Source organism: Rhodopseudomonas sp. RCAM05734, from assembly GCF_052658035.1.
Window position 1 is genome coordinate 4,077,794 of record NZ_CP199742.1, and the last position, 55,991, is coordinate 4,133,784.

55 protein-coding genes and 1 pseudogene (2 of these 56 running past the window's edge) are annotated in these 55,991 nt (G+C 64.9%); 30 read left to right on the plus strand and 26 right to left on the minus strand.

Features of this window, described 5'->3' with window-relative positions; translation table 11 throughout:
• On the plus strand, positions 1–476 hold the 3' portion of the coding sequence (locus tag ACUXVA_RS19200) for a cytochrome P460 family protein (protein WP_445493313.1). It extends 4 nt beyond the left edge of the window; the window shows 476 of its 480 coding nt (coding positions 5–480); its start codon lies off the left edge, out of view; the stop codon is at positions 474–476.
• Between the two features lie 6 nt (positions 477–482).
• Here the strand turns inward: ACUXVA_RS19200 and ACUXVA_RS19205 are convergent, their stop codons facing one another.
• Positions 483–980, minus strand: a complete 498-nt coding sequence (locus ACUXVA_RS19205; RefSeq protein WP_445487543.1) for a peptide deformylase — start codon at positions 978–980, stop codon at positions 483–485.
• Positions 981–1,175: 195 nt separating this feature from the next.
• On the opposite strand from ACUXVA_RS19205, the gene ACUXVA_RS19210 reads away from it, so the two are divergent.
• Positions 1,176–1,772, plus strand: a complete 597-nt coding sequence (locus ACUXVA_RS19210; protein WP_265078880.1) for a hypothetical protein — start codon at positions 1,176–1,178, stop codon at positions 1,770–1,772.
• A 135-nt stretch (positions 1,773–1,907) separates the two neighbouring features.
• On the plus strand, positions 1,908–2,363 hold the full coding sequence (locus ACUXVA_RS19215; protein WP_265078879.1) for a VOC family protein: 456 nt from the start codon (positions 1,908–1,910) through the stop codon (positions 2,361–2,363).
• Between the two features lie 15 nt (positions 2,364–2,378).
• Here the strand turns inward: ACUXVA_RS19215 and ACUXVA_RS19220 are convergent, their stop codons facing one another.
• On the minus strand, positions 2,379–4,961 hold the full coding sequence (locus ACUXVA_RS19220) for a cation-translocating P-type ATPase (RefSeq protein WP_265078878.1): 2,583 nt from the start codon (positions 4,959–4,961) through the stop codon (positions 2,379–2,381).
• A gap of 146 nt (positions 4,962–5,107) precedes the next feature.
• Here ACUXVA_RS19220 and ACUXVA_RS19225 point away from each other — a divergent pair, with 146 nt between their 5' ends.
• Entirely contained in the window at positions 5,108–5,383 is a 276-nt protein-coding gene (locus ACUXVA_RS19225) for a hypothetical protein (protein WP_445487546.1), read from the plus strand.
• Positions 5,384–5,464: 81 nt separating this feature from the next.
• Positions 5,465–5,737, plus strand: coding sequence for a hypothetical protein (locus ACUXVA_RS19230; protein WP_265078876.1), 273 nt, complete (start codon positions 5,465–5,467; stop codon positions 5,735–5,737).
• 267 nt (positions 5,738–6,004) lie between these two features.
• On the opposite strand, the gene ACUXVA_RS19235 is transcribed toward ACUXVA_RS19230, so the two are convergent.
• Together ACUXVA_RS19235 and ACUXVA_RS19240 are read right to left on the minus strand one after the other, a co-directional pair.
• Positions 6,005–6,562, minus strand: coding sequence for a disulfide bond formation protein B (locus ACUXVA_RS19235; RefSeq protein ID WP_265078875.1), 558 nt, complete (start codon positions 6,560–6,562; stop codon positions 6,005–6,007).
• Positions 6,562–6,720 carry a DUF5993 family protein gene (locus tag ACUXVA_RS19240; RefSeq protein ID WP_265078874.1) on the minus strand — a complete coding sequence of 53 codons (159 nt, stop codon included), beginning with the start codon at positions 6,718–6,720 and terminating at the stop codon, positions 6,562–6,564. The genes ACUXVA_RS19235 and ACUXVA_RS19240 overlap by 1 nt, the downstream gene beginning before the upstream one ends.
• 90 nt (positions 6,721–6,810) lie before the next feature.
• Here ACUXVA_RS19240 and ACUXVA_RS19245 point away from each other — a divergent pair, with 90 nt between their 5' ends.
• A complete protein-coding gene (locus ACUXVA_RS19245) occupies positions 6,811–7,158 on the plus strand; it encodes an ArsC family reductase (protein ID WP_265078873.1) in 348 nt (115 codons plus the stop codon).
• A 22-nt stretch (positions 7,159–7,180) separates the two neighbouring features.
• Here the strand turns inward: ACUXVA_RS19245 and ACUXVA_RS19250 are convergent, their stop codons facing one another.
• Complete coding sequence (locus ACUXVA_RS19250) at positions 7,181–7,783, minus strand: hypothetical protein (protein ID WP_265078872.1); 603 nt, start codon at positions 7,781–7,783, stop codon at positions 7,181–7,183.
• Positions 7,784–8,174: 391 nt separating this feature from the next.
• Between ACUXVA_RS19250 and ACUXVA_RS19255 the strand changes: the two genes are divergently transcribed.
• From ACUXVA_RS19255 to ACUXVA_RS19275, 5 genes are all read left to right on the plus strand, one after another.
• Positions 8,175–8,930: an ABC transporter ATP-binding protein gene (locus tag ACUXVA_RS19255; protein WP_265078871.1), complete on the plus strand. Its 756-nt coding sequence runs from the start codon at positions 8,175–8,177 to the stop codon at positions 8,928–8,930.
• Complete coding sequence (locus tag ACUXVA_RS19260; RefSeq protein WP_265078870.1) at positions 8,923–9,669, plus strand: ABC transporter ATP-binding protein; 747 nt, start codon at positions 8,923–8,925, stop codon at positions 9,667–9,669. Before ACUXVA_RS19255 ends, ACUXVA_RS19260 begins: the two co-directional genes overlap by 8 nt.
• Positions 9,670–9,698: 29 nt before the next feature.
• Positions 9,699–10,919 (plus strand): ABC transporter substrate-binding protein, encoded by a 1,221-nt coding sequence (locus ACUXVA_RS19265; protein ID WP_265078869.1) that lies wholly within the window; start codon positions 9,699–9,701, stop codon positions 10,917–10,919.
• 66 nt (positions 10,920–10,985) lie between these two features.
• The gene (locus ACUXVA_RS19270; protein WP_265078868.1) at positions 10,986–11,861 is read left to right on the plus strand and encodes a branched-chain amino acid ABC transporter permease; all 876 of its coding nucleotides are present in this window, start codon (positions 10,986–10,988) and stop codon (positions 11,859–11,861) included.
• Position 11,862: 1 nt separating this feature from the next.
• Positions 11,863–12,831, plus strand: coding sequence for a branched-chain amino acid ABC transporter permease (locus tag ACUXVA_RS19275; protein ID WP_445487552.1), 969 nt, complete (start codon positions 11,863–11,865; stop codon positions 12,829–12,831).
• Between the two features lie 137 nt (positions 12,832–12,968).
• Here ACUXVA_RS19275 and ACUXVA_RS19280 read toward each other — a convergent pair whose 3' ends face one another.
• A complete protein-coding gene (locus tag ACUXVA_RS19280; protein WP_445487554.1) occupies positions 12,969–14,963 on the minus strand; it encodes a methyl-accepting chemotaxis protein in 1,995 nt (664 codons plus the stop codon).
• Positions 14,964–15,409: 446 nt separating this feature from the next.
• Between ACUXVA_RS19280 and ACUXVA_RS19285 the strand changes: the two genes are divergently transcribed.
• Entirely contained in the window at positions 15,410–16,054 is a 645-nt protein-coding gene (locus ACUXVA_RS19285) for a DUF47 domain-containing protein (RefSeq protein ID WP_265078864.1), read from the plus strand.
• A gap of 14 nt (positions 16,055–16,068) precedes the next feature.
• Positions 16,069–17,082 (plus strand): inorganic phosphate transporter, encoded by a 1,014-nt coding sequence (locus ACUXVA_RS19290; protein ID WP_265078863.1) that lies wholly within the window; start codon positions 16,069–16,071, stop codon positions 17,080–17,082.
• A gap of 106 nt (positions 17,083–17,188) precedes the next feature.
• Here ACUXVA_RS19290 and sugE read toward each other — a convergent pair whose 3' ends face one another.
• Entirely contained in the window at positions 17,189–17,503 is a 315-nt protein-coding gene (gene sugE, locus ACUXVA_RS19295; RefSeq protein WP_265078862.1) for a quaternary ammonium compound efflux SMR transporter SugE, read from the minus strand.
• Between the two features lie 155 nt (positions 17,504–17,658).
• Between sugE and ACUXVA_RS19300 the strand changes: the two genes are divergently transcribed.
• Positions 17,659–19,278 (plus strand): peptide chain release factor 3, encoded by a 1,620-nt coding sequence (locus ACUXVA_RS19300; protein ID WP_265078861.1) that lies wholly within the window; start codon positions 17,659–17,661, stop codon positions 19,276–19,278.
• Positions 19,279–19,947: 669 nt separating this feature from the next.
• On the opposite strand, the gene ACUXVA_RS19305 is transcribed toward ACUXVA_RS19300, so the two are convergent.
• The gene (locus tag ACUXVA_RS19305) at positions 19,948–20,634 is read right to left on the minus strand and encodes a VOC family protein (protein ID WP_265078860.1); all 687 of its coding nucleotides are present in this window, start codon (positions 20,632–20,634) and stop codon (positions 19,948–19,950) included.
• Between the two features lie 162 nt (positions 20,635–20,796).
• Between ACUXVA_RS19305 and ACUXVA_RS19310 the strand changes: the two genes are divergently transcribed.
• Positions 20,797–21,396 carry a hypothetical protein gene (locus tag ACUXVA_RS19310; protein ID WP_265078859.1) on the plus strand — a complete coding sequence of 200 codons (600 nt, stop codon included), beginning with the start codon at positions 20,797–20,799 and terminating at the stop codon, positions 21,394–21,396.
• Between the two features lie 77 nt (positions 21,397–21,473).
• Here ACUXVA_RS19310 and ACUXVA_RS19315 read toward each other — a convergent pair whose 3' ends face one another.
• The 3 genes from ACUXVA_RS19315 to ACUXVA_RS19325 form a co-directional block, all read right to left on the minus strand.
• Positions 21,474–21,974, minus strand: coding sequence for a tetratricopeptide repeat protein (locus ACUXVA_RS19315; RefSeq protein WP_445487558.1), 501 nt, complete (start codon positions 21,972–21,974; stop codon positions 21,474–21,476).
• On the minus strand, positions 21,968–22,441 hold the full coding sequence (locus ACUXVA_RS19320) for a tetratricopeptide repeat protein (RefSeq protein ID WP_265078857.1): 474 nt from the start codon (positions 22,439–22,441) through the stop codon (positions 21,968–21,970). Before ACUXVA_RS19320 ends, ACUXVA_RS19315 begins: the two co-directional genes overlap by 7 nt.
• 1,035 nt (positions 22,442–23,476) lie before the next feature.
• Complete coding sequence (locus ACUXVA_RS19325) at positions 23,477–24,472, minus strand: Bug family tripartite tricarboxylate transporter substrate binding protein (protein WP_265078856.1); 996 nt, start codon at positions 24,470–24,472, stop codon at positions 23,477–23,479.
• 131 nt (positions 24,473–24,603) lie between these two features.
• On the opposite strand from ACUXVA_RS19325, the gene ACUXVA_RS19330 reads away from it, so the two are divergent.
• The 5 genes from ACUXVA_RS19330 (at position 24,604) to der (ending at position 28,881) form a co-directional block, all read left to right on the plus strand.
• A complete protein-coding gene (locus tag ACUXVA_RS19330) occupies positions 24,604–25,188 on the plus strand; it encodes an NnrU family protein (protein ID WP_445487561.1) in 585 nt (194 codons plus the stop codon).
• A 5-nt stretch (positions 25,189–25,193) separates the two neighbouring features.
• Complete coding sequence (panB, locus tag ACUXVA_RS19335; protein WP_265078854.1) at positions 25,194–26,042, plus strand: 3-methyl-2-oxobutanoate hydroxymethyltransferase; 849 nt, start codon at positions 25,194–25,196, stop codon at positions 26,040–26,042.
• Positions 26,043–26,201: 159 nt separating this feature from the next.
• Entirely contained in the window at positions 26,202–26,855 is a 654-nt protein-coding gene (locus ACUXVA_RS19340) for a tetratricopeptide repeat protein (protein WP_445487563.1), read from the plus strand.
• 44 nt (positions 26,856–26,899) lie between these two features.
• Positions 26,900–27,427, plus strand: coding sequence for a hypothetical protein (locus tag ACUXVA_RS19345; RefSeq protein WP_265078852.1), 528 nt, complete (start codon positions 26,900–26,902; stop codon positions 27,425–27,427).
• A gap of 62 nt (positions 27,428–27,489) precedes the next feature.
• Positions 27,490–28,881, plus strand: a complete 1,392-nt coding sequence (gene der / locus ACUXVA_RS19350) for a ribosome biogenesis GTPase Der (RefSeq protein ID WP_445487565.1) — start codon at positions 27,490–27,492, stop codon at positions 28,879–28,881.
• 98 nt (positions 28,882–28,979) lie between these two features.
• Here der and ACUXVA_RS19355 read toward each other — a convergent pair whose 3' ends face one another.
• From ACUXVA_RS19355 to ACUXVA_RS19390, 8 genes and pseudogenes are all read right to left on the minus strand, one after another.
• A complete protein-coding gene (locus tag ACUXVA_RS19355; protein WP_445487567.1) occupies positions 28,980–30,206 on the minus strand; it encodes an ABC transporter substrate-binding protein in 1,227 nt (408 codons plus the stop codon).
• 223 nt (positions 30,207–30,429) lie between these two features.
• On the minus strand, positions 30,430–31,545 hold the full coding sequence (locus tag ACUXVA_RS19360) for a hypothetical protein (RefSeq protein ID WP_265083748.1): 1,116 nt from the start codon (positions 31,543–31,545) through the stop codon (positions 30,430–30,432).
• A 209-nt stretch (positions 31,546–31,754) separates the two neighbouring features.
• Positions 31,755–32,495, minus strand: coding sequence for an SDR family NAD(P)-dependent oxidoreductase (locus ACUXVA_RS19365; RefSeq protein ID WP_445487569.1), 741 nt, complete (start codon positions 32,493–32,495; stop codon positions 31,755–31,757).
• A gap of 191 nt (positions 32,496–32,686) precedes the next feature.
• Entirely contained in the window at positions 32,687–34,198 is a 1,512-nt protein-coding gene (purF, locus tag ACUXVA_RS19370; protein WP_445487571.1) for an amidophosphoribosyltransferase, read from the minus strand.
• Positions 34,199–34,235: 37 nt separating this feature from the next.
• Entirely contained in the window at positions 34,236–34,871 is a 636-nt protein-coding gene (locus ACUXVA_RS19375; protein WP_445487573.1) for a CvpA family protein, read from the minus strand.
• A 207-nt stretch (positions 34,872–35,078) separates the two neighbouring features.
• Positions 35,079–36,543, minus strand: a pseudogene (gene radA, locus ACUXVA_RS19380) (DNA repair protein RadA).
• Positions 36,544–36,668: 125 nt separating this feature from the next.
• Positions 36,669–37,394, minus strand: coding sequence for a sulfite exporter TauE/SafE family protein (locus tag ACUXVA_RS19385; RefSeq protein ID WP_265078847.1), 726 nt, complete (start codon positions 37,392–37,394; stop codon positions 36,669–36,671).
• Positions 37,395–37,481: 87 nt separating this feature from the next.
• The gene (locus tag ACUXVA_RS19390) at positions 37,482–38,687 is read right to left on the minus strand and encodes a sensor histidine kinase (RefSeq protein ID WP_265078846.1); all 1,206 of its coding nucleotides are present in this window, start codon (positions 38,685–38,687) and stop codon (positions 37,482–37,484) included.
• Between the two features lie 206 nt (positions 38,688–38,893).
• Between ACUXVA_RS19390 and ACUXVA_RS19395 the strand changes: the two genes are divergently transcribed.
• The gene (locus tag ACUXVA_RS19395) at positions 38,894–40,423 is read left to right on the plus strand and encodes a hypothetical protein (RefSeq protein WP_445487576.1); all 1,530 of its coding nucleotides are present in this window, start codon (positions 38,894–38,896) and stop codon (positions 40,421–40,423) included.
• Here ACUXVA_RS19395 and alr read toward each other — a convergent pair.
• On the minus strand, positions 40,396–41,574 hold the full coding sequence (alr, locus tag ACUXVA_RS19400; RefSeq protein ID WP_445487577.1) for an alanine racemase: 1,179 nt from the start codon (positions 41,572–41,574) through the stop codon (positions 40,396–40,398). The genes ACUXVA_RS19395 and alr overlap by 28 nt on opposite strands.
• A gap of 109 nt (positions 41,575–41,683) precedes the next feature.
• Positions 41,684–43,168, minus strand: a complete 1,485-nt coding sequence (locus tag ACUXVA_RS19405; protein WP_445493314.1) for a replicative DNA helicase — start codon at positions 43,166–43,168, stop codon at positions 41,684–41,686.
• Between the two features lie 558 nt (positions 43,169–43,726).
• On the opposite strand from ACUXVA_RS19405, the gene ACUXVA_RS19410 reads away from it, so the two are divergent.
• Positions 43,727–43,927 (plus strand): hypothetical protein, encoded by a 201-nt coding sequence (locus ACUXVA_RS19410; protein WP_265078843.1) that lies wholly within the window; start codon positions 43,727–43,729, stop codon positions 43,925–43,927.
• 1 nt (position 43,928) lies between these two features.
• On the opposite strand, the gene ACUXVA_RS19415 is transcribed toward ACUXVA_RS19410, so the two are convergent.
• Entirely contained in the window at positions 43,929–45,179 is a 1,251-nt protein-coding gene (locus ACUXVA_RS19415) for a class I SAM-dependent methyltransferase (RefSeq protein ID WP_445487578.1), read from the minus strand.
• A 92-nt stretch (positions 45,180–45,271) separates the two neighbouring features.
• On the opposite strand from ACUXVA_RS19415, the gene ACUXVA_RS19420 reads away from it, so the two are divergent.
• Positions 45,272–46,597: a hypothetical protein gene (locus ACUXVA_RS19420; RefSeq protein WP_445487580.1), complete on the plus strand. Its 1,326-nt coding sequence runs from the start codon at positions 45,272–45,274 to the stop codon at positions 46,595–46,597.
• Between the two features lie 103 nt (positions 46,598–46,700).
• Here the strand turns inward: ACUXVA_RS19420 and rplI are convergent, their stop codons facing one another.
• From rplI to rpsF, 4 genes are all read right to left on the minus strand, one after another.
• Positions 46,701–47,291, minus strand: coding sequence for a 50S ribosomal protein L9 (gene rplI, locus ACUXVA_RS19425; RefSeq protein ID WP_445487582.1), 591 nt, complete (start codon positions 47,289–47,291; stop codon positions 46,701–46,703).
• 53 nt (positions 47,292–47,344) lie between these two features.
• Positions 47,345–48,319, minus strand: coding sequence for a DUF2232 domain-containing protein (locus tag ACUXVA_RS19430; protein WP_445487584.1), 975 nt, complete (start codon positions 48,317–48,319; stop codon positions 47,345–47,347).
• A 125-nt stretch (positions 48,320–48,444) separates the two neighbouring features.
• A complete protein-coding gene (rpsR, locus tag ACUXVA_RS19435; protein ID WP_002711478.1) occupies positions 48,445–48,684 on the minus strand; it encodes a 30S ribosomal protein S18 in 240 nt (79 codons plus the stop codon).
• 5 nt (positions 48,685–48,689) lie between these two features.
• Complete coding sequence (rpsF, locus tag ACUXVA_RS19440; RefSeq protein WP_265083745.1) at positions 48,690–49,166, minus strand: 30S ribosomal protein S6; 477 nt, start codon at positions 49,164–49,166, stop codon at positions 48,690–48,692.
• A 352-nt stretch (positions 49,167–49,518) separates the two neighbouring features.
• On the opposite strand from rpsF, the gene fabD reads away from it, so the two are divergent.
• The 7 genes from fabD to gmk form a co-directional block, all read left to right on the plus strand.
• Positions 49,519–50,478, plus strand: a complete 960-nt coding sequence (fabD, locus tag ACUXVA_RS19445; RefSeq protein ID WP_265078840.1) for an ACP S-malonyltransferase — start codon at positions 49,519–49,521, stop codon at positions 50,476–50,478.
• Between the two features lie 18 nt (positions 50,479–50,496).
• Positions 50,497–51,234 carry a 3-oxoacyl-[acyl-carrier-protein] reductase gene (gene fabG, locus ACUXVA_RS19450; RefSeq protein ID WP_265078839.1) on the plus strand — a complete coding sequence of 246 codons (738 nt, stop codon included), beginning with the start codon at positions 50,497–50,499 and terminating at the stop codon, positions 51,232–51,234.
• Between the two features lie 301 nt (positions 51,235–51,535).
• Positions 51,536–51,775: an acyl carrier protein gene (locus ACUXVA_RS19455; RefSeq protein WP_006020277.1), complete on the plus strand. Its 240-nt coding sequence runs from the start codon at positions 51,536–51,538 to the stop codon at positions 51,773–51,775.
• A 98-nt stretch (positions 51,776–51,873) separates the two neighbouring features.
• Positions 51,874–53,139 carry a beta-ketoacyl-ACP synthase II gene (gene fabF / locus ACUXVA_RS19460; RefSeq protein WP_265078838.1) on the plus strand — a complete coding sequence of 422 codons (1,266 nt, stop codon included), beginning with the start codon at positions 51,874–51,876 and terminating at the stop codon, positions 53,137–53,139.
• A 116-nt stretch (positions 53,140–53,255) separates the two neighbouring features.
• Positions 53,256–54,527 (plus strand): endolytic transglycosylase MltG, encoded by a 1,272-nt coding sequence (gene mltG, locus ACUXVA_RS19465; RefSeq protein WP_265078837.1) that lies wholly within the window; start codon positions 53,256–53,258, stop codon positions 54,525–54,527.
• A gap of 107 nt (positions 54,528–54,634) precedes the next feature.
• Entirely contained in the window at positions 54,635–55,522 is an 888-nt protein-coding gene (locus ACUXVA_RS19470; protein WP_265078836.1) for a YicC/YloC family endoribonuclease, read from the plus strand.
• Positions 55,519–55,991: the 5' portion of a guanylate kinase gene (gene gmk / locus ACUXVA_RS19475; protein ID WP_265078835.1), read on the plus strand. It continues 184 nt past the right edge of the window; the window shows 473 of its 657 coding nt (coding positions 1–473); its start codon is at positions 55,519–55,521; the stop codon falls past the right edge of the window. Before ACUXVA_RS19470 ends, gmk begins: the two co-directional genes overlap by 4 nt.

The window sequence follows — 55,991 nt, forward strand, 5'->3', positions numbered from 1 at the left end:
CCATCGCATCATGTGCGGCGGCCGCGGCGCTCGCCGCGGAAACCAACGTCGGCAATGGCGATGCCTCGCCGATCTATGGCGTCACCATTCCGCAGGGTTATCGGCAGTGGCAGCCGATTGCGCCGGCGCAGGAAGCCGAGCCACTGAACGAGCTTCGCGCCGTGCTCGGCAATGCCGTGGCAATCAAGGCCTATGCCGACGGCGCGCTGCCGTTTCCGGACGGCACCGTTCTCGCGAAGCTTGCCTGGAAGCACGTGACCTCGCCCGAGTTCGAGCCGGCCTCCGTTCCCGGTGCGGCGACCACGGTCCAGATCATGGTCAAGGACTCCCGGAAATATGCGGCAACCGGCGGCTGGGGATTTGGCAGGTTTGTCGCAGGCAAGCCCGTCGACGAGGCGCAGCACCGGACCTGCTTCGCGTGCCACGAAGCGCGCGTCAAAGGCCATGACTACGTCTTCACGCGGTGGGCCCCCTGAGGGCGTTCAACCGCGTGACATCTTCTCGAAGCGCTTGATCAGCCGCTCGCGCTTGAGGCGGGACAACCGCTGCAGCCAGAACATGCCGTTGAGCTGGTCGATTTCGTGCTGGTGACAGACCGCGCGCAGGCCTGCCGACTCCTCGGTCTGTGGGGTGCCGTCGAGATCCTGGTAGCTGATGCGGATCCGCGCATGGCGCTGGATGTCGTCATTGACGCCGGGCATCGAGACGCTGCCCTCCTGGTGCATGATCGTCTCAGGGGAGGCCCAGGTGATTTCCGGATTGACATAGATGCGTGCGCCATCGACCGGGTCGAGGTCGAGCACCACCAGCCGCAGCGACAGGCCGATATGCGGCGCGGTGATGCCGATGCCCGGCGCGGCGTGCATGGTGTCCAGCAGGTCGCGCGCCAGGTCGCGCAGCGCGTCGTCGAACACGGTGACGGGTTGTGCGGGCAGCGTCAGGCGCGGATCGGGATAGCGGACAATGGTGCGGATGGTCATGGCGCACTATCGCACGACGGGGTTGCCAACGCATTAGTGGCCGATTGAGCGCATCCTCCACGGTAGGGCGACTGCCTGAGACCTGTGCAGATCGCCGGGAGCGACAACCTCCCGAGGGAACCGATGGGCGTGTCGGGCGTCTTCTTGCGGACCGGATCTGCCGGTCGGCCAGCATCATCGGAACGCCTCCCTGTCATGACCACGTCCAAGAGCCTCTTCCCGCGGCTGCGGCGCAGCGTTGCTGCTTTCATGTTGTGTGCGGCCTCGCTCGCATTCATGACCGGTGCGCAGGCCGGCGAGCGCGACGACAAGCTGGCGGCTGCAGCCGACACGCCCGCCGCCGTCAAGCACGGCGAACTGGTATTCCATGGCAATTATTGCGGTGTCGGCAATCGCGCGGGCGCCGACCCGATCGATGCCCTGGACGTGGCATGCATGCACCACGATGCCTGCACGCCCTCCGGCGGGATTCAGAGCTGCGCCTGCAACGCGCGGCTGGTCGACGAGGCCGGCGCGATTGTGCGGGATCCCCGTCAGTCGCCTGAATTGAAGTCGCTGGCCACCTTGATCGGCGCCGCAGCCGCAGCCGGCATGACGTTGTGCGCACCGACCGCTAACGTCGCCACGCCCGCGGCCCAGGTTGCGCCGGCGCCGCCCGCGCCGATCGCTCCCCCGGGAGCTGTTGCCGACGAACCGGCCGTCGCGACAGAAGCGCCGCCCGTGGCTCCGACGACCATTGCTCCGCCGACCGATATAACCCCGGTGCCGCGTGTCGCCCCAACGGCTCCGTGAACGGCCGCGCCAGACCGCGGACATCTCGATGACCCGCAGACGCCGCCGTTGAGCGGGTCTTGCATTCTCGCAGGGCCGCGTGTTGATGATCGTTGCAGCCGATGTCACCGCGGGCAGCGGCCGGAGAGAACGACCATGGTCAAGGTCATCGGAATCGACCATCTCGCCATCCGCGTCAGCGATCTCGCGCGCTCCAGGCAATTCTACGACAAGGTGCTCGGCTTCATGGGCTTCACCCTGGAGTGGGAGTTCGACAAGGTGGTCGGCTGGGACAATGGCGAGACCTTGTTCTGGATCACCGAGGCGGATGCCGCGGGCAAGCGTCACAAGCACCACACCGGCGACATCGGCTACCATCATTATGCGTTTGAGCTCGGCGTGCGCGAGGAGGTCGATGCGCTCTACGCCTTTCTGCTGGCCGAGCAGGTCGAGATCGTCGACGCGCCCGCCGACTATCCCAGCTATGGCGAGGGCTATTATGCGGTGTACTTCCTCGATCCGGACGGGCTGAAGCTGGAAGTGATGCACTTTCTGGAAAAGCAGAAACGTCGCGCCTTGAGGGAGAAGCACCGGACCAGGAAGCCATCCTGACCGAACGGCGAGAGGTCATAGCGGCTGTGGCGCGATTGGGCTGTTTCGCGCGGCGGCGGAAAATATCCTGCGCCATAGCGGTTTAAGCAGTTCCAGAACCACAAGAATGACGATTCCGGCGCCGATGGTCAGGGTGATGTCGTCCGCATGCAGGGGCCCGAAGCGGAACAGGTGGCGTGCGAACGGCCATAGCAGGGTCAGCGCCAGCATCGCCGCAACTCCGCAGACCACCAGCGCCAGCGCGCGGTTGGGACGGCGGATCGCTTTCAGCAGCGAGGTGCTGGCGGACCGGTTGAGAATGATCAGCGCGACGATGCTGATGACCAGCGAGAAGAAGGTCAGCGCCCGCACCTCGTTTTCCGGCATGCCGCGCTGGAGCGCGATGACGAAGATCGCCGCCACCACCGCGAAGGCGAGGACGCCCTGCAGCAAGCTCCACAGGATCATCGACATCGAAAACAGCGGCTCGGCGGGATCGCGCGGCGGCCGCCGCATCAGGTCATCTTCCTCGGTTTCGGCCTCGAACACCAGCGAGCAGACGGGGTCGATGACCATTTCGAGGAAGGCGATGTGCATCGGACCGAACAGGATCGGCAGGCCGAAGATCAGCGGCAGCAAAGCGAGGCCGGCGATCGGCACGTGTACCGCGAAGATGAAGCTCATGGCCTTGCGCAGATTGTCGAAGATGCGGCGGCCGAGCCGGACCGTGGTTACGATCGAGCCGAAATCGTCGTCGAGCAGCACGATCGATGACGCCTCGCGGGCCACATCGGTGCCGCGGCCGCCCATGGCGACGCCGATATGCGCGGCCTTCAGCGAGGGCGCATCGTTGACGCCGTCGCCGGTCATCGCGACGATCTCGCCGTCGGCCTTCAGCGCCTGGACGATGCGCAGCTTCTGTTCAGGCATGATGCGAGCGAATACCGATGTTGTCCTGATCCGCACGATCAGTTCCGCGTCGCTCAACGTTTCCAGTTCGTCGCCGCTGATCGGGTCGCTGTCGCCGAGTCCGGCCTGGCGCGCCACCTCGCGCGCCGTGGCCGGATAGTCGCCGGTGATCATGATAACGCGGATGCCGGCGGAGCGGCACTCGGCCACTGCCGCCGGCACGCTTGGCCGCAGCGGATCGGCGAGCCCGACCAGCCCTGCAAACTCAAAGTCGAAATCGGGCTGCGCATCCGGAAGCGCCGATCCGGTGAACGACGCACGGGCCACGCCGAGCACGCGCAACCCGGCCGCCGCCATCTGGTCCACGGCCGTGGTGACGGCTTCGCGTTGTGCCGGCGCGAGGCGGCAGAGATCGGCGACCGCTTCCGGTGCGCCCTTGGCCGCGACCAGCAATGCGCCATCTGCGGCGGGCTGCCAGACGTTGGACATGGCGAGCAGATCCGGACGCAGCGCATAGGTCCTGACCAGACGGCCATCGGCGGCCGTCGTTGCCTGAGCGTTGGAAGCCGCCACTATGTGAAACGCCTTCTCCATCGGATCGAACGGCTGGACGGCGCTGGCCTTGACGCCGGACCTGACCAGTTCCCGAAACGGCTCCGCCAGCGGCTTGCCGGCATCGACCACGCACGACGCGCCGTCGGTCAGGCGAAGTTCGGAAATGGTCATGCGGTTTTCCGTCAGCGTGCCGGTCTTGTCGGTGCACAGCACCGTGGCCGATCCCAGCGTCTCGATGGCGGTGGCGCGGCGGGTGAGGACGCGGACCTGCGAGATGCGCCAGGCGCCCATCGCCATGAACACCGTCAGCACCACCGGGAATTCCTCGGGCAGCATCGACATGCCCACGGCAATGCCGGCCAGCACCGCGTCGAGCCAGCCGCCGCGCAAGGTGCCGTAGAGGACCACCACCAGCGCGCTGATGGCGCCGCCGACCAGCGCAAAGATGCCGACGATCCTGCGGGTCTGGGTCTGCAGATGTGGCGCCGCCGTATCGAGGGTGCCGAGGGTCTTGCCGATCCTGCCGATCTCGCTGGTGGCGCCGGTGGCGACCACTTCGGCAATGCCCGCGCCGCGCACGATCAAGGTGCCGGAGAAGGCGGTGGGCAGATCGTCGCCGCCCGGTCGCTGCCGCTGCGGGGACAGGGTGGGGTCCGGCGCCTTGCGCACCGGCACGGATTCGCCAGTCAGCAGGGATTCGTCGGCCTGCAGGTCCTGCCCCTCGATAAACTGCGCGTCGGCCGGAACGCGGTCGCCCTCGCCGAGCACGATCAGATCGCCGCGCACCACCTCGCGACCGGCGATGCGCTGGCGCTCGCCATCGCGGATCACCAGCGCACGCGGGCTGGTCAGGTCGCGCAGTGCATCCAGCACGCGTTCCGTGCGGGTTTCCTGAACCACGGTGATAACCACCGACAGGCCGGCAAAGGCGATCAGGATCACCGCCTCCGTCAGGTCGCCCAAAAGCAGGTAGACAGCGCCGCCGCCGATCAGCAGCGCCAGCATTGGCTCGCGGATCACCTCCAGCACGATGCGGAACGGCGTGCGTCGCGCCGAGCGCGGCAGCTCGTTATATCCGTCGCGCGCCAGGCGCGCGCCGGCTTCCGCTACGCTGAGACCATCAAGGCGAGACGGTGGGTTCGACGCATTCGGCATGCTGTGCTTTCCGTGCAACCGGCAACTGGCTGCCGCATCGGGAATGCCCCATGCATGACGCGCGTGGGTTGATCGGTGTCAAGGATCGCGCGACGCAGACGCGGTATCAAGCCGCAGTGTCAGAGCGTCACGCGGGGACTGCATCGTTGCAACATCGGTTCGGCATGTGGGCTGCGTCGGCGGCGCTGGTCGCAAGCGTGTGCTATGGGGGCCCGCAGCCGCTGCAGGTCGCCGGCGTGCTGGTGGATCCGTGGGACCGGATCCTGATCTTTGCGCCGTCGCTGGCGCTGGCCCCGGCCTTCGTTCTCACCATGGTCGCGGTTCACGGGACGGCTCCGGCGGAACGCCAGACGTACAGCCTCGCGGCGCTGGCACTCGCCATCATGTATGGTGTGATGGCCTGCATCGTCTATGCCACGTAACTCGGCGTCGTCATCCCGCATGATCTGCGTGGCGACGGTGCGCGCTACGCCTTGCTGGCCTGCTGCGGTCAGAACCAGCTGATGGCCGGCATCGACCTTGTCGGCTACACTTTGATGAGCTTGTCGCTGCTGTGTGCCGCGCCGGTGTTTTCGGGCAGCCGAGCGATCCGGCTGTGGCTGCTGGCCAACGGCGCGCTCGCGCCGTTCCTGTTTCTGCAGCTAGCCTATCCACGGCTGATCTATGTCGGCGCGCTGTGGCTGGTGACGTTTCCGGCGGCGGTGCTGCAGCTGGCGTTATGGTTCCGCGGCCGCAGGGCAGTCGGACACCGGCCCCGCGATCTTGCCAGGCGTTAGCGGCCTTCGCCTGCCGGTCCAACTCCTCCACGAACAGCCGGGCATGCCCCGACAGCGCGCTGAAATCCGTTGTGCAGACGGGCGGCGGCCCGGACGGCACCGACGTCAAGGCGCTCAACGCGCGGCGCACCCCGCTGGTCAGCGCGGCCAATGGCGTCGCCGCGCCGTGTTTCATGGTCGTCGGCGGTGGTTCGCCTCGTGATCGTGCCGGTGGCAGCGGCGACGACGCTGGTCTGCTTCGTCAGGGCCTGCGGTTGAGCGGGCGGTTTACGGCCCGTGCTTCAGTAGTTCATAGACCACCGGATTGTCGGCGCACGCGGCAAAGCCGCATTCCAGCCAGGTGGAGAGCACGTTCAGCGCGACGAGGCCGATCACCAGCCACACCGCCATCCGCGCAACGCCGCCGGCCACAGGCGCCGGCGTCGGCGCGAACTGCTCGTCGAACAGCAGGATCAAGGCGATCAGCACGATGGCCGCAATGAATCCAATCAGCGCCCAAGTGTAATAGTGATAGCCGAGTAGGGCCGTGCCGTAGCCGGGGTCGCCGGGCATGATGTGCAGCAGCACCTGCCGGGTCGAGGCCACCGCGCCGGCCACCGCGACCAGCAGCGACAGGCCGTATTGGCTGGGCCGCGGCCCGAAGCGGATATTCAGGATGGGGCCAATCGCCAGCAGCGCGAACATGATCCTCTGCAGCAGGCACAGCGGGCAGGGCAGTTCGTGCAGCACAAGCTGCGCGGCAAAGGCCGCGGCCAGCACCAGCGCGACCGCACCGAGTGCGAGGACATTGAGGGTGACGGCGCGCGCCGGGGTGAGAATGGCCATCAGAACGACAGTTTCAGCACGTCGGTGGCGTGGTGCAGATAGGTGGCGACGCAGGCCACGAAGGTTGCGGCGAACAGCGAAAGCGCCCAGCCGCGCGAGCCGCGCCAGGCGGCAAGCATCACGATGGCGACGGCCAGAAAAAGTGCGGTGAATTCCATTGTCGCTCCGATGAAGATTGCGATTAACCCTATGCCAGATCTCGCCGATCTGCTAGGTCTCCAATAGGCGCCAATCCGGAACCACCCGACATGACGATCACCATCTACGGCATCAAGAATTGCGACACCATGAAGAAGGCCCGCACCTGGCTCGATGGCCACGGCGTTGCCTATGACTTTCACGACTACAAGGCCGCGGGCATCGACAAGGCCCGGCTGACCGGCTGGATGAAGCAGGTCGGATGGGAAACCCTGCTGAACCGCGCCGGCACCACCTTCCGCAAGCTTGACGATGCCGACCGGCAGGATCTCACCGCGGCCAAGGCCATCACGCTGATGCTGGCGCAGCCGTCGATGATCAAGCGTCCGGTGCTGGATCTCGGCGACCGCCTGCTGGTCGGCTTCAAACCGGAGATCTATGCGAAGGAGGTCGGCTGATGGCCGGCTTTTTCTCGTCGCATTAGCCGAACTCGATGATGTCGCCGGCGGTGCTGCGGCCGGGCAGGCGGTGAAACAGGTCACGGTCGATCACCGTCCGAACGCATGGTGGCGGCAGCGACTGCTGGCCGCGCAGCAGGTTCTTGATCTCGAAGTTGCCGTCCTCGCTGATGGTTTTCAGCGATGCCACGATGTGGCTGACGGCGTGACCGTCGGAAAACGGCATCAGCATGCGTTCATAGGCGACCGGGCGGCCCTTGATGTCTTCCACCAGGGTCACGGTGTAGATCGGCAAAGCGCGGCCGATGCAGGCATAATAGGCCGGCAGGATCGCCGGACCGAGGACTGGTCCGAGATATTCGTCGAGGAATCGGCCTTTGCCGGTGTTGCCATAGGCATGCGACATCCGCGTGCCGTTGCTGTCGATGGTCAGCCGTGGCGGCTGGCGGGTGTTGTCGACGAGGTAGTAGACGAGATCGAGAACTTCCTCTTCGAGCCGCTCGGGCTGATACTCGGCGACGCACGGCAGCTGCTGCTGTCGGGAGTACAGGCGCAGCCAGTTGTTCAGCAATTCCCGCTGCCGGATCGATTTGACGACTGACGGGTTGGCGCTTGCGAAATCCATTTCGAATCCCCGGCAGCTCATCCGAGCATAGTATCGGAATGACGGTATCATCGGATGGCTTGGGAAACATAGTGTGAAAGCGGGCATTCCCTGGAAATGCAATTAAAGGGTGATTTCCTGTGGCGTTGACGGTCTGTCACCGGCGGTCTGCGGCGTCGGTTTTCCGCCGCCGGGGATTCGGGCGGCTCAATGCGACTAATGGCCGAGAGGGCTGCGGCGGAGCGTCCCGCCGTTGCCCAGCTTTGCTCCTTGCGTTCGCTGCGCCGTTGAAGGCATATTCCGCGCGAGACGGCCGGTCGGTGGCGAAGTCGAACGCGCCACAGGAACAGGACGTGCCAGAAATCGGCCAGCGCGATGACGCACGCGGCAAAGGCTGATGGGGGAAATTTGCTTGTCTGATGAGTTCATTCTTGAAACCCACGGATTGACCAAGGAATTCGCGGGGTTCTTCGCGGTTCAGGACGTCAATCTCCGGGTACGCCGTGGCACTATCCACGCCTTGATCGGTCCCAACGGGGCCGGCAAGACCACGTGTTTCAACCTGCTGACCAAGTTTCTGAAGCCGTCCAGCGGCCAGATTCTGTATAATGGGCGGGATATCACCACGCTGGCGCCAGCCGACGTGGCGCGGCAGGGCCTTGTGCGTTCGTTCCAGATTTCGGCGGTGTTTCCGCATCTGACGGCGCTGGAAAACGTCCGGGTCGCATTGCAGCGCCAGCACGGCGCCTCGTTCGATTTCTGGCGCTCCAAGACCGTGCTCGACCAGTACAACCGCCGCGCCGAAGAACTGCTCGAGGACGTCGGCCTCAGCGAATTCACGGCGACGCCGGCGGTGGAAATGCCCTACGGCCGCAAGCGCGCGCTGGAGATTGCGACCACGCTGGCGCTCGATCCGGAGATGATGCTGCTCGACGAGCCGATGGCCGGCATGGGCCATGAGGACATCGACAAGATCGCGGCGCTGATCAAGCGGATCTCGGCCAAATACACCATCCTGATGGTCGAGCATAACCTCAGCGTCGTCTCCAACCTGTCCGACATCATTACAGTGCTGACGCGCGGCAAGGTGCTTGCGGAAGGCAGCTATGCCGACCTGACCAAGGACGAGCGCGTCAAGGAAGCCTATCTGGGAGCCGGGCATGGTTGAGATGACAATGACCGCCCCCGCGACCGACGCGGCGTCCGCAAAGCCGATTCTCGAGATCAACAATCTTGAGGCGTGGTATGGCGAGTCGCACATCCTGCACGGCATCAATTTCAACGTGAAGCCCGGTGAGGTCGTGACCTTGCTCGGCCGCAACGGCGCCGGCAAGACCACGACGCTGAAGTCCATCATGGGCATCATCGGCAAGCGCGCCGGTTCGATCAAGTTCGACGGCCACGACATCTCGAAGGCGACATCGGACAAGATTGCGCGGCTCGGCATCGCGTTCTGCCCGGAAGAACGCGGTATCTTCTCGAGTCTCGACGTGCGCGAGAACCTGCTGCTGCCGCCGATCGTGCGGCCGGGCGGGTTGTCGCTGGATCAGATTTTCGAGCTGTTTCCGAACCTCAAGGAGCGCTTGAACAGCCAGGGCACCAAGCTGTCCGGCGGCGAGCAGCAGATGCTGGCGATCGGGCGGATCCTGCGCACCGGCGCGCGCTTCCTGATGCTCGACGAACCCACCGAAGGCCTCGCGCCGGTGATCATCCAGCAGATCGGGCACACCATCGCCCGGCTGAAATCCGAAGGATTTACCATTCTCTTGGTGGAGCAGAACTTCCGCTTCGCCGCGACCGTGGCGGATCGCTACTACATCGTCGAGCACGGCAAGATCATCGATGGTTTTGCCAATTCCGAGTTGTCGGCCAACATGGAAAAGCTGCACACCTATCTCGGCGTCTGAATACGTCACACCTGTCGGAGGAGGATAAAATGAAGAAAAAGATTGCGGCATTGCTGCTCGGGACCGCTCTGACGCTGACGACGGCGAGCATGGCGTCCGCCCAGGACAAGACCGTCAAGATCGGCTCGCTCAGCGACCAGTCCGGCCTTTATGCCGATCTCGGCGGGCCCGGCTCGACGCTGGCCGCGCAGATGGCCGCCGAGGATTCCGGCCTGCTGGCCAAGGGCTGGAAGATCGACATCATCTCAGGCGATCACCAGAACAAGCCGGACATCGGCTCCAACATCGCGCGCCAGTGGTTCGACGTCGACAAGGTCGACACCATCGTCGACGTGCCGAATTCCGGCGTGGCGCTGGCCGTCAACACCATCGTCAAGGAAAAGAACGGCGTCTACATCAATTCGGGTGCCGCGACCTCCGACCTGACCAACGCGCAGTGCTCGCCCAACACCGTGCACTGGACCTACGATACCTACATGCTGGCACATTCGACCGGGCAGGCGATGGTCAAGGCCGGCGGCGACAGCTGGTTCTTCCTCACCGCCGACTATGCGTTCGGCGCCGCGCTGGAGCGCGACACCAGCGAAGTCGTCAAGGCCAATGGCGGCAAGATCGTCGGCGGCGTCAAGCACCCGCTCAACACCGCGGACTTCTCGTCGTTCCTGCTGCAGGCGCAGGCGTCCAAGGCCAAGGTCATCGGCCTCGCCAATGCCGGCGGCGACACCACCAACTCGATCAAGCAGGCTGCCGAATTCGGCATCACCAAGGGCGGCCAGAAGCTCGCGGCCTTGCTGCTGTTCATCACCGACGTCAAGGCGATCGGCCTCGAGACGGCGCAGGGCTTGAGCTTCACCGAGACCTTCTACTGGGATCTCAACGACAACACCCGCGCGTTCTCCAAGAAGTTCGCCGCGCGCATGAAGAACGGCGCGCCGCCGTCGATGGTGCAGGCCGGCGTCTATGCCGGACTGATTCATTACTTCAAGGCGCTCGAGGCGCTCGGCAGTAATCCCCATGACGGCGCCAAGGTCGTCGCCAAGATGAAGGAAATGCCGACCGACGATCCGCTGTTCGGCAAGGGCGCGATCCAGCCCAACGGCCGCACCATCCACTCCGCCTATCTGTTCGAAGTGAAGAAGCCTTCGGAGTCGAAGTCGGCGTGGGATTTCTACAAGCTGGTCGGAACTGTTCCCGGCGACCAGGCCTTCACGCCGCTCGACAAGAGCACGTGCCCGCTGCTGAAGAAATAAAACGCGCGGCCCGGCAGCCACGAGCTGCCGGGCCGTTGCTTCTCCAAGGTTAGAGTTGAGAGCACCATGTCGATCAATCTTCAGGCCCTGTTCGCGCAATTGCTGGTCGGGCTCATCAACGGCTCGTTCTACGCGCTGTTGTCACTGGGTCTTGCCGTGATCTTCGGCATGCTCAACATCATCAATTTCGCGCATGGCGCGCTCTACATGATGGGCGCGTTCTGCGCTTATTTCCTGCTCAACGTGATGGGTATCGGCTACTGGCCGGCGCTGATCGTGGCGCCCATCGTGGTCGGCATCTTCGGCATGATCCTCGAACGTACCATGCTGAAATGGATTTCCGGCCTCGACCATCTCTACGGGCTGCTGCTAACCTTCGGCCTCGCGCTGATCATCCAGGGCGTGTTCCAGAACTACTTCGGCTCCTCGGGCCTTCCTTATGCGATCCCCGACATCCTCAAAGGCGGCATGAATCTCGGCTTCATGTTCCTGCCGATCTATCGCGGCTGGGTGGTGGTGTTCTCGCTGATCGTCTGCCTGCTGACCTGGTACCTGATCGAGCGCACCCGGCTTGGCGCAAACCTGCGCGCCGCCACCGAGAACCCGACGCTGGTGCGCGCCTTCGGCATCAACGTGCCCCGCATGATCACGCTGACCTACGGGCTCGGCGTCGGTCTCGCCGCGCTCGCCGGCGTGCTGTCGGCGCCGATCAACCAGGTCCGGCCGCTGATGGGCGCCGACCTGATCATCGTGGTGTTCGCGGTGGTGGTGATCGGCGGCATGGGCTCGATCATGGGCTCCATCATCACCGGTTTTGCACTCGGCATCGTCGAGGGGCTGACCAAGTATTTTTATCCCGAGGCCTCCAACACCGTCGTCTTCGTTCTGATGGTTCTGGTGTTGCTGATCAAGCCATCGGGACTGACGGGACGGGCCGCCTGACATGACCACCATTACTGAAAACGCCATTCCCGAACCGCGCCGCGGCACCAGCGATGCCATGATCGCCTTCGTGATCATGACGGCGCTGCTGCTGGTCGTGCCGCTGACCGGGGTCTATCCGTTCTTCGTCATGCAGGCTCTGTGCTTCGCGCTGCTGGCCTGCGCCTTCAACCTGCTGATCGGCTATGGCGGCTTGCTGTCGTTCGGTCACGCGATGTTTTTGGGCACCGCCGGCTATTTCACCGCACACGCCCTGAAGGTCTGGGGCATGTCGCCGGAACTCGGTATTCTGGTCGGCACATTGGGCGCCGCGGCGCTCGGTGTCATCACCGGCCTCGTCGCCATCCGCCGACAGGGCATCTACTTCGCCATGATCACGCTGGCGCTGTCGCAGCCGTTGTACTTCGTCTATCTGCAGACGCCGTTTACCCACGGCGAGGACGGCATCCAGGGCATTCCCCAGGGCAAGCTGTTCGGCCTCTTCAATCTCGCCAATTCGACCACGCTCTATTACGTGATCCTCGCCGGCTTCCTGCTCGGCTTCCTGGTGATCTACCGCGCCATCAACTCGCCGTTCGGCGAGGTGCTGAAGGCGATCCGCGAGAACGAGCCGCGCGCCATCTCGCTGGGCTACAAGACCGATCAGTACAAGCTGCTGGCCTATATCCTGTCGGGCACGCTGGCGGGCTTTGCCGGTTCGCTGAAGGTGTTCGTGGCGCAGAACGCCTCATTGACCGACGTGCACTGGACCATGTCCGGTGAAATCGTGCTGATGACCCTGGTCGGCGGCCTCGGCACCATCTTCGGGCCGGTGGTCGGCGCCTTCGTAATCATCGCCATGCAGCAATATCTCGCCGGATTCGGCCAGTGGGTGACGGTGATCCAGGGCGTGATCTTCGTGGTCTGCGTGCTGACCTTCCGGCGCGGCGTGATTGGCGAGATCGCGCACTACTTCAAGCGCTCGCTGTAATCAGCAGCGTCCGCGCGCAGCGTCGGCTGGTTCGGCGCCACGCAAGCGCGTTCCTGCCGCGCTGTATGGCGGGGCCGTTCGTTGCACCGTGAAGCGGGGCGCATCGAGGTGCTTCACCGCGGTGCGACTTCCCGACCTTAATTGACCCGCACGGTTGCGAGAAACTTCTCCACCTCGATTTTGAGCCGGTTGCTTTCGCCGGACAGTTGCTGGGCCGAAGCCAGTACCTGCGACGAGGCCACGCCGGTCTCGCTGGCGCCGCGGCTCATTTCCACGATCTTGGCTGTGACTTCGCTGGCGCCCGCCGAGGCGCGCTCGACATTGCGGGCAATGTCGCCGGTGACGAGGTGCTGTTTCTCGACGGCGACCGCGCTGCTGCCGGCGATGTCCGCCAGCCGGTCGATGGTGGTGCCGATCGCCTTGATGGCCGACACCGAAATGTCGGTCGCCGTCTGCATGCCGCCGATCTGCTGCCGAATCTCGCCGGTGGCGGTGGCGGTCTGCGCCGCGAGGGTTTTGACTTCCTGGGCGACCACCGCGAAGCCCCGTCCGGATGCGCCGGCGCGGGCCGCTTCGATGGTCGCATTCAGCGCCAGCAGGTTGGTCTGCCGGGCGATCTTGGCGATGAGATCGACGACGTCGCCGATCTTCACGGCGGCCTCGGAAAGCGCATTGACCTTGGCGTCGGTCTCCTGCGCCTGCCGCACGGCTGCGCCGGCGATCTGCGTGGATTCCGTCATCTGCCGCCCGATCTCGTTGAACGACGAGGACATCTCGCCGGCCGCCGATGCGACCGAATGGACGCTGGAGGAGGCGTCCCGGGAAGCCAGGGTCACGTCATGGGAGAGTTCTTCGGTGACATGCGCGGTGGCCTTCAGCGTCACGGCCGTCGCTTCGAGTTCGGTCGAGGCCGAAGACACCGCGTTGATGATGTCGCCGACCGCGCTCTCGAAGGCGTCCGCGAGCCTATGCGTCTCCGCCTTGCGCCGTTCGTCGGCCATGCGATCCTGCCGGCTTTTCTCCTCAACCTGCTCGGCGGCACGTTCGGCGGCCTTGACCTTGAAGGATTCGACCGCCCGCGCCATCTCGCCGATTTCGTCGTTGCGACCGAGACCGGGCAGCACAAGGTCGAATCGGCCCGAGGCGAGCTGCTGCATGGCTTGCGTCATCCGGGAAATCGACTTCGCGATCCGCTGTCCGAAAATCAGCGCCAGCAATCCGATTCCAAGGATGGCGAATTTGATCGACGAGGACAGCAGGTCGCGTGTTTCGTCGGCATGGCGCGCCGCGGCCTCATAGCGATCAGTCGCGAATTTGCTGAGGATCAGCAAAGGCGGTCGGGTGCGCGCGAAAACGCTGGCAAAGTCCTCGGCTTCCTCATTGAGCGAACTCTGGCTGACCGAGTAGGCCATGAAGGCCTGTTCGTAGGTACGAACCAGCGCTGTCGTTTCCGCTTTCTGCTGTTCGCTCAGGTCTGACGACTTGAGGGCGGTTTCAAACTCGGCAACGCGCTCGCGCAGCCTGTCAAAATACTTGTCGTCGCCGCGCAGCGCGAAGTCCTTCTCGTTGATGCGCATGGCCAGGAACAGCATTGTCAGCCGCGGCTGGTCCAGCTCGGATAATCGCAGCTCCAGCCGGCGTGCGGCCGAGCCCAGCTTGCCCTGCAGCCCGTCCTTGTCGCTGAACCCGATGATCCGCTGCGCGGCAATGATGTTGTGAAAGCGCGTGGCATAGAGGTTCATGCCCGATCGCAGCGCTGAAATCTGCTGCGGCGCGTCGGTCTCCACCGCCTCCACCAGTTTCTCGGTTTCCGCGAGGTGGGACAGGGCCTGCTGCAGCACGTGGTCGTATCGGTCGACGAGTTTTTCAGTTGGTTTGCGGAGAAAATCCGCACCGATCTGTCCGGCTTCCGAATAGTTATCTGACAGGCTTGTGACATGGGAGCGCAGCAACACGCTGCTGTCGGCCTGTCGTTGCGCCTCGGTGCCGAAATGCAGGCCGGCAAGGCAGATCGCGCCTGTCAGGATAACGCCGGTGATGGCGAGCAAGGCGATCTGCAGGCGCAGGCCAATCCTGATGCGCGTGATGGAAAGCAGCCCGGCAAGCGATCGACGATTGTGTAGTGCGAACATTTGCAGTGGTCCTCTGACACCATGTCAGAGGCTTCTAGGCAGCGATTTCTGAATCAATTCGTAAAGGTATCGTGGTCCGCCAAACTGTTTATTTTCATTTTGGCGCGCAGCGTTTTGTGCATGTCACATTGATTGCAAAATGCCATTCGTGGCGTGCCGCGTTTGGCGTGTGTGCGGTCGTGTCCGGGCCAGCTCGCGCGTTCGCGGCAGCGCCGATTGCAGACGCGTTGGTGTCGACCGAGGCGCGGGGGCTGGTCCCGGACCATGTCCGACCCGACGTGCCGCCCGGGATTGTATGCGCCCGGTCATCCACCGTTTGGTGCCACAAAGCGGTGGATGACGCCCGCCAATTGCCCGGCGTGTCTCAAAATGCTTTATGACGCTCATGTGACGGGGTGCCGCCCGAGGCGGCGTCCTGCAGATTTTGACGCGAAATGGATTGATTGATGCTGCGCTGGTTCCGAAGCTTCTTGCCGCGTGAAGAGAGGTTTTTCGACCTGTTCGCCCGCCATTCGGTGACGGTGGTGCAAGGCGCCGAAGCGCTGCTGGGGATGCTGCGTGGCGGCGACGAAACGCCGGTGTTCTGCCAGCGCGTCAACCAGTTCGAGAACGACGCCGACGCCATCACCCGCGAGGTGCTCACCGCGGTGCGCCGCACCTTCATTACCCCGTTCGACCGCGTCGACATCAAGAACCTGATCACGTCGATGGACGATGCCATCGACCAGATGCAGCAGACCGCCAAGGCGGTGATCCTGTTCGAGGTGCGGCAGTTCGAGCCGCCCATGCGCGAGATCGGCACGCTGCTGGTGGAATGCGCCAACCTGGTCGGCCGCGCGCTGCCGCTGATGAAGAACATCGGCGAAAATGTCGGATTGCTGACAGCGATCACCGAAGAACTCGGCAAGCTCGAAGGCCGCGTCGACGACCTGCACGACATCGGCCTCAAGGAGCTGTTTCTCAAGCACCGCGAAGCCAACACCATGGATTTCATCGTCGGCGCCGAGATCTACAAGCATCTCGAGAAGGTCGCCGACCGCTTCGACGACGTGGCGAACGAGATCAACAGCATCGTCATCGAACAGGTCTAGGGCAGGGCTGCACAGTGGATGCCACGCTCGCCCTTCCGGTGCTGATCGGCCTTATCGCCATCGCACTGCTGTTCGACTTCCTCAACGGGTTGCACGACGCCGCCAACTCGATCGCCACCATCGTGTCGACCCGGGTGCTGCGGCCGCAATACGCCGTGCTGTGGGCGGCGTTCTTCAATTTTGTCGCTTTTGCCGTGTTCGGGCTGCACGTCGCCAACACCATCGGCACCGGAATCATCGATCCCCATGTGATCGATGCCTCGGTGATTTTCGGCGCGCTGATGGGCGCCATCGTCTGGAACGTGATCACCTGGGGGCTGGGGATTCCATCGAGTTCCTCGCATGCGCTGATCGGCGGCCTGCTGGGGGCCGGCCTCGCCAAGGCCGGCTTTGCCGCGGCCGAATGGGAAGGCCTGTCGATGGCTTTGCTGGCCATCGTGCTGTCGCCGGTGATCGGCTTCCTGCTGGCGCTGGTGCTGACCGCGATCGTCTCGTGGGCCTCGGTGCGCTCGACGCCGTTCGCGGTGGACCGCGCCTTTCGCATCCTGCAATTCGTCTCGGCCTCGCTGTATTCGCTTGGTCATGGCGGCAACGATGCGCAGAAGACCATGGGCATCATCGCCGTGCTGCTCTATTCGCAGGGCCATCTCGGCAGCGAATTTTCGGTGCCGTTCTGGGTGGTGATGGCCTGCCAGACCGCCATGGCGCTGGGCACGCTGATGGGCGGCTGGCGGATCGTGCGCACCATGGGCCTGCGCATCACCAAGCTGACACCGATGCAGGGATTTTGCGCCGAAACCGGCGGCGCCGCGACTTTGTTCGCGGCCACGTTTCTGGGCGTGCCGGTCTCGACCACCCACACCATCACCGGCGCCATCGTCGGCGTCGGCGCCGCCCGCCGCGTTTCCGCGGTGCGCTGGAACGTGGCCAGCTCCATCGTCTACGCCTGGGTGATCACCATCCCGGCGTCGGCGATCGTCGCGGCGCTGGCCTATTGGGCCGTGCAACTGGTGCATCTGCCGTTTTAGGGCTTTTTGTAGGATGGGTAGAGCGGAGGCGCGAAGCGCCGGAGCGAAACCCATCAACTTCTGCTGATGGGTTTCGCTGCGCTCTACCCATCCTACAATCCAGCGTTCAGCTCACCAGCTTGAGGCCGACGATGCCGGCGACGATCAGCCCGATGCAGGCGATCCGGGCGAAACTCGAGGGATCGCCGAACAGCACGATGCCGAGGATTGCGGTGCCGACAGCGCCGATCCCGGTCCACACCGCATAGGCGGTTCCCATGGGCAGGGTTTTCAGCGCCAGCGCCAGCATGCCGACCGACGCGGTCATGCTCGTTAGGGTCAGCACCGAGGGGATCAGCCTGGTAAAGCCCTCGGTGTATTTCAGCCCGACGGCCCAGCCGACCTCGAGCAACCCGGCAATCAACAGTAGAAACCACGCCATGACGGCCTCCGGAACAAGCAGGCCGTCCTGCGCATGAAGGAATGGAAGGTCGTCCTTCCCCGGCCTATATGAGGGCCAGCGCCGTTGCGCGCAACCCGGCCGTTTTCCCGCATTTTCCCTTGATTGCGCCCGCTTTCCCTGCCACAGGCAACTCCATGTCCGACATTGCCCTCACTGCCGAATCGCCCGCGCGCGCCCAGCTCGCCATGGAAGTGGCCCGACGCCGCACCTTCGCGATCATCTCCCATCCTGACGCCGGCAAGACCACGCTGACGGAAAAGCTGCTGCTGTTCGGCGGCGCCATCAACCTGGCCGGCCAGGTCCGCGCCAAGGGCGAGCGCCGCTCGACCCGGTCCGACTGGATGAAGATCGAACGCGACCGCGGCATCTCCGTGGTCACCTCGGTGATGACCTTCGAGTTCAACAACCTGGTGTTCAACCTGCTGGACACGCCGGGCCACGAGGACTTCTCCGAAGACACTTACCGGACCCTGACGGCGGTCGATTCCGCGGTCATGGTGATCGACGCCGCCAAGGGCATCGAGGCGCGCACCCTGAAGCTGATCGAGGTCTGCCGTCTGCGCGACATTCCGATCATCACCTTCATCAACAAGATGGACCGCGAGAGCCGCGACACCTTCGACCTGCTCGACGAGATCGAGAAGACGCTGGCGCTCGACACCACGCCGATGACCTGGCCGGTCGGCCGCGGCCGCGACTTCCTCGGCACCTACGACATTTCCACCGGCGGCATCCGCCTGCTGGAAGGCGGCGGCGCCAAGACCGGTGCGGCGGAGAATATTGCGGTGGCCGACCTCGCCGCGCGCCATCCCAATCTCGACGTCTCCGAGACCCTCGAGGAACTGTCGCTGGTCAAGGAAGCCGGCAAGGCGTTCGATCTCGAATCCTTCCGCGAAGGCCACATGACGCCGGTGTATTTCGGCTCGGCGCTCCGCAACTTCGGCGTCGGCGATCTCCTGGAAGGCCTCGGCAAGTTCGCGCCGCCGCCGCGCGCGCAGGATTCCAACCTGCGCAAGGTGGAAGCCAGCGAGCCCGCCATGTCGGCCTTCGTTTTCAAGATCCAGGCCAACATGGATCCGAACCACCGCGACCGCATCGCCTTTGCACGTCTCTGCTCGGGCAAGCTGACCCGCGGCATGAAGGCCAAGCTGGTGCGCACCGGCAAGAACATGTCGCTGTCGAGCCCGCAGTTCTTCTTCGCGCAGGATCGCGCGCTGGCCGACGAGGCCTTTGCCGGCGACGTGGTCGGCATTCCCAACCACGGTACCTTGCGGATCGGCGACACCCTGACCGAGGGCGAGGATCTCACCTTCGTCGGCGTGCCCTCGTTCGCGCCGGAAATCGTCCGTCGCGTCCGGCTCACCGACGCCATGAAAGCCAAGAAGCTGAAAGAAGCCTTGCAGCAGATGTCGGAAGAGGGCGTGGTACAGGTGTTCCGCCCGCGCGACGGCGCGCCGGCCCTGGTCGGCGTGGTCGGCATGCTGCAGCTCGACGTGCTGAAGGCGCGATTGCAGGCTGAGTATCAGTTGCCGGTGGACTTCGAGATTTCCGAATTCTCGCTGGCGCGCTGGATTTCATCCGACGACCGCAAGAAGCTCGATACGTTCGTCAGCAACAACTCGTCGGGCGTCGCCGACGACGTGGACGGCGATCCGGTGTTCCTGGCCAAGAACGAGTTCTACCTGAACTACACCCGCGAACGCGCCGAAGGCATAGTGTTCTCGGATATCAAAGACGTGAAGAAGAAGGCGTGAGGCGACGCTGTTAATGGCAGAGATCGCGCGCGGAATATCGCCCGCTCTCCACTGTCATCACCCGCGAAAGCGGGTGATCCAGTAACCACAAACGTCGCGGTGCTATCATTGATGCCGGAGTGTACTGGATCGCCCGGTCCTGACGCGCAATTGCGCGCCTGGCCGGGCGATGTCAGTTGTGGTCGCGGCCCACGTCATCCCGCTTAGAACGACGTGAACAAGCAGGCGTAGAGCGATACTCTCCGCTTGTCGTCACCCGCGAAAGCGGGTGACCCAGTAAACGCCGGCATTTCGGCGCCATCACTGACTCCGCGGAATACTCGGTCGCCCGGTCATCCCCGATCAAGTCGAGGACAGGCGCCGGGCGATGACAGTTGCGGTTGCGGCGCTGCCTTGCGCATCATCGGCGCGAGTTGTCGCGACCCGCGTCATCCCGCTTAGAACGACGTGAACAAGCAGCCGTAGAGCGATACTCTCCGCTTGTCGTCACCCGCGAAAGCGGGTGACCGGGTAAACGCCGGCATTTCGGCGCCATCACTGACGCCGCGGAATACTCGGTCGCCCGGTCATCCCCGATCAAGTCGAGGACAGGCGCCGGGCGATGACAGTTGTGGTCGCGGCGCTGCCCTGCGCATCATCGGCGCGGTGCATCGTCCCACTCGCATCGCCTCACTCCGGCAGCTCCTTTCCTGCCTGCTCACGCACCATGTAGTCCGCGTACCAGTCCGCCCAGTTGTCGTCATGTGCGCCGGTGCGCTTCTCGTGTTCGCCATGCGCAGCGGCGGCGCGGCGTAAAGCCGCGGCGAGGTCGGTCGACGAGGCGAAGCTGGTTGCGGCTGCGTCGATGCGGCCGGGCAGGCGCGCGGTGATTTCCTGCAACAGCCAGCCATTGCCGTCGGGATCGCTGAACGCGGCGAATGAGCCGTAGCTTGAGTGCGCGGGATCGGTACCAGTGACCCGGAGCCGTCCGGACAGAAACGGTTCGTCCGGCCCGGCATGGACGTCGCCGCCGCCGTGGAACACGTCGCCGACCGCGACGCCGCGGCCGAGCAATTCCTTGCGCGCGGCTTCGATGTCGGAGACGATCAGGTACAGGCCGCGCGCCGAGCCCGGCGCCGCCGCGGTGACGTTGCTGCCGAAGATCACCGAGCAGCCGGAGCCGGGCGGCGTGAACTGGATGACGCGCCAGTCGCCGCCAGCGAAGTCGGCGTCAAGCCGCCAGCCGAGGCTGGCATAGAAGCCCTTGGCGCGGTCGACGTCGGACACCGGAATGACGATGACCTCGAGCTTCATGTCGAGCGCCGGGGCGGCCGGGGTGTTGGCTGCCGCATCGCTCCGCAACGGGGAACTGCTCATCCGGATCTCCCTGGGTTGGATCTGCGTGCGCAAAGTCTGCCGCCGGATCGTGGCGCGGGCAACGGCCTGGCGCGCGCCGATGACGAATAATTTACGATGCCTGCGGCGACCGTCGCTTGTTCGCGCGCGTTGTCGCGCTAGCTTCCTCGTCGGGGAGATCCCATGCTGCGCGCGTTCATGGTCGTTCTGGCGCTTGTTGTGTTCGCCGCTGCGGGTTCTGCTGAAGCACGACCGCGACATCCGGTCGACGCCACGCCGTTCGCGCACGCGCCGTGCAGCGTGCTGGACAATGCGCCCTGCACACCATCTTTCTGCAGCGTGTTCGAGCATGGGCCGTGCATTCCGGAAATCGACTACCCGATCGGGCAGAACCTGCAGGTGACGGTGCTGAGCGTGCCGGGCAGGGACGACACGGGAAAATATCAGCGGCCGGACCATGATCTCGACACGCTCGGCGACCTGTTCGCCATGCTGCGGTCGTGCTGGTCGCCGCCGGCGCAGGACGGTGCGAAAGCCGGGATACAGATGTCGGTGATGTTCAGCTTCAACAAGTCCGGCGCGATGATCGCCGCGCCGCGCATGACCTTTGCGAGCAAGGACGCCACGAGGGATCTGCGGCAGACCTATCTGCAGGCGATCGACGCCTCGCTTGATGGTTGCCTGCCGCTGCGGTTCACCGGCGGACTCGCCGGCGCCATTGCCGGGCGACCGATCATGATCCGCTATGTGGATAATCGCGATTTGCAGAACACCGCGAGGTAAGGCGCCTGCTTCTCCCTCTCCGCCGCGGAACTCGCGGGGAGGGTGGCCCTCGGTGTCGTCGCGTCTCGCTAATTTATTCAGATCGGTTTCGGCGTCGTCTTGCCGCGAATGGCCGTTGCGCGCGCGACAACCTGTCTGGCGTCGGCGGTGCGTCCCATATCCCGGTAAACACCGGCCAGGCTGTCCAGCGTCACCGCGAGATCCGGATGGTCCGCACCGAGCGTCTTCTCGAAAGCCGTCACCGACTGTTTCAAAAGCTGTTCGGCCTCGGCGTTGCGCCCCTGACGCGAATAGACCATGGCCAGATTGTTCAGCGCATAGGCGACGTCGGGATGATCGGTACCGAACGCTTTCTCGGTCGCTGCGATTGCGCGCTTGAGCATCCGCTCGGCATCGCCGTAACGACGCCGATGCATGTAGGCATCCGCCAGGTTGCTCATCAACACGGTGGCTTCCGGATCGTCGGGGCCGTTCGCCTTTTCGAGGATGGCCAGTCCCCGCTCGAACAGCGGTTCGGACTTATCGTACCGGCCCTGATTGCTGTACGTGGCGGCGAGGTTGCTTAGCGCGATCACCACCGACGGATCGTCGCGACCGCGCCTTTTTCGGAAAGGGCGATCGACCGCTTGAGGAACGGCTCCGCTTCGGCATAACGCCCTTCCGCGCGGTACAGGTCGCCCAGATTGTTCAGCACATCGGCGACGTCCAGATCATCCTGACCGGGCGTCTTCTCGGTGATCGCCAGCGAGCGCTTGTACAGCGGTTCGGCAACGGCGTATTGACCGAGATTGTAGTGGATCATGCCAAGGTCATTGAGCGGCGTCGCGACCTTCGCGTCATCGGGACCGAACTTCTTCTCGCGAAGGGCCAGCGACTTCTGCGCCAGCGGCAGCGCTTCCAGGTATTTCCCGGCCCGATAAAGATCTTTTATCTGGCGGCTGAGCGTGCCTGCCTCGTTCTCTCCCGCGCGGGATGGCGCGCCGGGCGACAGGCTCAGGGCGAGCGCAATGGTGGCAATACAGATCGATGCTTTCAGGGCCTTCATCGCGCATTCCTTCCGCGGTATTTTCGGGATCTGTGCGTTCTGTGCGTTCTGTGCGTCCGGACGCCGGGCAGGTTCAATGCCGGCGGGCGCGGTGACGCCATCGTCATTCCCCGGCACGCCAATTGACGCGCCGGGGAACGACGATCTGAGATCCCTGCCGCGTCTAAAATATATTCCTATCCATCTTGACGGCTTTCCGACAAAGATTATAGTCCGTTTTGTCCTGCCCCATCGAGAGGGGCGATCGCGATCGTCACGATTGCGGGGCGGGATGCGGTGGACGCCGGAGATGCGGCGTCGCGCGGTGCAACGGGGAGGTCCGACGCCGGGTCGGGACACAGCCAAGGTGCCAGAACTTCACTGGCGCGGCGGCGCCGTCGAGATCCGGACCACGACAGATCCTGCGCACCCCGCGACGGGCGAACGCATCGCCCGCGAACGGCCCAAGTCACGATGGCCCCGATCCTCGTCCTGGATCATCGATGGTGCGCTAAGGTTGGCCGGGCACCAGGGGGTGTCGCGGAGCAAGTCGCAAACCCGCCGCGTGCGGAACGCCGGTTGTTCCGGTTGTCCGAAAGTCCTGGCGCATCATTCCTGCCGACTACGGCTGGCGTCAGGCCCAAGGGTGCATCGGGCACCCGGCGTTCCGCGCGCCCTCTTCACGGGGAGGGCGGGGAATGCAGCATACCTCGGACGCCGTGGGCGCCGCGAGAATTCGAAAGCGCGGCTGTTTGACATTCGAATAGAAATTCGCGGCGGCGCCAGTGGCGCGCGACCGATCGCAGCGGGCGCGGTCTATCCCTCCCCCCGCGTCTTCGCGGTGGGGTCGCGCGGGCGATTGCCCGCGCTGGGGTGGCCCGGCGAAGCCGGGTCGGGTGGGGGCGTTTAGCATACGCTACGTCACGTGGAGCGCCCCCACCCCGGCCTCCACTTCAGCGATGCTGCGCATCGCTTCGTTCGGCCGACCCTCCCCACCGCGGAAGACGCGGGGGGAGGGACGTCACTGCCGCCGGCGCGTTGCTGATGAAAAGTGAACTACTCGATCCGGATATTCGCCGCCTTGATCACGTCCGCCCACAGCGCCTTCTCGGCGGCCATGCGCCGGCGCAGCTCGTCGGGGGTCGACGGCACCGGGGTGATGAGCTGCACCTTGAGCTTCTCGATCACTGCCGGCTCGCCCAGCGACTGCACCACCTCGGCATTGATCTTTGCGACGATCTCCTTCGACAGGCCGCCGGGGCCGACAAGGCCGTTCCAGGCGTCGGACTGCACGTCGATGCCGCTCTCGGTCAGGGTCGGCACATCCGGCAGGAAGGGTGAGCGTTTCGCAGTGGACACTGCGAGGATCTTCACTGCGCCGGAGGAGAGCTGCGGCGTGACGCCGGGTGCCGGCAGGCAGCCGACCTGGACGTCGCCGCGGATCAGCGCGGTGGTCGCCGCCGGCGACGAGGGGTAGGGGATGTGCACCATGCGCACGCCGGCCCTCTGCGCGATCGCCTCCATGCACAGTTGCGACAGCGTGCCGACGCCGATCGAGCCATAGGCGAGACCCTTGCTTTCGGCCTTCGCCTTGGCGAGCAGCTCGGCCACGGTGTTGACGCCGAGGCTGGTCGGCACCGCCAGCACGCTCGGCAGCTGCGTCAGCATGGTGATCGGCGCGATATCGGTATCGGGATTGTAGGGCAGCTTGGCGAACAGCAGGGTGTTGATGGCCAGCGGGCCGCCCAGCGAGATGCCGATGGTGCCGCCGTCGGGCACGGCCTTGGCGATGGCGTCGGTGCCGATATTGCCGGAGGCGCCGGGCTTGTTCTCGATCACGAAGGTCGTGCCGGGATGGCGGGCCTGAAGACTGTCGGCGAGCACCCGGCCGATGATGTCAGGCGAGGCGCCGGGGCCGAACGGCACGATGATCTTCACCAGCTTCGGCGGCCACACCTCCGCCGGGGTCTGCGCCTGCACCGCCTGCGTCAGGGCCAGCAGCAGCGTCAGCGCCAGCAGCAGCCGGCATGCCCTGGTGTCGTTTCGCAGCATTGCGCGCATCCCCAAAAGAGTTATACCCGGAGCCGCTTCAGCGGGCGCCATGGCGCCGGCCTGCCGGCGATGGCCGGGACCATAGTGGGATTTTCGCGGCGGGCAACCGTCTGCATCGACAGGAGGATGCGGTGGGACTGAGCGTCATGATCCTCGGCTTGGTGCTATTTTTCGGCATTCACGTCGTCTCGACCCGGCGGACGCTGCGCACGCAGCCGATCGCCCGTTTCGGCGAGAGCCTGTACAAGCTCGGTTATGCGCTGGTGGCGGCCGTCGGCTTGGCGCTGATCATCTGGGGCTTTGCCAGCTACCGCGCCACCGGCTGGATCGACGTCTGGACGCCGCCCAAGGCGATGCGCCACATCGCGGTCGGCCTGATGCTGCCGGCGGTGATCATGGTGGCGGCGGCCTATCTGCGCGGCCGCATCTACACCACGCTGAAACATCCGATGCTGGCCGGCGTCAAGCTGTGGGCGCTGGCGCATCTGCTCGCCAATGGCGATCTCGGCTCGATCATCCTGTTCGGCTCGTTCCTGGCCTGGGCGGTGTTCGACCGCATCTCGCTGAAGCGCCGCACCGACGGCGGCGGCCCGCGGATCCCCGTGGGCGGCCCGCTCAACGATGTGCTTGCCGTCGCGGTGGGCATCGTCGCCTATCTGGCGCTTGGTTTTGCATTTCATCCGGTCGTGATCGGCGTGCCGGTGTTCGGAGCCTGATAAAAATGTCCATTCAGTCTGCCATCAAGCGCAAGACCGCGCCTGATATCTTCGCGCGCAAGAACGGCGAACCGATCGTGATGCTGACCTCGTATCACGCGCATACGGCGTCGCTGGTCGATCGCTATTGCGACGTCATCCTGGTCGGCGACAGCCTCGGCAATGTCATGCACGGCTTCGAGACCACCATTCCCGTCACGCTGGAGATGATGATCCTGCAGGGCCATGCGGTGATGCGCGGCTCGCAGCAGGCGCTGGTGGTCGTCGACATGCCGTTCGGATCCTATGAGGCCTCGAAGGAGCAGGCGTTCCATTCCGCCGCGCGCATTCTCAAGGAGACGCACTGCGGCGCGGTGAAGCTCGAGGGCGGGGTGCGGATGGCGGAGACCATCGCCTTCCTCACCGAGCGCGGCATTCCTGTCATGGCGCATATCGGTCTGACGCCGCAGTCGATCAATGCACTCGGCTCGTTCCGCTCGCAGGGCCGCGCCGAGTCCGAGGCGCTGGCGCAAGGTGACAACACGGTCGGCCCGATCCAGGCCGACGCCCGCGCGGTGGCCGATGCGGGCGCGTTCTCGGTGGTGATCGAGGCGGTGGCCGAGCCGCTGGCGCGCAAGATTACCGAGAGCATCGCGATCCCGACCATCGGCATCGGCGCCTCCGCGGCCTGCGACGGCCAGGTACTGGTGCTGGAGGACATGCTCGGCCTGTCCGCGCGGGTGCCAAAATTCGTCAAGCGCTATGGCAATCTCGGGCCGATGATCGAGGCCGCCATCGAAGGCTACGCCACCGACGTGCGGTCGCGGGCGTTTCCGGGGCCGGAGCATGTCTACGGCGCCAAGCCGAAGGCGTGAGCGGGTTCGCGGCGTTAAGGATGCTGTGGTAACACCTTGATCGCGCTGGTTTTGCCTTGTGGTCGCCATATCGCTAGGGTATCGCCGCCGCCATGCCGGGGATGTGATGCCCGGCGCCGCCGGGGTTGGGCGCGGTCAATCGGGGACGGGATCTCTTAAGTGTCTGAATTATTTAATGAAGTCGACGAAGACTTGCGTCGCGAGCAGCTCAAGAAGCTGTGGGACAAATATTCGATCGTGGTGATCGCCGCGGCGATTCTGATCATTGCCGGAGTCGGCGGCTGGCGCGGCTATTCCTATCTCGAGGCCAAGAAGGCCGCCGAGGCCGGCGCCGCCTTCGACCGCGCCGCGGACCTGTCCGAGCAGAGCAAGCACGCCGAGGCCGAAGCCGCCTTCGCCAAGCTCGCCACCGAGGCGCCGGCGGGCTATCGCACCCTGGCGCGGCTGCGTGCCGCCGCCGAGGCCGTGTCGCGCGATCCGCAGGCCGCGGTGAAGCTGTATGACGACATTGCCGCCGATCGCGGCGTCGGAGCCGCCGAGCAGGACCTGGCGCGGATTCGCGCCGCCGGCCTGTTGCTGGAAACCACCCCTTATGACGCCATGCTGGCGCGGCTTGAGGCCGCGGCAGCGCCGACCGGGACCTATCGCCATTCGGCGCGCGAACTGCTGGCGCTGTCCGCGTGGCGCGTCAACGACACCACCGCGACCCGCAAGTGGCTCGACGTCATCGCCAACGATGCGGAGACCCCGGCCAGCCTGCGGACCCGCGCCGAAGCGCTGCAGGCGCTGCTGCCGCCGTCGGCCAAAAGCTGAGCCGGCCGCCGCCTTCGAGATCCAGAGTTGAGTGAGACAACCCCATGCGCATTTCGCAACGCCTCGTAACCGCCGCCGTCCTGATTGCGCTGTCCAGCGCGCTGGCCGGCTGCGGCAGCATGGGCGGATGGGATCCATCGGATTTGCTCGACTTCCTCGACACCAAGAAGAAGCTGCCGGGCGATCGCAAGCCGGTATTCCCCGAAGGCGTGCCTGGCCTGCAGCAGGGCGTGCCGAAGGAGCTCTACAAGGAAAACGTCGAGCGCGAGTTGCAGCAGCAGAACGCCGTGGCGCCGCCTGTTGAAGAGCCGAAGCCGCGTGGCAAGCCCAAGGGCCGGGTCAATGTCGGTGCCGTCCGCAGCAGCGCCCCGGCGCCCGAGGCTGCACCTGCCGATCCCGATGCCGCGCCGACCGAGGATACGTCCGGCGCGCCGCCCGCGCCCAAGGGCAAGAAGATCGTACGTCGCCGTACCACCGCACCGCCGGCCGACAATTCGTCCGCGCCGCCGGCGGCTGAGCCCGCCACCACGCCATTCCCGGCACCGGTGCCTTCGGGCACCTTTACGCGCTGAGAACGCGGCCCAAAGGGCCGCTCTCATTGACATGCGCTGCTTAAAGGGCGCACGGAACAGCCATGTCTTTCACCATTGCCATTATCGGCCGACCCAATGTCGGCAAATCCACGCTGTTCAACCGTCTGGTCGGGCAGAAGCTCGCGCTCGTCGATGACACCCCCGGGGTCACCCGCGACCGCCGCGAGGGGGCCGGCAAGCTCGGCGACCTCGAATTCACCCTGATCGACACCGCCGGCCTCGACGAGGGCCCGAAGGGCTCGCTGACCGCGCGGATGCAGGAGCAGACCGAGACCGCCATCGGTCTGGCCGACGCGCTGCTGTTCGTCATCGATGCCCGCGCCGGTCTGACGCCCAACGACCGCGCCTTCGCCGATTTCGCCCGCCGCGCCGACAAGCCGGTGGTGCTGGTGGCCAACAAGAGCGAGGGCAAGCACGGCGCGGTCGGCGCCATGGAATCCTATGCGCTCGGCCTCGGCGATCCGATCCAGATTTCCGCCGAGCACGGCGAGGGCCTCAGCGATCTCTACGACGCGCTGCGCGACCTGATGCCCGAGCCGCCGGTCGACGTCGAGGATTTCGACGACGACGACGACATCATCGAGTCCGAGGAGGACATCGCCAAGCGGCCGATCCGTGTCGCCATCGTCGGCCGGCCCAATGCCGGCAAGTCGACCATGATCAACCATCTGCTCGGCGAGGAGCGGTTGCTGACCTCGGACGAAGCCGGTACCACTCGGGATTCGATTTCCGTCGAGCTCAACTTCAAGGGCCGCGAATTCCGCTTCTTCGACACGGCCGGCCTGCGCCGCCGCTCGCGCATCGAGGAGAAGCTGGAGAAGCTCTCCGTGGCCGACGCGCTGCGCGCCATCCGCTTTGCCGAAGTCGTCGTGCTGATGATGGAATCGCAGAGCAAGTTTGAGGAGCAGGACCTGCGCATCGCCAGCCTGATCGAGCGCGAGGGCCGCGCGCTGGTGATCGCTGTCAACAAATGGGACCTGATGAGCGGCAAGGCCAATCTGGTCAACGACCTCCGCACCGACGTCGATCACCTGCTGCCGCAGGTCAAGGGCGTGCCGATCGTCGCGGTGTCCGGCCTGATGGGCGAGGGCATCGATAAATTGATGAAGGCGATCGAGGACTCCTACGCGGTATGGAACAGGCGCGTGCCGACGGCGTCGCTGAACCGCTGGTTCGAGCAGGCCGTCGACAACAATCCGCCGCCGGCGGTGTCGGGGCGCCGCCTGAAACTCAACTACGTGACCCAGGCCAAGGCGCGACCGCCGAGCTTCATCGTGTTCTGCTCGCGCGCCGACGCGGTGCCGGAATCCTACCTGCGCTATCTCGTCAACTCGATGCGCACGTTCTTCGACCTGCCGGGCACGCCGATCCGCATCATGCTGCGCGAGAAGGCCAATCCTTTCGCTCACAAGCGCAAGCGTCCGACGCGGTAACGCGGGCGCGCTGTCGCCGTACAGGATCTGCGAATACGAAAACGGCGCGCTCATCGAGCGCGCCGTTTTCGCAACTGCTCCGCTCGGTCCAGCGGCAGTTACTTCTTGATCAGCGGACACTCGCTTTGCGACAGCGGCCGTGCGGCGTCCTCGGGCGAGATGGTGGCGATGGTCTTGTAATAGTCCCACGGATACTTGGATTCCTCGGGCTTCTTCACCTCGAAGAGATAGGCCGTGAGCATCTTGCGGCCGTCGGCGCGGATCGTGCTCTTGCCGAACAGCAGGTCGTCGGTCGGCAGTTCCTTCATCTTGGCCACCACCTTGGCGCCGTCATGCGGATTGCCGCCCATCGCCTCGAGCGTCTTCAGGTAATGCAGGATGCCCGAATACAGGCCGGCCACCGTCATCGACGGCATCGAGCCGGTCTTGGTCTGTGCCGAAAAACGCTTCGACCACGCCCGGGTGTTGTCGTTCATGTCCCAATAGAAGGACTCCGTGAACGACAGACCCTGGGCGGTCTTCAGCCCCAGCGAATGCACGTCGTTGATGAACAGCAGCAGCGCCGCGAGCTTCTGGCCGCCGGAGACGATGCCGAATTCAGAGGCCTGCTTGATCGCGTTAGTGGTGTCGCCGCCGGCATTGGCGAGGCCGACCACCTTGGCTTTCGACGCCTGTGCCTGCAGCAGGAACGAGGAGAAGTCCGAGGTATTGATCGGGTGCTTGACGCCGCCGACCACCTTGCCGCCGTCGGCCGTCACCACGGCCGAGGTGTCGCGCTCCAGCGCTGCGCCGAATGCATAGTCCGCGGTGAGGAAGAACCAGGTGTTGCCGCCGGCCTTGGTCAGCGCGTTGCCGGTGCCATGCGCCAGCATGTAGGTGTCATAGGTCACCGAGATGGTGTTCGGCGTGCAGGCCTTGCCGGTCAGGTCGGCGCTGGCGCCGCCGGAATTGATCAGGATCGAGTTCTTCTCTTTCACCAGATTGCTGACCGCGAGGGCGACGCCGGAGTTCGGCGTATCGACCACCGCATCGAGCTTGTCGACATCGATCCACTGCCGCGCGATGTTGACCCCGACGTCGGGCTTGTTCTGGTGATCGCCGCTGAGCACGTCGATCTTCCAGCCCTTCTTCAGCAGGCCGGAATCCTCGACCGCCATCTTGGCGGCAATCACCGAGTTGGGGCCGCCGATATCGGCATACAGGCTCGACATGTCGTTGAGCACGCCGATCTTGACCGTTTTGTCCTGGGCCTGGGCCTGCGCGGACCATGCCAGACCGGCGACCGCGACAGCCACGGCTGCGCGACCTGAGATAGCAATTCTCATGAGTTTCCCCTCGATTGGTGGCGCAGTCGTACCGTCTTGGGCGGCTGGATGCTGCACCGGTTGGTTGGCGTTTGTCCCGTCCCGGCGTCTTCGGCGCCGGTGACCCATCGAGCATAGCAGTTGCACGGCAGCCGGCCATTGCTTCGTTAGGCTAATGGAGTCGGACCGGCGGCATCGTGACCGCTCCTGACCGCTCCTGGCCGTTGTCGTCCCGGGATGCGGCCTACTTCAGGGCGTCGGACACCAACCGGAATTTCTGGATGCGTTTGCCGGTGTCGACCTCGGCGGTATAGACGTTGCCTTTGGCGTCGACCGCCATGGCGTGAATCCAGTGAAACTGGCCGGCGTTGCGGCCATTGCGGCCGAAGCTGCCGACCACCTTGCCATCGGCGCGGTCGAGCACGCGGACCTCATTGTTCTCGCCGTCGGCCGACAGCAGCCATGTCTGCTTCGGGTCGGGCCAGATCGCCAGATCCCACACCGCGCCGTTGCCCAGCGTGTTCTTCTCGAAGAACCACTCCTTCACGAAGCTGCCGTCCTTCTTGAACACCTGGATGCGGTTGTTGATGCGGTCGCAGACATAGACGAGGCCGTCATTGGCGATCTTCACGCAATGCACGGGATTGGCGAATTGCTGCGACGCCGGTGCCGCCGGATCGTAGGCGGCCTGCTTGTCGTCGTTGGGCTTGTTGCCATAGGCGCCCCAGTGCCGCTTGTAGGCGCCGCTGGTGGCGTCGAACACGATGACGCGGCGGTTGCCATAGCCGTCGGCGACATAGATCTCGTTGGCGTCCTTGTCGATCGCGGTCTCTGCGGGCTTGCCTAGTTGAGTCGTGTCATTGCTGCCCTTGCTCGGCGCGATCGATCCGATCTGCATCACGAACTTGCCGTCGAGGGTGAACTTCAGGATCGCATTATCGTTGTCAGCATTGCCGCCGACCCAGACGAAGCCTTTCTCGTCGACCTCGATGCCGTGCTCGCGGCCAACCCATTCATAGCCTGCACCCGGGCCACCCCACGACCGCAGCAGGTTGCCGTCGGTATCGAATTCCAGCACCGGCGGCGCCGACACGCAGCACTTCGACCGCGGCGGGGTGAGCGCCGCGCCTTTCTCGTCGTCGGTCAGCGAACGCGGCCGGTGGATCACCCAGATATGGCCCTGCGCGTCCACGGTGATGCCGCCGACCTGGCCGAGGATCCAGTTGTTGGGAAGCGGCTTCGGCCAGGCTGCCTCTACCTCGAAGCGCGGGATATCGGCGGCCCAGGCGGTGCCGACGATGGCGAGCCATGCGATGGCGGTGCCGCCGATCGCTGCGAGCAAACAGCCGCGCCTCGACATCTGCCTCATGGGCAGCCTCCCCGATTTTTCGATGCGGGTTATCCCGCTTGGCAGGGAGTGAAGTACCGACGTGGCGTGAAGTCAATCTTGCGCTGCGGTGCGCATACCGCACACGCAGGTGTCACCACCCGCGAAAGCGGGTGATCCAGTACACACAGGTCAGTGTTTACTGGGTCGCCCGGTCAAGCCGGGCGACGACTATGGTGAGCCTACGCCGGCGGATGAAAATCCATCACCCTGCGCGACTTGTAGTCGTACAGCTTTCCCGTTTCGCTCCACGAGGCCATGCACATCGGCACGATGAATTCCGCGACCTGGTCCGATGTCGGCAATGTCGCCGGATCCTCGCCGGGAAACACGGTGGCGCGCATGCGGGTGCGGACCGGGCCGGGGCTGAACAGGTTGACGCGGATGGCGGTGGTGGCGGTCTCGGCGGCCCAGACGCGCGCCAGCGCGTCGAGGGCGGCCTTGGAGGCCGCGTAGGGGCCGAGATAGGCCGGCGCGATACTGGAGGCGCCGGAGGTGATGAACACCGCGCGGCCGGCATCGGACATTTTAAGCAGCGGCTCCATGCAGCGGATCGGCTGGAAGTTGGCGGTGACGTTGACCGCCATGCTGTCGGTCCATCGTTTCAGTTCGGTATGGCCGAGCGGCGAGGACGTGCCTGCCACGCCAGCATTGCCGACGAGGATATCGAGTTTGCCATGGCGCTCGTTGAGCGCGGCGCCGAGCCGGGCAATGCCGTCGGAATCGGTGACGTTGAGCGGCACCAAAGTGGCGCTGCCGCCTTCCGCACGAATGGTATCGTCGAGTTCTTCGAGGCCGCCCTGGGTGCGGGCCACCGCGACGATATGGGCGCCAGCTTTGGCCAGGGCGACGGCGGTGGCAAAGCCGATACCGCGCGAGGCGCCGGTGACGAGGGCAATACGGGAGGCGAGAGGAAGGGGCATGATGCGGCTCGATCTTCCCTCGCCCCGCACTTGCGGGGAGAGGGGGCCGCGCGTCAGCGCGGCCGGGTGAGGGGCTGCTATTGCACAATGGCGCCGAGGAATAAACCCTGCGGAAGCGCCCCTCACCCGACGTGTCGCGCTTCGCGCGAAACGTCGACCTCTCCCCGCAAGAGCGGGGCGAGGTAAGGGCCTCAGCTCGCTTCGGCGAGCAGCGACAGCCGGCGCGGCGCCTCGATCTCGCTCATGTCGGTGAGCGGGGTGGGGTAGTCGCCGGTGAAGCAGTGGTCGCTGAATTTCGGATGGGCAGGATCGCGGCCCGGCTCGCCCATGGCGCGGTAGATGCCGTCGACCGAGACGAAGGCCAGCGAGTCGGCGCCGATCAGTTCGCGCATCTGCTCGAGCGAGTGGGTGGCGGCGAGCAGGCCGTTCCGGTCGGGCGTATCGATGCCGTAATAGTCGGGATGGGTGATCGGCGGCGAGGCGATGCGGAAGTGGACTTCCTTCGCGCCGGCGTCACGCATCATCTTGACGATCTTCTTCGACGTTGTGCCGCGTACCAGGCTGTCGTCGATCAGCACGATGCGCTTGCCCTCGATGGCGGCGCGGTTGGCCGAATGCTTCATGCGCACGCCCAGTTCGCGCACGCTCTGGGTCGGCTGGATGAAGGTGCGGCCGACATAGTGGTTTCTGATGATGCCGAGTTCGAACGGTACACCGGAGGCGCGGCTGTAGCCGATTGCAGCCGGCACGCCGGAATCCGGCACCGGCACCACCACATCGGCTTCCACATGGGTTTCGCGGGCGAGCTGCTCGCCCATCGCCTTGCGCACGTCGTAGACCGAACGGCCGCCGACCACCGAATCCGGTCGCGCGAAATAGATGTATTCGAAGATGCACGGGCGCGGCGGCACCGGCGCAAACGGCTTGTGGCTCTGTACGCCCTTCTTGTCGAACACGATGACTTCGCCGGGCTCGATGTCGCGGATGTACTTGGCGCCGATGATATCGAGCGCGCAGGTTTCCGAAGCCAGGATCGGCGAGCCGTCGAGTTCGCCCAGCACCAGCGGGCGGATGCCGAACGGATCGCGTGAACCGACCAGTTTCTTGTTGGTAAGCGAGACCAGCGCATAGGCGCCCTCGATGGCGCGCAGCGCCTCGATGTAACGGTCGATGAAGCGGTTGCGCTTGGAATGCGCGACGAGATGCAGGATCACCTCGGTGTCGGTGGTCGATTGCATCATGGCGCCGTTGCGCACCAGTTCGCGGCGCAGGGTCAGGCCGTTGGTGAGGTTGCCGTTGTGGGCCACTGCAAAGCCACCGGCATTGAGCTCGGCGAACAGCGGCTGCACGTTGCGAAGGATCGTTTCGCCGGTGGTCGAGTAGCGGGTGTGGCCGACGGCGGCGGTGCCGGGCAGGCGCTCGATCACTTCGCGGCGGGAGAAGGTGTCGCCGACCAGGCCGAGGCGGCGCTCGCTGTGAAATCGGCCGTTGTCGTAGGAGACGATGCCGGCGGCTTCCTGGCCGCGGTGCTGCAGGGCGTGTAGCCCGAGCGCGGTGATGGCGGCGGCGTCTGGGTGCCCGAAGATGCCGAACACACCGCACTTCTCGCGCAGCATGTCGCCGTCAACATCGCTGTCGCGCAGGTTGTGGTGGTGGTCTGGTTCGAGGTCCGGTTTTGCAGCGTCGTGGGAAGGGCTTTGCATGGGGGTCATCGCCTCTCTGGTCGCAAGAAACCGGGTACTACTGTTTCGCAGGTTTGCCATCGATCAGCTTTTTCAGGCTGTCGCGAGCAGGTTTGGAATAGCCATCGCCCGCGCCGGCGGGGGCCGCCGGCTCGGTGTCAGTCTGTTCCTCATCGGGCTTGTTTTTCTTGAACTTCTTCAAGATGGTGTTCTCGGGGTCATCCGGCAAGAGTGCCATCAGCCAATCGCCGGTGGATTTCAGCACGGTCAGCGACTTGGCCCCCGTGACCCAGTCCGGGCGCTGCTTGTCGGGAACCAGCCAGCTGAAGAACAGGAACGCCACCACCACGATCAGCATGCCGCGGGCGAGGCCGAACAGGAAACCGAGGGTGCGGTCGAGCGCGCCGATGCGCGAATCCAGGATCATGTCGGAGATCCGCACCGTGACGATCGAGACGACGATCAGCGTACCGATGAACAGGCCGGCAATCACCGCGACGGTGGCGATGGTGTCGTTGGCGATATAGCCCTTGGCAGCGGGCAGCATCTTCGGGAAAGCGTAGAGCGTGACCAGCGCGGCGGCGCCCCAGGCGGCGATGGAGAGAATCTCGCGCATGAACCCGCGGACCATCGCGAGCAGGCCGGAGATCAGCATTACCCCGAGCAGGACAAGGTCGAGAATCGTTATTGGCATCGGCTGGTCAGGTCCGCTCGGTGGTCAAAATCGCGAATCGGCGAGAATCTACCGGTCAGCGTGACGGTCATATGGCACGTCCGGCAAGGCCGGAAAACAGCTAACGGCCCCGTCATCCCATCATTGTTCCGATGGCTTAATGGAGTGTGTCAGTGGCCGGTGCGTTGAGCAGGGTATAGCGGCGCTGGCCCCGTCCGTCACGCCGCTTCAGCCGTTGTCGCGCTTGAATCGGGCCGGTGCGGTATTTTTCTCCGCGTCTGTGCTTTTGCTGTTGTCCACCTTGGCGCGCGGCGAACCGCGGGCGGCGATATCGGCCACCAGGCTAGTCAGCCCGCCCATGGTGTTGAGCACCAGCCCGGCATCGCCCATCGGCTCGCCGCGCGCCGATTCGGGCAGCACCGCGCGGCCGAAGCCGAGTTTCGCGGCTTCCTTCAGCCGCGCCGAGGTTTGCGCCACCGGGCGCACCGCGCCGGACAGCGAGACCTCGCCAAAATACACCGCATCCGGCGGCAGTGGCGCATTGGCCAGCGACGACACCAGCGCCGCGGCGGCGGCGAGATCGGCCGCCGGTTCCTGGATGCGCAGGCCGCCCGCGACGTTGAAATAGACGTCGTAGCCGGAGAGTTTCACGCCGCAATGCGCCTCCAGCACCGCCAGCACCATGGACAGCCGGCTGGAATCCCAGCCGACCACGGCTCGGCGCGGCGTGCCTAATGTGGTCGGCGCCACCAGCGCCTGCAGTTCCACCAGCACCGGGCGGGTGCCCTCCATGCCGGCGAACACCGCCGTGCCCGGGCTGCCGAGATCGCGGCCGGACAGGAACAGCTCGGAGGGATTTGAGACCTCGCGCAGGCCGAGCCCGGTCATCTCGAACACGCCGATCTCGTCGGTCGGTCCGAACCGGTTCTTCACCGCGCGCAGAATGCGGAACTGCTGCGAGCCCTCGCCCTCGAACGACATCACCGCATCGACCATGTGCTCGACCACGCGCGGGCCGGCGATCTGTCCGTCCTTGGTGACGTGGCCGACCAGGATGATGGTGGCGCCACTTTTCTTGGCAAAACGGATCAGCGCCTGCGCCGAGGCGCGCACCTGGGTCACCGTTCCCGGCGCCGATTCCACGGTGTCGGTCCACATGGTCTGGATCGAATCGATCACGATCAGCCGCGGCGTGGCGCCTTCCGACAAAGTGGCGACGATGTCCTCGACGGAGGTCTCCGAGGCCAGGCTGCACCGCGGCGTCGGCGAGGCCGAGCCGGGCTGCGCGCAGCCGCACCTGGGCCACCGCTTCTTCGCCGGAGATGTAGACCACGCGGTGGCCGGCGCGGGCCATCAGCGAGGTCGCTTGTGTGAGTAGCGTCGACTTGCCGATGCCGGGATCGCCGCCGATCAGCAGCACCGAGCCGCGCACGAAGCCCCCTCCGGTGACGCGGTCGAGCTCGCCCATGCCCGACGCGATGCGCGGGGCATCCTCGCTCTTGCCGGTCAGGCTTTCCAGATTGAACAGCCGGCCGCGTCGCTTGGAGCGGATCGACACCGGCATGGTGGTGGCACCGGTGGTGTCTTCCTCGACCAAAGTGTTCCACTCGCCGCAGGATTCGCATTTGCCCTGCCAGCGGTTATAGGCCGCGCCGCAGTTCTGGCAGACGAAGGAGAGGACGTTCTTGGCCATGGCGTGCCGCTGTCGGGAGGAGCGTTGATGCGAGCGTGGCCAAATCCGGCCGTTTTCGGTTTGTTCTCTTCATCTATGCGAGTACGCTGCCAATTTGCAAGTTTGTTATCGCTCCGAGCGGGCTTTCAAAGCGCATTCCAGAACATGCTTACCCCCGCCGCGATCATTATGCCGTCCATCACCAGCCGGAAAACGTCGGGATCGAGCTTCAGCACAAAGCGCTTGGCGACAAACGCGCCGATCATCAGCGACGAGCCAGCGATCAGGCCTTTGAAAAGCACTTCCCAGGTCAGTGCGCCGAACTGCTGAAAGGTGACGGATTTTGCCAGATAGAGGCCGAGCGAAGAGGCGGCCTCGGTAGCGAGGAACGCGCCCTTGGTCAGGCCGTAAAACAAAAACAGCGGCACGCTGAGCGGGCCGGTGGAGACGACGATGCCGGTGAGGTAGCCGATAATGGCGCCTGACATCGCGAGGTGCCACAGGGTGATCGTGAACTGGTGCCGCGCCAGCCAGTGTCGCATCGGCACCATGGCGATCAGGAATGTGCCGATGGCGACGTCCACCGCGCGCGACGGCAACACCAAGAGCGTGCGCGCGCCCAGCACGGCGGCGGGGATACCGGTGACCGAATAGGCCGCGCAGGCGCGCCAGTCGACCTCGCGCCACCACGCCAGAATCCGCGACAGGTTGGCCATCACAGCGGCCACCGCCATGATCGGCACTGCTTGCTTCGGCCCGAATTCATAGACCAGCACCGGCACCAGCATGATCGACGAGCCTGTGCCGACGATGCCCGAAATGGTGCCGGCGATCAGGCCGACCGCAAGGACAAAGATGAAACCGTAATCCACGACAGGCCCCTTTTGCGACCAGCCTAGCCACGACCTCGCGAGTCGTGCAGCAAGTTTCGAAGTAGCGCAGCCGCCACGTGGCCCCGCTTACGCCGGAGTCAGGATCGGCAGGTCGAGCACGAAGCGGGCGCCGCCGGCGGGCGCGGTGACGATCCTGACCTGCCCCTTCAACTGGCGCACCAGGCCCTTGATCACCTTGAAGCCGAGACTGCTGCGCGGCAGGTCGATGTCGAAGCCTTCGGGCAGGCCGACGCCCTCGTCGGCGACTTCCAAATGTAGCAGGCCGTCGATCGCGCCTGCAGTCACATGGACGACGCCATGACTGCCGGGGTAGGCGTATTTCACGGCGTTGGTGACCAGTTCGTTGATGATCAGGCCGAGCGGGATCGCGTGGTCCGCGGAGATCGTGAGGTTTTCGGCCTGGCAGCGCAGCGTATGGTGGGGCGCCGTGCCCTGCAGGTTCTTGCAGAGTTCGGACATGAAATCGGTGAGCTCGATGAAGCCGATCCTGGCGCCGCGCCAGATATGATCATGAACCTGGGCGATGGTGTTGACGCGGGCGCTGGCGTCATCGAGGGCGTTGCGGACGTCCTGCGACAGCGCGCTGCGCGCCTGAACGCGCAGCAGTCCGACCACCGATGTCAGGCTGTTCTTGACGCGGTGGCTCATCTCGCGGGTCAGCAGCGCCTGGTGTTCCAGCGCGCGCTGCAGCTCCGCATCGGCCTGCTGGCGCTCAATGGCGATGCCGAGCAGGGCGGCAAACCCTTCGAGATATGAGGCGTCGCCGGCGTCGAACTTGCCGGAGTCAGCGCTGTCCACTTCGAGGACGCCGAACGACGTGTCGCCCTTGCCGCCGCCGGGGATCAGCACGTTGATGGCGCGCTTGATGCCATGGTCGGACAGCAGCTTTGGTGTACGGAACCGGGTCTCGGCTGCCAGGTGGTTGGAAACCACGGCCTCGCCGGTCTGGTAGGCGAAACCGGCCGGCGACGCGATATCGGTGCCGAGCGACACCACGCCGACCGTTCCCGCCGCCCAGCCGACACCGGCGCGTACCAGCAGGTGGTTGTCTTCGGCAATGTACTCAAGCACCTTGGCGAATTTCGTCTGCATACCTTGCGCACAGAGTTCCGTGGCGCGCTGCAGGATCTGGCCGAAATCGCGGCTTTGCAGCGCATGGCGGGCAAACTCGCCGAGCAGGGACTGCTGCCGCAAGCGGTAGAGCAGTTCGTCGCGGGGAATGCCAGCGTCTGCGGAAGCGACAGGCGGCGGTTCGATAGATCTGGATGACATCAAAGGCGTCCTGTGCCGGGCCGATCAGGCTCCCCCCAGTACGGCACGAACAGGTCGCTGTCTATTTTCGCCGCCTCCAGGCGTGTTCACGGGATAATAACACCCGCTGGGCATGGTCGGCCGACACGGGGCGAGGCATGACTGCGACGGCCGAGATTGACCATGACGCTCCGTTGCGGGGATCAGCAGCGCGGGGACCCGGAGCATTGTGGTGGCTGACCGCGGCGGCACTTGCGATCGTGCTGGCGGTGCCGTTCTTCCTCGTCGACGTGCCGCCGGTGCAGGATTATCCCAACCATCTCGCGCGCTATTTCGTCCTCGCACACCCCGACGATCCCACACTCTCGCAGATGTATGCGCCGGCGTGGCGCATTCTGCCCAACCTGGCGATGGACGTGCTCGGCGCGGCACTGCTTCATGTCACTTCCGTGCATGCCGGTGGACGGATGCTGCTGGCCCTGAGCCTGTTTGCGCCGGTGATTGGCGTGGTGGTCTACAGCCGCGCTGCCTTCGGCCGCTTCCTGTACTGGCCGCTGGCATCGGGGGTGATCGCCTATAACGGCATCTTCCATCTCGGCTTCATGAACTTCCTGCTGTCGCTCGGGCTGGCGCTGGTTGCCGCCGCAGCCTGGCTGGTGCTGCGGCGGCGCGGCAGCGTGGTGATGGCCGCCATCGTCGGTGCGATCTCGGCCATCGTGATATTCTTCAGTCACATCTTCGGCGTCGTGCTGTTCGCGCTGATGCTGGCCTCGATCGAACTCACGCAGCTTCACGCCCTGAAAAAATCCGGCAGGCTCGGCGCGCCGCAGCTGCTGCAGACCGCGGCGCTGGCTGTTGCCGTTCTTTCACCTCTGGTCTGGCTCTATCTCGCCAGTCCGTTCGCCCAGGGCGTGGCGTTCGGCGACTGGGGCGGCATCCACAAGCTGGCGGGGCTGCTGACGCCGTTCGCGACCTACAGCACGGCGGTCACGATGGTGACCTGCATCGCGGTCCTGATCCTGATGGTGCTGAACCGGCAGAACCTGGTGTTTGCGCGGGGCATGCAACTGGTCTTGGTCGCGCTGCTGCTGCTCTATACGGTGGCGCCGATCACCGTGAGCCGGGGCAGCTTCGTCGATTCCCGGCTCTGCCTGATGATGTCGCTGATCCTGTTTGCCGGCATGGCACCGCGCATCACCGGGCGTCGTGCGACGGTCGCAGCCGCGGTGTTCGCGGCCCTGATCGGCATGCGCAGCGCCTATATCTCTTGGGTGTGGGTCGATCACCGGCACGATGTCGCCGATCTTCGCGCCGCCATTGCGCCGGTGCCGGCCGGCGCGCGCGTGCTGACAGCGAGGGGCCGCCTCGGTTCCAGCACCGATGTTGGCCGGCCGTCGCGCGCAATGCCGTCCTTCTACCGGCTTGACGGCCACCTGCCGGCCTTGCTGCTGATCGAACGCCACGCATTCTGGCCGCTGCTTTTCGCCGACGCCAGCCAGCAGCCGTTGATCGTGAAGCCGCCATTTGACGCGATCGCGCAGCCGCTCGCGGAGTCGGTGGTATGGCCGATTTTGTGGCAGGACAGTTTCACCGCCGAAAATCTCGAGGACGCGCGCTACCTTCCGAACTGGCGTTCCAGGTTCGACTACGTGCTGCTCACGGATCTGCCTGCCGACACGACGCCGCCGCCCGGCCTGGTCGCGGTGGTCACGACCGGTTCGGCGGTTCTTTACAAGGTCGCGCCGCCGCCCTTGTAGATCCGGTGATAGCGCCGGCCGAGGCTGGTCAGCACTTCATAGGCGATGGTGCCGAAGTGATGCGCCAGTTCGTCCACCGTGATGCCGTCGCCGATCAGCGTTACCATCTGGCCGCGCCGCGCGGCGTTGTGGGCGAGGTCGGTGATATCCACCGCGAGCAAGTCCATCGAGATGCGCCCGGCGACCGGGCAGCGCTTGCCGGCGACGATCACCTCGGCACCGCGGGTGCCGTCATTGCTGCCGGCGGCGCGGAAATAGCCGTCGGCATAGCCGGCCGCGACCACGGCGATGCGGGTCGGCCGCCGCGCCGTCCAGGTCGCGCTGTAGCCTACGGTGTCGCCGCGGGCGACGTCGCGGATCTGCACGATGCGCGCCTTGAGATCGACCACCGGCTGCATCGGGTTGTCGGCTTCCGGTGTCGGATTGACGCCGTAAAGGGCTGCGCCGGGCCGCGTCAGGTCAAAGCTGAACTGCGAGCCGAGGAAAATGCCGGAGGAATTGGCCAGCGACGCCGGCACGCCGAAGAACAGATGTGCGACCTCGCGAAACGCCGCGACCTGTCTGGCATTGAGCGGATGCTGCACGTTTTCGGCGCAAGCGAGATGGCTCATCACCAGCGTGATGCCGTGATCGCCGGTCGCGATGCGCGGCGCCAGGCTTTGCGCATCGATCACGCTGAGTCCGAGCCGGTTCATGCCTGTGTCGACATGGACGGCGGCGCCCCCGCGCCAGCCGGTGCGGCGACAGAAGATGTCCCATTCGGCGAGTTCGTTGAGATCGCCGATCACCGGCCGCGCATTGATGGCAGCCAGCGCGTCGCCGGAATTCTGGAGAAAGCCGTTGAGCACATAGATCGCTGCTTCCGGCGCCGCGCCGCGCACGGCCCGCGCCTCGGGGATGGTGGCAACGAAGAAGGTCTTGCAGCCCGCGGAGGCCAGGGTGCGCACCACCGGGTCAATGCCGCAGCCATAGGCGTCGGCCTTGACGGCGGCGCCGCACTCGGCCGGCACGCCGGTCTTTTCCAGCTTGCGCCAGTTGGCGACGATGGCGTCGAGATCGATGGTCAGCACGCCGGTAGCCGCCGCCAGCGCCGCCTCATCGGAGGGGGCTTGGCTGGCAGCGATGGATTTCGGATCTGACACAACATTCATAGGACGTTCCTGACGCGCGAAGATGACGCCATCGCGGCGTCGCCGCTGGACCGATCAACTGCACTGCACAATAGGCGCGGGGCAGGAGCGGTTCAACCGCGCTGCGCGTCTACTCGTGATGCGCGGGCAGATGGCTTTCGCCGACCAGATCGCTGAAGCGGGTGAACTGGCCCTCGAACTGAAGTTCGACGGTGCCGGTGGGGCCGTGGCGTTGCTTGGCAATGATGACTTCGGCGCGGCCGTGCACCAGCGACATGTCGAGCTGCCACTTTTCGTGCTCCGGCGTGCCCGGCCGCGGCTCCTTGTTCTGCAGGTAGTATTCCTCGCGGTAGACGAAGATCACCGCGTCGGCGTCCTGCTCGATCGATCCGGATTCACGCAAGTCGGAAAGCTGCGGGCGCTTGTCGTCGCGGCTTTCAACCTGACGCGACAGCTGCGACAGCGCGATCACCGGACAGTTCAACTCCTTGGCCAGCGCCTTCAGGCTGGTGGTGATTTCGGTGACTTCCTGCACGCGGTTATCGGAGCGCTTGCCCGAGCCCTGCAGCAGCTGGATGTAGTCCACCATGATGACGTCGAGGCCCTTTTGCCGCTTCAGGCGGCGGGCGCGGGCGGTCGGCTGCGAGATCGACAGGCCGCCGGTTTCGTCGACATAGAGCGGCAGGTGCTGCAGCTCGATGGTGTGGTCGCGAATCTTCTCGAATTCGCCCTCGGTGATGCCGCCCCGTCGGATGCTGGCGGATGAAATGTTGGTCTGCTCGGCAAGAATACGCGTGGCCAGCTGTTCGGCGGACATTTCGCAGGAGAAGAAGCCGACAATGCCGCCGTTGACCGTTTTCTTGGTGCCGTCGGGCTGCAATTCGGACTGATAGGCGCGGGCGATATTGTAGGCGATGTTGGTGGCCAGCGCGGTCTTGCCCATGCCGGGGCGGCCGGCGAGCACCACGAGATCGGACTGCTGCAAGCCGCCGAGCCGGGCGTCGAGGGCCTTCATGCCGGTGGAGATGCCCGACAGCTTGCCCTCGCGCCGGTAGGCGTTCGCGGCCATGTCGAGGGCGGTCTTCATCGCCTGGGAGAATTTCTGGAAACCGCCGTCATAGCGGCCGGCTTCGGCGAGTTCGTAGAGCCGGCGCTCGGCGTCCTCGATTTGGGCGCGCGGCGCAAAATCGACCGGCGCGTCGAAGGCCACATTGACCATGTCCTCGCCGATCCGGATCAGGTCGCGGCGCAGCGCCAGTTCGTAGATGGTCCGGCCATAATCGTGGGCATTGATGATAGTGGTAGCTTCGGCGGCGAGGCGGGCGATGTACTGCGCCACCGTCATGCCGCCGAGATCGGTGTCGGCCGGCAGGAAGGTCTTCAGGGTGACGGGTGTGGCGACCTTGCCGGCGCGGATGATGCTGCCGGCGGTCTCGTAGACGGTCTGGTGGATCGGTTCGAAGAAATGTTCCGGCTTCAGGAAGTCGGAGACCCGGTAGAAGGCGTCGTTATTGACCAGGATGGCGCCGAGAACGCTCTGTTCCGCTTCGATATTGTGCGGTGCCGTGCGGTAGACGGGGGCACCGGCGTCGGGAAGTTTGAGAACGTTCGAGATCGAAGGTTGCCATGGCTCTGGATTGTTCTTTGAATTTGTCGGATGCGGTGCGCGGGCGACTAAGCGCCAGTTGGTCGCCGAGCGAAAGCCCGTTCATCCATTATGCACGATTCGGATATTTTCCGGTGGATGACGGGAGCTGTGAGCGCATTGCGCTTGACGGCATCCCTTCGGAAACGCGGCCCGCTGATGAAGGCTTGTTTAAGGAACCGCAGACAATTGGCGCACGCGACTGAACCTCGCGGCCACTTCCGCCACTTATAGGTATGGCCCGGGCTTTGACCCGCTTGGGGTTAGAGCAACAGAAGATAGATCAAGGCGGTCAGGCCTGCTGCGGCACAGATACCGATCATGACGTAATCGACGCGGATGCTGTCGGCTTCCGGGGATGTGTCTGGTGCGTTCGGTTTCATGTTGCCGTTTTAGGGCACGCCGAGCCGGGGCTTCTGTGATCCAGGTCACACTTCTGGATCGGCTGAGTGGACGTTGGGCGGGGCCGCGGAACTGGGTCGGCGATAGGGCGTTGATGTGGGACGACTAGACAAGGATGACCTGGCAATGACGCAGCGCGAGCAGCAGCAATGGCAGCCCGTCAACGGTTCGACCGAATGGCTGTCCACTCTTGTCGATACGTTCGAACAGGCTGAACAACTCGGCGACGTGCGCTGCGATGATCGGCTGCTTTCAGAGATGCGTGCCCGTCTGGCCCGCCCGGCGCTGCCGAGCGACCGAAATCTGCAATTTCACCCCCAGTATTAGCCTATTCGCCGGCCATCTGAAGGCGCGGAGCCTGTCCGTGTTCGACGCTGCGTAGCCGCGCTTCCTCCCGGGCGATGTAATCGCGGGTCATCGGCACCACGCCTTGGCGCTTGGTCAGTTGGATCTGGAAATTCATCACGTTCTGCTTGCGGAACGACATTTCCGACGCCGCCAGGTAAAATTCCCACATTCTCGCGAAACGCTCGTCGTAGAGCCGCACCGCTTCCTCGCGCCGAGCCAGGAAGCGCTCGCGCCATGCCTTAAGCGTCTCCGCATAATGCAGCCGCAGGATCTCGATGTCACAGACCAGCAGGCCGGCGCGCTCGATCGCCGGTAGCACCTCGGACAGCGCCGGAATGTAGCCGCCGGGGAAGATGTATTTGGAGATCCAGGGATTGGTGATGCCGGGGCCCTCGGAGCGGCCGATCGAGTGCAGCACCATCACGCCGTCATCGGTTAGCAATTCCGCGCAACGCTTGAAATAGGTGTCGTAGTGGTCGACGCCGACGTGCTCGAACATGCCGACCGAGACGATACGGTCGAACGGGCCGGGGATGTCGCGATAGTCCTGCAGCACGAAGCGGGCGGACTGCCCCAGGTTCTTTTCTCCGGCGCGGGCGTTGGAAAGCTGGAGCTGCTCGGTCGACAGGGTAATGCCCGTGACGTCCGCGCCCGTCATCTCGGCGAGATACAGTCCAAGGCCACCCCAGCCGGAGCCTATATCGAGCAGCAGCTGGTCGGGCTTGATCAGCAGCTTGGCGGCGAGGTGGCGCTTCTTGGCGAGCTGGGCATCGTCGAGCGTGGCGTCCGGTGTCTCGAAATAGGCGCAGCTATATTGCCTGTCGGCATCGAGAAACAGCGAGTACAGCCGTCCATCCAGATCGTAGTGATGGGAGACGTTATTGCGCGACCGGCTGCGCGGATTGAACTGCTGGACGTGCCGGATCAGGTAGCGGAGCCACCATTGGACCCCGGCCCAGCGCGGCGACAGGTCCGGCTGGTCCAGCGCGATCGCCAGCACATCGGCGATGCTGCCCTGTTCGACCACGAAACTGCCGTCCATGAAGATGTCGCCGAGCGCCATTTCCGGGTCGAGCAGTAGCCGGCGCGCCGCGGCCCTGGTGGTGAACCTGACTGCGACAGGCTTTCCGGTGCCGTCGCCGCAGGTGAAGCGCGTGCCATTCGCGGTGGTGAACGTGATCGATCCGCGACGAATGTACTGGCCGAGAAACCAACGCAACAAACGGTCCATGGAAATCACCCCAATGACCCAATCACGTACGAACCGGGGTAGTAGGACGTCCGCGCATCAGCAGATAACTGTCGTCCTAGCTACCGGGTAATATGATAAGTGCGAGGTTTCGGCTTTGCCAATGCACTGGCCGCAATGCTTCCATACAAAATTGTTCCAATCGCGCAGTTCCGCGATCTCGCCACTTCCATTCGGACAACAATCCGGTACAACGTGACCGCCGCAAACCCGGCAATTTCCCGCGTCTGGAGGATGGAATGTTGAGCCGAGCGCTCAGTTTAGCGACGGCGATGCTTTTGATCGGCTTCGCGGCAGTCCCGGTGCAGGCTCAAAATCTTGAAGCCGGCAAAACCCCTTCACAAATCTTCTCTGGCACCTGCACGGCCTGTCACAAGAGCTCGCGCGGGCTGTTGAAGACCGTGGCGCCCGGTGCGCTGCCCGGATTCCTGCGTCAGCATTACACGACCAGCAGCGGCATGGCCGCTTCACTGAGTGCTTACCTTGTGTCCAACGGCGCCGCAGACAAGCGCTATGACGATGGCCTGACCAAGCAGGGCATCGAATCGCGTAGCGCGCCGAAACCGGCCCCGGAGGCGAAGCCAGGTGCCGCGCCAGCGGCTGCTGCACCAGCGCCTGCCGAATCGCCGTCCTTCTTCGGCTTCGGCCGCCGCGCCGCCGAGCCGGCGCCGGAAGCTAGACCCGAGCCGGAAGCCGCGCCGATGACAGCGCGGCAGAAGCGGGCCGCCGATCGTGCCGCCAAACGGCTCGGACGTCCTGCGGCTGATGCCCCCAATGCAGCAAAGCCTGACGGTGAAACGCCTGCCGCCGAAGGCAAGCCGGCCGACGCGAAACCCGCCGCCGAAGGCGAACCGTCGTCGGCGGCCGCGCCATCCGCGACCATGCAGAAGCTAGGCAAGAAGGGCAAGCGCCGCGGCCGTGAAGAGCAGCCGAAGGTCGCGCCGGAGATTGCCAAGCCGGAGCCGGTCAAGCCGGAGCCGACGAAGCCGCAGCCTGTTAAGGAAGAGGCCAGCAAGCCCGTCGCGCCGAAGCCGGCCGAGGAGGGAAAGACCGAGCCGGCCAAAACTGAACCAGCCAAGTCAGAGTCAGCCAAGCCTGAGCCGGCCAAGCCTGACAACGCAAAGGCCGAAACCCCGTCGTTGCGTCCCGATCCGGTGCCGCCGGTGACACCGGCCCCCAAGGCGTCGGAGAGCGAGTCGCGGCCTGCGTCGTCGGCAGAGTCGCCCGCCGCTCCGGCTTCGTCGGCGCCCGCCGCCGCGTCACCGGCGCCCGCAGCCTCAGAGCCGCGCGCACCTGCCGCCGACACGAGTCCGAAACCTCCGGCCGTCGAGTCGCGTCCACCGACGCCGGTCGCGCCGCCTGCGTCAGGCGGTCCGACGGTCCCCCCGATCTCGCAATAGGGCGAAGCCATCGGCTGCTGCCGAGTGGTCGACCATCAGCCAATGAAAAGCCCGGCCAATCTGGCCGGGCTTTTTTGTCGTCATCGCAGCAAAGCGGAAGGTCTTACTTCTCGTCGCCGTCTTCGTCGTCGCCGGGACGAGCTTCCGGATCGAAGAATTCACCGGCTGCGGCAAGCGCTTCGGCGGCGGCGTCCTGGTCTTCCTGGCGGGTGCTGATGTCTTCGCCGCGGTTGATGCGCTCGGCCTCGGCCTCGCTGCGGGCAACGGTGACGCTGACGCTGACTTCGACTTCCGGATGCACGGCGATCGAGATCTTGTGCTTGCCGATCGTCTTGATCGGCGCGTCGAGCAGCACCTGGCTGCGCGCGAAGGTGACGCCATCGCTCTCGAAGGTCGCGATGATGTCGCGCACGGTGACCGAACCGAAGAGCTGGCCGGTTTCCGAGGCCTGACGCAGAACGACGACGTTGCGACCGTCGATTTTCTCGGCGACCTTGGTGGCTTCTTCCTTGGCGACGAGGTTACGCGCCTCGAGGTCGGCCTTCATGCCTTCGAACTTCGAGCGGTTGTCGGTGGTGGCGCGCAGCGCCTTGCCACGCTTCAGCAGGAAGTTGCGGGCGTAGCCGTCCTTGACGCGGACGACTTCGCCCATCTGGCCGAGCTTGGCGACGCGTTCCAGCAAAATGACTTCCATAGTATGTCTCCTTTGTGTGTTGCAGCGAAAGTGGGTTGGGGTGAAGGGAATTCTCAGGTCACCTGCGAAGGCGGCCTGCGTTGCAGAAAGCGTTGGCGGAATCCGAAGAAGGCATCGGCGAGGCCGAGGCCGACCATTCCGAGGATCGGCCAGCCGAACACCAGCACGATGGCGTAGGCCGAACTCAGCCACAGCACCCGGCTTTTCAGGCCGAGCGTCAGCGTATGCAGCGTGGCAAAGCCGGTCAGCGCATAGGCCATCAGCAGCGTCGAACTCACGATCTGGCCGAAGATCGCGAGCACGCCTCCTGTGAAGGACAATGCGAGGGCCAGCGCCAGCGCCACCAGGGTCATCGGCGGCAGCGCCGCGCTCCTCAGGTCCGGCCACGGGCGATGCAGGCGGCCGGAGGTGGCGGTGATTTTTGCGGCCAGCCAGAGATTCAGCGTCAGCGTCATGATGGCAACCAGCGCCGCCGCGGCCGGCGCAATCATGACCAGCGCGTCGATCAGCGCGTCCACATCGTTATCGGCGGGTTTGCCTTCGCGTGGCCCCATGATGCGCAGCAGGCCGCGCTTCAGCGCGCCGACGATGCTGGCGCCGTCGGTGCCGAGTGTGAGCAGGGCGGCCATGGTGGTCAATGCGGCGAAGCCGGCGACCCACAGCAGGATGCGGCCGACCGGGTACCATTCCGTCTGCGGTGCAATGGCAGCGGCGCCGTTCGATGCCGGCGTGCCTTCGATGACCGGGCGGCCGAGCAGCGCGAGGTGGCCAAGCCACCAGGCCGGCAGCGCGACGGTCACAACGAAGGCGCCGAGATAGGGCATGCCGAACATCAGGCCGAGGCCGGTCGCAGCGGCAATGCCGCCAATGGCGGCGCCGAGCGCTCCCCAGCCGAGGCCTGCGACCATCAGGGGCAGCGGCGCGAGATAGAACAGCAGCAGCGAGATCAGCGCGCCCGAAATGATCGAGGCGAACATCAGCGCCGAGGCAGCGCCTGCAGCAAGCGCGATAAGGAGGGGCATGATCATCAGCTGTCCCGCTCCTTTCGAGCGGTTAGAGGTCTGTGACCCCAACCATCGGCGACCGGACGACCCGGAAGCCTTATGAGAAGAAACAGCCCGCGGCGTCGATGCCGCGGGCTGAAGGCGTTCGCTTAGCGAATCACGTAGGGCAGCAGGCCGAGGAAACGCGAGCGCTTGATGGCGCGCGCGAGTTCACGCTGCTTCTTGGCGGAGACGGCGGTGATGCGGCTCGGCACGATCTTGCCGCGCTCGGAAACGTAACGCATCAGCAGCTTGGAATCCTTGTAGTCGATCTTCGGCGCGTTCGGACCTGTGAACGGGCAGGTCTTGCGACGGCGGAAAAACGGACGACGTGCACCAGCTTCAGCCATGATTCTTACTCCTCACCAGCTGCAGTTGCGGCTTCGTCGTCACGGGGACGGCGCGGGCCGCGATCACCCCGGAAACCACCGCCTTCACGATCACCACGGAAACCGCCTTCGCGGTCGCCACGGAAGCCGCCGCCACGGTCGTCGCGATCACGGTCGCGATCGGCCTTGCGCATCATCGCCGACGGGCCTTCCTCGTGCTCTTCGACGCGGATGGTCAGGTAGCGGATGACGTCTTCGCTGATGCGTTCCTGGCGCTCGATCTCGGTGATCGCCGCGGAGGGGGCATCGATGTTCATCAGAACGAAGTGCGCCTTGCGATTCTTGTTCATGCGATAGGTCAGGGAGCGTACGCCCCAATTTTCCATCTTTACGACCTTGCCGCCGGTACCTTCGACGATTGCGGTCATCTGCGCAGTCAGGTCCTCGACCTGCTGGGCGCTCGCGTCCTGGCGCGCCAGAAATACATGCTCGTAGAGAGCCATGGGTGTCCTTTCCACTGTTAGCGCGTTCCCCGGCGGCAAGCCCTTCGAACCCTCTAGGAAAGGACTCGATATTGCTCAGAAGGCGGAAGCACGGGACGACGGGCCAACTGGCCCTGCCACATCAATTCAAACGCTGAAATTGCTGAGACCGTCCGTTCAGCTCCCGGCCGGGATCTGCGGATCGGGGCCTTATACGGATTTCCGGCGGAATGGCAAGGGAAACCAAGGGAAACAACGCTGGTTTCGCTGGTCTGGCTGGCGGTAGGGGAACCCGGGCGCCGGGACGGCGGCTTGACATAACACATCCCGCCAGTGTCTTACGGCGCACGTTAAGAGACTTTCAGGGGCGTCGATGACCGCAGCATTCACATTTCCGGGGCAGGGGTCCCAGGCCGTTGGCATGGGCAAGGCGCTGGCCGACGCCTTTCCGGTCGCCCGCGCCGTGTTCGACGAGGTCGATTCGGCGCTCGGCCAGAAGCTGACCGCGATCATCTGGGACGGACCCGCCGAGACCCTGCAACTGACGGAAAATGCCCAGCCGGCGCTGATGGCGGTGTCGCTGGCGACCATGCGGGTGCTGGAAGCCGAAGCCGGCCTGGTGCTGGCGCGGGACGCGGCGTTTGTGGCGGGGCATTCGCTCGGCGAATATTCGGCGCTGGCGGCCGCTGGCAGCCTGAGCATCAGCGATGCCGCGCGGCTGCTGCGCACCCGCGGCCAGGCCATGCAGAAGGCCGTTCCGGTCGGGGTTGGCGCCATGGCGGCGCTGCTCGGGCTCGATTTCGAGACCGCGGTCGCGGTGGCCGAAGAGGCCGCCCAGGGCCAGGTCTGTCAGGCCGCCAACGACAATGGCGGTGGCCAGGTGGTGGTGTCCGGCGACGTCGCCGCTGTGGAGCGCGCCCTGGAGATCGCCAAGACCAAGGGTGCCAAGCGCGCCATGCTGCTGCCGGTGTCGGCACCGTTTCATTGCAGCCTGATGCAGCCGGCCGCCGACGTGATGGCTGAGGCGCTGGCCGCGGTGACCATTCAGGCGCCGGCGGTGCCGCTGGTGTCCAACGTGCTGGCCTCCGCTTTGACCGATCCGGACGAAATTCGTCGCCGGCTTGTGGAGCAGGTGACGGGAACGGTGCGCTGGCGCGAGTCGGTGGTCTATATGGCCGGCCACGGCGTCACGCGGTTTTTCGAGGTCGGCGCCGGCAAGGTGCTGAGCGGCCTGGTGAAGCGTATCGCCGAAGGAGCCGTCGGCACCGCCGTCGGCGGACCCAATGATATTGCCGTGGTCAAGGACGCGCTCGCTGCGGCGCGTCCGGCGTAAACGGACGAAGGAGACGACATGTTCGATTTGACTGGCCGAACCGCGCTGGTGACCGGCGCCACGGGTGGCATCGGCGGCGCCATTGCGACCGCTCTGCACGGGCAGGGGGCAACCGTCGCGTTGTCCGGGACCCGGCGCGACGCGCTGGAGGCGCTGGCCGCCAAACTCGGCGAGCGAACTTTTGTGCTGCCGTGCAACCTGTCCGACGACGCCGAGGTCGAGGCACTGGTACCCTCGGCCGAAAAGGCGATGGGTCAGCTCGATATTCTCGTCAGCAACGCCGGCATTACCCGCGACAACCTGTTCGTGCAGCTGAAGGACGAGGACTGGGACGACGTCATCAAGGTCAACCTGACCGCGACATTCCGCCTGGCCCGTGCCGCCACCAAGCTGATGATGCGCAAGCGCTTCGGCCGCATCATCGCCATCACCTCGATCGTCGGCGTGACCGGCAATCCCGGTCAGGGCAACTACACCGCCGCGAAGGCCGGACTGATCGGCATGATCAAGACGCTGGGCGCCGAATACGCCAAGCGCAATGTGACAGCCAATTGCATCGCGCCGGGCTTTATCGCGACGCCGATGACCGATGCATTGAACGACAAGCAGCGCGAAGCGATTCTGGCCAAGGTGCCGGCGGCTCGGCTGGGCACGCCGGAAGATATCGCTGCGGCGGCGGTGTATTTGAGCTCAAATGAAGCGGCTTACGTCACCGGCCAGACCATCCATGTCAATGGCGGAATGGCTATGATCTGAGCTTGCGGGGAACCCCGGAAGGGCAAACCGTTTGGATCCCCGGCATGCTTGATGAGCCTTGTAGTCAGGGCTTGGGAAGTATGGTAACCGGACCAAGAACGGCAGGGTAAACAATGCCATTGCAGGAATTTGAAACCCTGTATATTGGCGGTGCGGAGCCTGCCGTTATTCGCGAGGTCTCGTCCGGGACGACGGGGCCAATCAAGATGACGCGCAATGCGCAGGAATATGTGATTTAACGCACCACGATGGCTCGTATCGTCTGCGGTCGGGTCCAATGAAACAAGCACGAGGTTGAACGATGAGCGAGATTGGCGAGCGAGTTAAGAAGATCGTGGTCGAACACCTTGGTGTTGAACCCGAAAAAGTAGTCGATGCCGCGAGCTTCATCGATGATCTCGGTGCAGACAGCCTCGACACTGTCGAGCTCGTGATGGCATTCGAAGAAGAGTTCGGCTGCGAAATTCCCGATGACGCCGCTGAGACGATCCTCACCGTCGGCGACGCCACCAAGTTTCTTGAAAAGAACGCGAAGAGCTAACGCTCTTCAAAGGAACACGTAAGAAGCCGGACGGATCGTCGTACAACGATCCACCGGCTTCTTGTTGTGTACCGCAACTGACCGGGCTGGAGATTGATATGAGACGGGTTGTCGTCACGGGGCTGGGCATGGTGTCACCGCTCGGCTGCGGCGTCGAACCAACCTGGAAGCGCATTCTCAACGGCGAGAGCGGTGCCCGGCAGATCGACATGTTCGATGTGTCGGACCTCACAAGCCGGATTGCCTGCATCATTCCCCGCGGCGACGGTACGGCCGGCACCTTCAATCCCGATCAGTGGATGGAGCCGAAGGACCAGCGCAAGGTCGACGATTTCATCATTTACGCCATGTGTGCAGCCAAGCAGGCGCTCGACGACGCCGGCTGGCATCCCGACAACGAGACAGACCGCTGCGCCACCGGCACGATGATCGGCTCGGGCATCGGTGGCCTGTCGGGCATCGCCGACACCGCCCTGCTGCTCAGGGATCGCGGACCGCGCAAGGTCTCGCCATTCTTCATTCCCGGCCGCCTGATCAACTTGGCTTCCGGCTACGTCTCGATCGAGCACGGCCTCAAGGGGCCGAACCATGCGGTGGTGACGGCCTGCTCGACCGGTGCGCATGCAATCGGCGACGCCAGCCGCCTGATCGCGCTTGGCGACGCGGACGTGATGGTGGCCGGCGGCACGGAATCGCCGATCAGCCGCCTGGCCATGGCCGGCTTCTGCGCATCGCGCGCGCTGTCGACCGGCTTCAACGAGAATCCGGAGAAGGCCTCGCGCCCCTACGACAAGGACCGCGACGGGTTCGTGATGGGCGAGGGCGCCGGCGTCGTCGTGCTCGAGGAATACGAGCACGCCCGCGCGCGCGGCGCCAAAATCTATGCCGAGATCACGGGCTACGGGATGTCGGGCGACGCCTACCACATCACGTCGCCGACGCCGGACGGCGACGGCGCATTTCGCAGCATGAGCGCTGCCATGAAGCGCGCGGGGATCGCTGCGTCCGATATCGACTACATCAACGCCCACGGCACCTCGACCCAGGTCGGAGACGAAATCGAACTCGGTGCCGCGCAGCGATTGCTCGGCAATGCCGCGTCGACCGTGTCGATGTCTTCGACCAAGTCGTCGATCGGGCATCTGCTGGGCGCTGCTGGTGCGGTCGAGGCCATCTTCTGCATTCTGGCGATTCGGGATAACATCGCGCCGCCGACCATCAATCTCGACAATCCTTCGGTGGATACTGCAATCGACCTGGTCCCGCACAAGCCGCGCAAGCGTGAGATCAATGTGGCGCTGTCGAATTCATTCGGTTTCGGAGGTACAAACGCCTCCCTTATCCTGCAGCGTGTTGCCCACTAGAGTGACTCCACCGTTTCGCCGCATTCCGCGCTAATTCCTACTGCGGGCGTATGCTACAGGCGGGCAGGGAGTTGTCCCCTGGTCACGATTGAACCGACAGGATTCAGGTACTATCGATGAGTGAGAGGCCGCCCATTTCGCCAAGGAGCCCGCGCGCCGCGCTGGAGCCGGAGCAGGTTCCGCCGCCGCCGAAACGCTCTGACCGTGCCCGCAATCCGCTGGTTATCGCCGGCAACGCCATCATCACCATCATCCTCGTCGTGATGCTCGGCGTCGGCGGGGTCTACGTATACGGCCGCCAGGCGCTCGAAGCGCCGGGACCGCTGCAAGACGAGAAGGTCGTCAACATTCCCGCCCGCGCCGGCAAGGGCGACATCGCCGAGACGCTGCTACGCGAAGGCGTGATCGACGCTAACCGCTGGGTGTTCATCGGCAGCGTGTTCGCGCTGAAGGCCAGCTCCGAGCTCAAGCCGGGAGAGTATCTGTTTCCGAAGAACGCCAGCCTGCGCACCGTCATCGGCACGCTCGTCGAAGGCAAGGTGGTGCAGCATTCGGTGACGATCCCGGAGGGCCTGACCTCCGAGCAGATCGTTGCCCGGCTGACCGATAACGACATCTTCACCGGTTCGATCCGCGAGATGCCGCGCGAGGGTACGCTGCTGCCGGAGACCTACAAGTTTCCGCGCGGCACCACCCGCGATCAGGTGATCCAGCGCATGCAGCAGGAGCAGAAGCGGGCGCTGGCCGACATCTGGGAGCGCCGCAGCCCCGACGTTCCGGTCAAGACTCCGGAGCAGCTGGTTACGCTGGCCTCCATCGTCGAGAAGGAGACCGGCAAGGCCGACGAGCGCAGCCGGGTTGCGGCGGTGTTCGCCAACCGCCTGCGGCAGAAGATGAAGTTGCAGTCCGATCCGACCATCATCTACGGCCTGGTCGGCGGCAAGGGCACGCTGGGGCGGCCGATCAAACGCAGCGAGATCCAGCAGCCGTCGCCCTACAATACCTATGTGGTCGAAGGCCTGCCTCCGGGCCCGATCGCCAATCCTGGGCGCGCTTCGCTTGAGGCCACCGCCAAGCCGGCGCGCACCCGCGACCTGTTCTTTGTCGCCGACGGCACCGGCGGCCACAGCTTCACTGAAACCTACGACCAGCACCAGAAGAACGTCGCCAGGCTGCGGGCACAGGAAAAGCAGATCCAGAACGATACCGTCGAGCCGCCGGACGAGCCGCAGCCTGGTGCCGCGGCGACGCCGGGTGATCCGAATGCGGCCACCGGGGCAACCCCGGCCAAGCCCGCCGGGCAGAAACAGCGCACCCGCAGCGCGGCTCCGCCGGCACGCCAGGGCGCCGCGCAATCGACGGCATCGCCGCCGGTGGTTCAGCAATAGGCAGCGGTCGCGAATCCGCGGTAATTCCCTAAGGCCCGAAAAGGCTCTAACCTGATCCCGGTTCGCGCTTCGCGAATCTCAACTCTTATTTTTTGGAGACGTTCGCGATGGCGCTGTCGAGCATGACCGGCTTTGCGCGAAGTCACGGCACCAGCGGGCCGTATGCCTTCGAGTGGGAATTGAAGTCCGTCAATGCCAAGGGCTTCGACTTTCGCGTGCGGCTGCCGCCCGGCTGGGACGAGGCTGAAACCATCGCCCGTAAGCGGGCCGCCGAGGTGCTGTCGCGCGGCACGGTCTACGCCAATCTCACCGTGAAGCGCGCCAACGCGATGTCCACGGTGCGCGTCAACGAGGACGTGCTGAATTCGATCCTGAAGATTGCTGGCGAACTCGCCGGCAAGATCGATGCGGTGGCGCCCAGCGTGGACGGATTGATGGCCATCAAGGGCGTCATTGAGGTCGTCGAACCGGACAGCGACGAGGAAGAAGACAAGGCCGCTCGGGTCGCCGTGGCGGCAGCCTTCGAGCAGGCGCTGACCGCGCTGGTCGAAATGCGCAAGCGCGAGGGCGACACCCTCGGCCAGATCCTGTCACAGCGCATGGATGAGATTGAAACGCTTGCGAAACAGGCCGAGGCAGCACCGGGCCGCAAGCCCGAGGCGATCCGCGCCCGGCTTGCCGAGCAGATCGCCGCACTGCTGGAGTCGTCGGATCGTTTCGATTCAGACCGGCTCAACCAGGAGGCCATCATGATCGCGGCCAGGGCCGACATCCGTGAAGAACTGGATCGCATCGCCTCGCACATCTCTCAGGCGCGCGACATGATCAAGAAGGGCGGCGCGGTCGGTCGTCGGCTGGATTTCCTGGCGCAGGAGTTCAATCGTGAGGTCAATACCTGCTGTTCTAAATCCAACGATATCGATTTGACCAACACCGGGCTCGCGATGAAGAACGTGGTCGAGCAATTCCGCGAACAGGTTCAGAACCTCGAATGACGAATTCCAACAATCCTGTATTCGAAGGCGTCGAGCGGCGCGGGCTGATGTTCGTGCTGTCGTCGCCGTCGGGCGCCGGCAAGACCACGCTGACGCGAATGCTGATCTCGGAAATTCCCGAACTGAAGATGTCTGTGTCGGTGACGACGCGGCCCAGGCGTCCCGGCGAAGAAGAAGGCCGCGACTACTATTTCGTCGACCAGGCGCGGTTCGACCAGATGGTGGCACAGGGCGAACTGCTGGAATGGGCGCGGGTATTCGACAATTGCTATGGTACGCCGCGAAAGCCGGTGGAAGAAGCCCTGGCAGCCGGCCGCAATGTGCTGTTCGACATCGACTGGCAGGGCACGCAGCAATTGACTGGCCGCGCGCCGAAGGACGTGGTCAGCGTGTTCATCCTGCCGCCCTCGGTGCAGGCGCTGGAGCAGCGGCTGCATACCCGCGCGCAGGATTCCGACGAGGTGATCCG

Bases quoted from the DNA above. Each gene is read 5' to 3' on its own strand.
- rpsR (WP_002711478.1), bottom strand. From the start codon at position 48,684: ATGGCTGAAGCTGGTGCACGTCGTCCGTTTTTCCGCCGTCGCAAGACC.
- ACUXVA_RS19230 (WP_265078876.1), top strand. From the start codon at position 5,465: ATGGCCGGCATCGACCTTGTCGGCTACACTTTGATGAGCTTGTCGCTG.
- alr (WP_445487577.1), bottom strand. From the start codon at position 41,574: ATGAATGTTGTGTCAGATCCGAAATCCATCGCTGCCAGCCAAGCCCCC.
- ACUXVA_RS19215 (WP_265078879.1), top strand. From the start codon at position 1,908: ATGGTCAAGGTCATCGGAATCGACCATCTCGCCATCCGCGTCAGCGAT.
- fabD (WP_265078840.1), top strand. From the start codon at position 49,519: ATGACCGCAGCATTCACATTTCCGGGGCAGGGGTCCCAGGCCGTTGGC.
- ACUXVA_RS19320 (WP_265078857.1), bottom strand. From the start codon at position 22,441: ATGAAGGCCCTGAAAGCATCGATCTGTATTGCCACCATTGCGCTCGCC.
- ACUXVA_RS19345 (WP_265078852.1), top strand. From the start codon at position 26,900: ATGCGCATTTCGCAACGCCTCGTAACCGCCGCCGTCCTGATTGCGCTG.
- ACUXVA_RS19210 (WP_265078880.1), top strand. From the start codon at position 1,176: ATGACCACGTCCAAGAGCCTCTTCCCGCGGCTGCGGCGCAGCGTTGCT.
- ACUXVA_RS19275 (WP_445487552.1), top strand. From the start codon at position 11,863: ATGACCACCATTACTGAAAACGCCATTCCCGAACCGCGCCGCGGCACC.
- ACUXVA_RS19415 (WP_445487578.1), bottom strand. From the start codon at position 45,179: ATGGACCGTTTGTTGCGTTGGTTTCTCGGCCAGTACATTCGTCGCGGA.
- mltG (WP_265078837.1), top strand. From the start codon at position 53,256: ATGAGTGAGAGGCCGCCCATTTCGCCAAGGAGCCCGCGCGCCGCGCTG.
- ACUXVA_RS19360 (WP_265083748.1), bottom strand. From the start codon at position 31,545: ATGTCGAGGCGCGGCTGTTTGCTCGCAGCGATCGGCGGCACCGCCATC.
- ACUXVA_RS19310 (WP_265078859.1), top strand. From the start codon at position 20,797: ATGCTGCGCGCGTTCATGGTCGTTCTGGCGCTTGTTGTGTTCGCCGCT.
- ACUXVA_RS19280 (WP_445487554.1), bottom strand. From the start codon at position 14,963: ATGTTCGCACTACACAATCGTCGATCGCTTGCCGGGCTGCTTTCCATC.
- ACUXVA_RS19265 (WP_265078869.1), top strand. From the start codon at position 9,699: ATGAAGAAAAAGATTGCGGCATTGCTGCTCGGGACCGCTCTGACGCTG.
- ACUXVA_RS19270 (WP_265078868.1), top strand. From the start codon at position 10,986: ATGTCGATCAATCTTCAGGCCCTGTTCGCGCAATTGCTGGTCGGGCTC.
- rpsF (WP_265083745.1), bottom strand. From the start codon at position 49,166: ATGGCTCTCTACGAGCATGTATTTCTGGCGCGCCAGGACGCGAGCGCC.
- ACUXVA_RS19355 (WP_445487567.1), bottom strand. From the start codon at position 30,206: ATGAGAATTGCTATCTCAGGTCGCGCAGCCGTGGCTGTCGCGGTCGCC.
- ACUXVA_RS19455 (WP_006020277.1), top strand. From the start codon at position 51,536: ATGAGCGAGATTGGCGAGCGAGTTAAGAAGATCGTGGTCGAACACCTT.
- ACUXVA_RS19410 (WP_265078843.1), top strand. From the start codon at position 43,727: ATGACGCAGCGCGAGCAGCAGCAATGGCAGCCCGTCAACGGTTCGACC.
- ACUXVA_RS19470 (WP_265078836.1), top strand. From the start codon at position 54,635: ATGGCGCTGTCGAGCATGACCGGCTTTGCGCGAAGTCACGGCACCAGC.
- fabG (WP_265078839.1), top strand. From the start codon at position 50,497: ATGTTCGATTTGACTGGCCGAACCGCGCTGGTGACCGGCGCCACGGGT.
- ACUXVA_RS19205 (WP_445487543.1), bottom strand. From the start codon at position 980: ATGACCATCCGCACCATTGTCCGCTATCCCGATCCGCGCCTGACGCTG.
- ACUXVA_RS19240 (WP_265078874.1), bottom strand. From the start codon at position 6,720: ATGGAATTCACCGCACTTTTTCTGGCCGTCGCCATCGTGATGCTTGCC.
- fabF (WP_265078838.1), top strand. From the start codon at position 51,874: ATGAGACGGGTTGTCGTCACGGGGCTGGGCATGGTGTCACCGCTCGGC.
- ACUXVA_RS19375 (WP_445487573.1), bottom strand. From the start codon at position 34,871: ATGCCAATAACGATTCTCGACCTTGTCCTGCTCGGGGTAATGCTGATC.
- ACUXVA_RS19245 (WP_265078873.1), top strand. From the start codon at position 6,811: ATGACGATCACCATCTACGGCATCAAGAATTGCGACACCATGAAGAAG.
- ACUXVA_RS19235 (WP_265078875.1), bottom strand. From the start codon at position 6,562: ATGGCCATTCTCACCCCGGCGCGCGCCGTCACCCTCAATGTCCTCGCA.
- panB (WP_265078854.1), top strand. From the start codon at position 25,194: ATGTCCATTCAGTCTGCCATCAAGCGCAAGACCGCGCCTGATATCTTC.
- ACUXVA_RS19325 (WP_265078856.1), bottom strand. From the start codon at position 24,472: ATGCTGCGAAACGACACCAGGGCATGCCGGCTGCTGCTGGCGCTGACG.
- ACUXVA_RS19220 (WP_265078878.1), bottom strand. From the start codon at position 4,961: ATGCCGAATGCGTCGAACCCACCGTCTCGCCTTGATGGTCTCAGCGTA.
- ACUXVA_RS19285 (WP_265078864.1), top strand. From the start codon at position 15,410: ATGCTGCGCTGGTTCCGAAGCTTCTTGCCGCGTGAAGAGAGGTTTTTC.
- purF (WP_445487571.1), bottom strand. From the start codon at position 34,198: ATGCAAAGCCCTTCCCACGACGCTGCAAAACCGGACCTCGAACCAGAC.
- ACUXVA_RS19260 (WP_265078870.1), top strand. From the start codon at position 8,923: ATGGTTGAGATGACAATGACCGCCCCCGCGACCGACGCGGCGTCCGCA.
- rplI (WP_445487582.1), bottom strand. From the start codon at position 47,291: ATGGAAGTCATTTTGCTGGAACGCGTCGCCAAGCTCGGCCAGATGGGC.
- sugE (WP_265078862.1), bottom strand. From the start codon at position 17,503: ATGGCGTGGTTTCTACTGTTGATTGCCGGGTTGCTCGAGGTCGGCTGG.
- der (WP_445487565.1), top strand. From the start codon at position 27,490: ATGTCTTTCACCATTGCCATTATCGGCCGACCCAATGTCGGCAAATCC.
- ACUXVA_RS19365 (WP_445487569.1), bottom strand. From the start codon at position 32,495: ATGCCCCTTCCTCTCGCCTCCCGTATTGCCCTCGTCACCGGCGCCTCG.
- ACUXVA_RS19305 (WP_265078860.1), bottom strand. From the start codon at position 20,634: ATGAGCAGTTCCCCGTTGCGGAGCGATGCGGCAGCCAACACCCCGGCC.
- ACUXVA_RS19390 (WP_265078846.1), bottom strand. From the start codon at position 38,687: ATGTCATCCAGATCTATCGAACCGCCGCCTGTCGCTTCCGCAGACGCT.
- ACUXVA_RS19430 (WP_445487584.1), bottom strand. From the start codon at position 48,319: ATGATCATGCCCCTCCTTATCGCGCTTGCTGCAGGCGCTGCCTCGGCG.
- ACUXVA_RS19250 (WP_265078872.1), bottom strand. From the start codon at position 7,783: ATGGATTTCGCAAGCGCCAACCCGTCAGTCGTCAAATCGATCCGGCAG.
- ACUXVA_RS19300 (WP_265078861.1), top strand. From the start codon at position 17,659: ATGTCCGACATTGCCCTCACTGCCGAATCGCCCGCGCGCGCCCAGCTC.
- ACUXVA_RS19420 (WP_445487580.1), top strand. From the start codon at position 45,272: ATGATAAGTGCGAGGTTTCGGCTTTGCCAATGCACTGGCCGCAATGCT.